This window comes from Luteibacter sp. 1214 (assembly GCF_031455395.1).
GTDB lineage: Bacteria > Pseudomonadota > Gammaproteobacteria > Xanthomonadales > Rhodanobacteraceae > Luteibacter > Luteibacter mycovicinus.
Genome location: NZ_JAVDSQ010000012.1, coordinates 57672 through 101211, shown reverse-complemented (window position 1 = coordinate 101211; position 43540 = coordinate 57672). Strand labels below are relative to the sequence as shown.

31 protein-coding genes (1 of these 31 running past the window's edge) are annotated in these 43540 nt (G+C 65.2%); 14 read left to right on the top strand and 17 right to left on the bottom strand.

What is annotated here, in order from left to right:
- Positions 1-390 precede the first annotated feature (390 nt).
- Together J2X57_RS19160 and J2X57_RS19155 are read left to right on the top strand one after the other, a co-directional pair.
- Entirely contained in the window at positions 391-1989 is a 1599-nt protein-coding gene (locus J2X57_RS19160) for an AAA family ATPase (protein WP_309869445.1), read from the top strand.
- A gap of 2 nt (positions 1990-1991) precedes the next feature.
- Positions 1992-2675, top strand: a complete 684-nt coding sequence (locus tag J2X57_RS19155; RefSeq protein WP_036118643.1) for a rhomboid family intramembrane serine protease — start codon at positions 1992-1994, stop codon at positions 2673-2675.
- Here J2X57_RS19155 and J2X57_RS19150 read toward each other — a convergent pair.
- Positions 2664-3404 (bottom strand): glutamine amidotransferase, encoded by a 741-nt coding sequence (locus J2X57_RS19150; protein ID WP_036116633.1) that lies wholly within the window; start codon positions 3402-3404, stop codon positions 2664-2666. The two genes, J2X57_RS19155 and J2X57_RS19150, sit on opposite strands and share 12 nt — an antisense overlap.
- Positions 3401-5218 (bottom strand): GspE/PulE family protein, encoded by a 1818-nt coding sequence (locus J2X57_RS19145; RefSeq protein ID WP_036118641.1) that lies wholly within the window; start codon positions 5216-5218, stop codon positions 3401-3403. The genes J2X57_RS19150 and J2X57_RS19145 overlap by 4 nt, the downstream gene beginning before the upstream one ends.
- Positions 5219-5284: 66 nt before the next feature.
- Here J2X57_RS19145 and glyQ point away from each other — a divergent pair, with 66 nt between their 5' ends.
- Together glyQ and glyS are read left to right on the top strand one after the other, a co-directional pair.
- Positions 5285-6196, top strand: a complete 912-nt coding sequence (gene glyQ / locus J2X57_RS19140) for a glycine--tRNA ligase subunit alpha (RefSeq protein WP_036116631.1) — start codon at positions 5285-5287, stop codon at positions 6194-6196.
- Positions 6189-8333, top strand: a complete 2145-nt coding sequence (glyS, locus tag J2X57_RS19135) for a glycine--tRNA ligase subunit beta (protein ID WP_309869441.1) — start codon at positions 6189-6191, stop codon at positions 8331-8333. The genes glyQ and glyS overlap by 8 nt, the downstream gene beginning before the upstream one ends.
- A gap of 123 nt (positions 8334-8456) precedes the next feature.
- Here glyS and J2X57_RS19130 read toward each other — a convergent pair whose 3' ends face one another.
- Positions 8457-8924: a helix-turn-helix transcriptional regulator gene (locus J2X57_RS19130; protein WP_239708932.1), complete on the bottom strand. Its 468-nt coding sequence runs from the start codon at positions 8922-8924 to the stop codon at positions 8457-8459.
- A gap of 678 nt (positions 8925-9602) precedes the next feature.
- Between J2X57_RS19130 and J2X57_RS19125 the strand changes: the two genes are divergently transcribed.
- The 5 genes from J2X57_RS19125 (at position 9603) to J2X57_RS19105 (ending at position 21513) form a co-directional block, all read left to right on the top strand.
- Positions 9603-12680 (top strand): TonB-dependent receptor, encoded by a 3078-nt coding sequence (locus J2X57_RS19125; protein WP_052191062.1) that lies wholly within the window; start codon positions 9603-9605, stop codon positions 12678-12680.
- Positions 12681-13159: 479 nt separating this feature from the next.
- Positions 13160-16195 (top strand): TonB-dependent receptor, encoded by a 3036-nt coding sequence (locus tag J2X57_RS19120; protein WP_043691681.1) that lies wholly within the window; start codon positions 13160-13162, stop codon positions 16193-16195.
- A gap of 488 nt (positions 16196-16683) precedes the next feature.
- Entirely contained in the window at positions 16684-19746 is a 3063-nt protein-coding gene (locus J2X57_RS19115) for a TonB-dependent receptor (RefSeq protein WP_309869437.1), read from the top strand.
- A 278-nt stretch (positions 19747-20024) separates the two neighbouring features.
- On the top strand, positions 20025-20873 hold the full coding sequence (locus J2X57_RS19110; RefSeq protein ID WP_309869434.1) for a YbaY family lipoprotein: 849 nt from the start codon (positions 20025-20027) through the stop codon (positions 20871-20873).
- A gap of 256 nt (positions 20874-21129) precedes the next feature.
- Positions 21130-21513: a hypothetical protein gene (locus J2X57_RS19105; protein ID WP_139382838.1), complete on the top strand. Its 384-nt coding sequence runs from the start codon at positions 21130-21132 to the stop codon at positions 21511-21513.
- Positions 21514-21579: 66 nt separating this feature from the next.
- On the opposite strand, the gene J2X57_RS19100 is transcribed toward J2X57_RS19105, so the two are convergent.
- From J2X57_RS19100 to pepN, 5 genes are all read right to left on the bottom strand, one after another.
- Positions 21580-23397, bottom strand: coding sequence for an autotransporter domain-containing protein (locus J2X57_RS19100; protein ID WP_309869432.1), 1818 nt, complete (start codon positions 23395-23397; stop codon positions 21580-21582).
- Between the two features lie 144 nt (positions 23398-23541).
- Positions 23542-25881, bottom strand: coding sequence for a Tex family protein (locus J2X57_RS19095; protein ID WP_043691696.1), 2340 nt, complete (start codon positions 25879-25881; stop codon positions 23542-23544).
- Between the two features lie 105 nt (positions 25882-25986).
- Positions 25987-26736: an RDD family protein gene (locus J2X57_RS19090; RefSeq protein ID WP_309869429.1), complete on the bottom strand. Its 750-nt coding sequence runs from the start codon at positions 26734-26736 to the stop codon at positions 25987-25989.
- Positions 26737-26829: 93 nt separating this feature from the next.
- Positions 26830-28704, bottom strand: coding sequence for a tRNA uridine-5-carboxymethylaminomethyl(34) synthesis enzyme MnmG (mnmG, locus tag J2X57_RS19085; protein ID WP_309869426.1), 1875 nt, complete (start codon positions 28702-28704; stop codon positions 26830-26832).
- A 435-nt stretch (positions 28705-29139) separates the two neighbouring features.
- The gene (gene pepN, locus J2X57_RS19080) at positions 29140-31788 is read right to left on the bottom strand and encodes an aminopeptidase N (protein ID WP_043691702.1); all 2649 of its coding nucleotides are present in this window, start codon (positions 31786-31788) and stop codon (positions 29140-29142) included.
- A 74-nt stretch (positions 31789-31862) separates the two neighbouring features.
- On the opposite strand from pepN, the gene J2X57_RS19075 reads away from it, so the two are divergent.
- The 3 genes from J2X57_RS19075 to J2X57_RS19065 all read left to right on the top strand — a co-directional run bounded on the left by J2X57_RS19075 (position 31863) and on the right by J2X57_RS19065 (position 34549).
- A complete protein-coding gene (locus tag J2X57_RS19075; protein WP_309869423.1) occupies positions 31863-32867 on the top strand; it encodes an aldose epimerase in 1005 nt (334 codons plus the stop codon).
- Positions 32864-33808, top strand: coding sequence for a pyridoxal-phosphate dependent enzyme (locus J2X57_RS19070; protein WP_309869421.1), 945 nt, complete (start codon positions 32864-32866; stop codon positions 33806-33808). Before J2X57_RS19075 ends, J2X57_RS19070 begins: the two co-directional genes overlap by 4 nt.
- A 171-nt stretch (positions 33809-33979) precedes the next feature.
- Positions 33980-34549, top strand: a complete 570-nt coding sequence (locus tag J2X57_RS19065; protein WP_309869419.1) for a DNA-3-methyladenine glycosylase I — start codon at positions 33980-33982, stop codon at positions 34547-34549.
- Here J2X57_RS19065 and bioC read toward each other — a convergent pair.
- Genes bioC through bioB form a run of 5 tightly spaced genes read right to left on the bottom strand, consistent with a single transcriptional unit; the run spans position 34526 to position 39171 of the window.
- Positions 34526-35413 (bottom strand): malonyl-ACP O-methyltransferase BioC, encoded by an 888-nt coding sequence (bioC, locus tag J2X57_RS19060; RefSeq protein WP_036116601.1) that lies wholly within the window; start codon positions 35411-35413, stop codon positions 34526-34528. The genes J2X57_RS19065 and bioC overlap by 24 nt on opposite strands.
- Positions 35410-36183, bottom strand: a complete 774-nt coding sequence (gene bioH, locus J2X57_RS19055; RefSeq protein ID WP_309869416.1) for a pimeloyl-ACP methyl ester esterase BioH — start codon at positions 36181-36183, stop codon at positions 35410-35412. Before bioH ends, bioC begins: the two co-directional genes overlap by 4 nt.
- A complete protein-coding gene (locus J2X57_RS19050; RefSeq protein WP_309869413.1) occupies positions 36180-36947 on the bottom strand; it encodes a sulfurtransferase in 768 nt (255 codons plus the stop codon). The genes bioH and J2X57_RS19050 overlap by 4 nt, the downstream gene beginning before the upstream one ends.
- Complete coding sequence (gene bioF, locus J2X57_RS19045) at positions 36947-38167, bottom strand: 8-amino-7-oxononanoate synthase (RefSeq protein ID WP_309869411.1); 1221 nt, start codon at positions 38165-38167, stop codon at positions 36947-36949. The genes J2X57_RS19050 and bioF overlap by 1 nt, the downstream gene beginning before the upstream one ends.
- On the bottom strand, positions 38164-39171 hold the full coding sequence (gene bioB / locus J2X57_RS19040; RefSeq protein ID WP_309869409.1) for a biotin synthase BioB: 1008 nt from the start codon (positions 39169-39171) through the stop codon (positions 38164-38166). The genes bioF and bioB overlap by 4 nt, the downstream gene beginning before the upstream one ends.
- 138 nt (positions 39172-39309) lie before the next feature.
- Here bioB and J2X57_RS19035 point away from each other — a divergent pair, with 138 nt between their 5' ends.
- Positions 39310-39516, top strand: coding sequence for a hypothetical protein (locus J2X57_RS19035; protein WP_043691718.1), 207 nt, complete (start codon positions 39310-39312; stop codon positions 39514-39516).
- A 15-nt stretch (positions 39517-39531) separates the two neighbouring features.
- On the top strand, positions 39532-40323 hold the full coding sequence (locus J2X57_RS19030) for a ComF family protein (protein ID WP_239708937.1): 792 nt from the start codon (positions 39532-39534) through the stop codon (positions 40321-40323).
- Here J2X57_RS19030 and ubiA read toward each other — a convergent pair.
- The 4 genes from ubiA to J2X57_RS19010 all read right to left on the bottom strand — a co-directional run.
- Positions 40250-41263, bottom strand: coding sequence for a 4-hydroxybenzoate octaprenyltransferase (gene ubiA, locus J2X57_RS19025; protein ID WP_309869405.1), 1014 nt, complete (start codon positions 41261-41263; stop codon positions 40250-40252). The genes J2X57_RS19030 and ubiA overlap by 74 nt on opposite strands.
- A 120-nt stretch (positions 41264-41383) precedes the next feature.
- Positions 41384-41542, bottom strand: coding sequence for a hypothetical protein (locus tag J2X57_RS19020; protein WP_156128470.1), 159 nt, complete (start codon positions 41540-41542; stop codon positions 41384-41386).
- Between the two features lie 82 nt (positions 41543-41624).
- Positions 41625-43109 (bottom strand): mannitol dehydrogenase family protein, encoded by a 1485-nt coding sequence (locus J2X57_RS19015; protein ID WP_309869403.1) that lies wholly within the window; start codon positions 43107-43109, stop codon positions 41625-41627.
- Between the two features lie 2 nt (positions 43110-43111).
- Positions 43112-43540: the final stretch of an ABC transporter ATP-binding protein gene (locus J2X57_RS19010; RefSeq protein WP_309869400.1), read on the bottom strand. It continues 648 nt past the right edge of the window; only the last 429 of its 1077 coding nucleotides appear in the window; its start codon lies off the right edge, out of view — the gene reads right to left on this strand; its stop codon occupies positions 43112-43114.

The window sequence follows — 43540 nt, the reverse complement described above, 5'->3', positions numbered from 1 at the left end:
CCGAACTCAGAAGTGAAACGCGCATGCGCCGATGGTAGTGTGGCTCAAGCCATGCAAGAGTAGGTCACCGCCAGGGGCTTTATCCCAAAAACCCGCTACGAGCTATCGTGGCGGGTTTTTCTTTGCCCGACATTCCGCCTCGAACGCGCTCTTGCGCGCAGCGCGACCCGCAACAGGTCAACGCCACGGGCTTTATCCTGAAACACCCGTCCTCACTAGAGGGCGGGTTTTCTTTTGCGCGCAATTCCGCGACCACACCGGGGCCGTTACCACCGGATTCCCGCCGACGTTCGGCTGATCGCCACGTCCGCGATCCACGCCCGCAACGATTGCCGCCGAATGCCTTCCGCCGAAAGGCTGGATCCAGCCGGAATCGGATACATTAGGCCTATGTATCTACAAACCTTCGGGCTGCGCGAACCGCCGTTTGGCGATGCACCGGATACGCGCTTCGCGTGTCTGTTTGCGCGCGAACGCGAGATTCTCGAGCACGTCGAATACCAGTCCGGTTCGGACGATTCCAGTGTGACCCTGATTACTGGTGAGGCCGGGTCGGGCAAGAGCCTTCTGTGCCTGTTGATGGAAGCCGATGCATCCCACCATGGCGTGCGGCCCGTTCGCCGCGGTGCGGATGACTACGCGCTGGGCACGACGGCTTGGCTACGCTCGATGTACGCGGGATTCGGCTTGCCGCTTCCGCTGAGTGCGGAAGCCAACACCGAAGATCATCTGGTCGATGGCCTGGCCGCAGGGCTCGGGCGCCTGGCACATCACGTCAACCATCGCTTTCTGCTGATCCTGGATGATGTGGACACGCTCCACGATCATGATCTCGCCATCGTCGAGCGCCTTCTACTCGCGTGCGAGAATGCCAATGCGCCTTTCCACATCGTGCTGGTCGGATCGCCTGCGCTGCGCGAGCGCCTCGAGGGCTCCGGGGCGCCTTCGTTGGCCGCGCATGTCCGTAGTCGCTTGCCGTTGGCCCAGCTCACCCCGGAGGAAAGCGAGCGCTACGTGAGACATCGCTTGCATGTCGCCGGCACGACGCAGATGCCTTTCAGCCGGTTGGGGCTTCGAAGCCTGCGCGACGACGGCAAAGGGAATCCACGCCGACTCAATACGCTCGCCCATCGGGCGCTCGAGCGTGCGGCGGAGCGAGGCGAGCGCTCGATCGGTGAGCGCGCGCTGGGTTTCGTGGCGCGCGAGGTCCTGCCGCAACACGCCCGGTACTGGCTGCGCCGTTATCGCAAACCGATTCTGGCGATCGGTGCCATGCTGGCGATCCTGTTCGTGGGTGGTGCTGCCACGTGGTTTCTTTCCGGGCGTAGCCCATCGCGTCCCAAAAATCTCGCCACCGCGACGCCAGAGCAGGCCCTGGCCAAATTTCAGGACGCGCTTCCCCCGCCGGACACGGGCAAGCTACGCGTGTGGAGCGAACTGCTCGCACGGTGGCAGGTTACGTCGAAAGAGACATCGGTCGCCAACGCGATCAGTTGCGATGCGGTTATTTTTCCGGGTTTCGCCTGCGTCAGCGGTCGCGGCTCGCTTGACCAGTTGCGTCGTTTCGATCGGCCACTCATTCTCGAGCTGGACGATGCGCACGCGAAGCAGGAGGTCTTGCTGGTAGGCGCCGGCGATCAGGACGTCCGCCTCTACCTTGGTGGTAAATACGTCGAACTCACACGTGACGTCTTCGAACGTGTATGGAACGGCCGCTTCTACGCGGTGTTCCGTGTCGACCCGTCGATGCCTCCCAGACTGGCCCGCGGTGATTCCGGCCAGGGAATGTCCTGGCTGATGAGTCATCTGCCGGCGGACCCCGCCGGAGGGCCCCCCTCGACGACGTTCGATCGCGCGGTGCTGTCGCGCGTCGTCACCGTCCAGCAGCGCTTCGGCATCGCGGCGGATGGCGTCGTCGGGCCGGAGACCATGTTCGCCCTTTCGTCGCTCGAGGCCGATGGTCCGCACCTCGCCCGCGGCATCCCCTGATGATGTTCGTGCAGGTGGATACGCGACGCCGGTCGCGGCTGTGCTGGGCGACGATGTTGATCGTCATCACGTGCGTAGTGATCTTTGTCGGTCTGGCGCTGGCGGGTCACAACGAGCGTGCCGACATCATGAGGCATTGGGGTACGGTGCCGGCCCACCTGTTCGGGACCGGCTTGCCCTTGTGGGAACAGGTAAGCGATCCGGCCCTGCTTCGCCTGTTTACCGCCACATTCATTCATGGCGGCTGGCTGCATCTGGTCAGCAACCTCCTCTTCCTCGTGATCTTCAGTCTGCCAGCGGAGCGGAGTCTCGGTTCGCCGCGTTTTCTTCTGCTGTTCCTGCTGGGTGGTGTCGTCGCCAATCTGATCGGCGCGATCTCGCTCACCGGTGCGCGGGTGGCGATCATCGGCTGCAGCGGTGCGGTATCGGCGGTCGTGGGTGCATATGTCACGCTCTTCCCACGCGCCAGGCTCGGGCTCGTGCTTCCGCTGGGGCTTTTCCTCGAGTTCGTACGCGTACCGGCCTTCGTGCTGATCGGTATCTGGGCCCTGGTGCAGCTGCTTTTCAGCTACGCCGGTGCGAGCTACGGCGCGGTGGTCTGGTGGACACACATCGGCGGGTTTCTCTTCGGCATCGTCTTCGCGTTCTTCTCGCGCGGTGCGATCGTTCGCCGTCTACGCAACTGACATTCCGGCGGGCGCGGCCCGCAGGTGCTCGCGGACGAAACCGCGCAGCAGCCGTGTCGCATGCGGCGTCGGCACCACGGCGTCCAGCATGGCCGCAGGGGCGAGTCCTTCCCGGTCAAGCACGTCATGCCGGCGCCGGATATAGGCACGCATCACCTCGGTCGAGAACTCCGGATGAAACTGCGTGCTCACCGCGTGCCTGCCGTAGCGGACCAGATGATGGGGATCTTGCCGCGAGCTTGCCAGCGACACCGCGCCGCGCGGTAGCTCGAGCACCCCCTGCTCATGCGTCGTGTGCGCATCGAAGGTCGGCGGCAACGATGCGGCGAGCGCGTCATGCCCCGCACCGTCGTGCACCGTTAGCGGCACGGTACCCATTTCACGGCCACCGGGCAGGTAGTCCACGCGCCCACCGAGCGCATGCGACATCAGCTGATGTCCGTAGCACACGCCAAGCATCGGAAGTTCACGATCCATCGCGTCGCGGATCCATCCCGCCGTGCGTTCGCTCCAGGCATGCCGCTCCGTCACCATGGAAGCCGAACCGGTAATCACCGCGCCGGCAACGGATTCCGGCGGCGGAAGGGTGTCGCCTTTCTCGACATCGATGACGGCGAGATGAGGCGAACGCAGACGAAGGCCCAGCTGGAACCAGCGTGGAAAGTCTCCGTGGCGCGCGTTGATTACGTCGGGCGCGCGGCCGGTGCGAACGATGAGCAAGGGTTTCATGACGCGGAAGTATCTTCGATATCGCTGGGGGGAAGCACGTTGAGTACCTCGCGCACGGTCGTCAGGCCTGCCGCCACCTGCGCCGCCGCCGAGATGCGCAAGGGCTTCATGCCTTCGCGTAGCGCCGCCGCGCCGAACTTGCCGAGATCGAGCTCGGCCGAAATCAGGCTTCGCAGGCGCCCCGACATCGGCATCATTTCGTAAACGCCGGTACGCCCGAGGAAGCCGGTCTTGCGGCACTCCAGGCAACCGACCGGTTCGAAGACGCGCTCGGGCAGCGGGACATCCCACCCATGCGTCACGACGCTCCACTCGTCGGGATCCTGCGCGGTCGCGCGTTTGCAATGCGGGCACAACGTACGCACCAGTCGCTGCGCGACGACACCCGTCAGCGTGGACTGGATGAGGTAATGCGGTACGCCCAGGTCGAGCAGGCGGGTCACGGCACTGGGCGAGTCGTTGGTATGCAGCGTCGACAGGACGAGATGGCCCGTAAGTGATGCCTGCACCGCCATCTGCGCGGTTTCGAGATCGCGGATTTCGCCGACCATGATGATGTCGGGATCCTGACGGAGCAGCGTGCGCACGCCGGCGGCGAAATCCAGGTCGATCGACGCCTGCACCTGCATCTGGTTGAGATCGGGCGAGACCATTTCGATCGGGTCTTCGACGGTGCAAACGTTGAGCTCGGGCTTGGCCAGATGCTTGAGTGTCGAATACAGCGTGGTGGTTTTGCCCGAGCCTGTCGGTCCCGTTACCAGGACGATGCCGTGAGGGCGTTCCACCATGCCCCGCCAGATACGCCCCTCCTCCTCCGAAAAGCCGAGTTGTGAGAAATCCTTCATCACCAGATCGGGATCGAAGATACGCATGACGACCTTTTCGCCGAACGCCGTCGGCATGGTCGAGATACGCAGTTCCACCTCGCGTCCGCCGGCGGAGCGCGTCTTGATACGGCCATCCTGCGGACGGCGCTTTTCGGCGACGTCCATGCGCGAGAGGATCTTTACGCGTGCGGTGACCGCGGTCATGACCGGCGGCGGCAGCTCGAAGACTTTCTGCATGACGCCGTCGATGCGAAAACGCATCTGTCCGGCATCGCGACGGGGCTCGAGGTGGATGTCGGACGCGCGTTGCTCGAACGCGTATTGCAGCAGCCAGTCGACGATGTGGACGACGTGGCGGTCGTCGGCGCCGAGCTCGCCGCCCTTGCCCAGCTCGACAAGTTGCTCGAAGTTGATGATCTTGTTGGCGGAGTCCTGACCCTTGGCATCGACGGCCAGCTGGATCGAGCGCTGTACGCCGTAGAACTCCAGCAGATAGCGGTTGATATCGATCGGGTTGGCGACGACGCGACGGATGTCGCGGCGGAGCATATGGCCGAGGTCCGTCGCCCAGCTGGTGTCGAACGGCTCCGCCGTCGCGAACACCACCTCGCTCGCGGTGGCGGCCACGGGCAGGATCCGGTGACGTTGCGCGTACGCGCTGCTGACCACCTGGGTGACCTGCGCCACGTTCACCTTCATCGGGTCGACCTTCATGTAGTCGAGGTCGGCCTTGCCGGCGAGCCATTCCACGAGGACTTCCAGGCTGAGCGGGCGACCCGGCTCGCGGGCGTTGTCGACCTTGGCGCTCGAGACCACCACGAGGGGGTGCAATTCAATGGCCGACTTTCCGCTGCGCGAACCCATCCGGACGCGCTTGGCATCCTCGGCGCCGAGGTATCCGTCCACCATGAGCGAGGCGAGCACCTCGTCGAGCTCCAGCCGGCCACGACGGCCCAGGAGGGCGGCGTGCTGCGGATTCACTGCCATCAGGTCCAACCCCGTGTTCAATGCTACGCCGCTATACTAGCCCGCTTTCTCAAGGACTCGGGAACCATGTCCGCGCCCACATTCCAAGACGTGATCCAGACCCTGAACCGCTACTGGGCGGAGCAGGGCTGCGTGCTGGTCCAGCCGCTCGATACCGAAGTCGGCGCGGGCACCTTTCACCCGATGACCTTTCTCCGGTCGCTCGGACCGGAGCCCTGGGCCGCCGCTTACGTGCAGCCCTGCCGCCGGCCGACGGACGGTCGCTATGGCGACAACCCGAACCGCCTCCAGCATTACTACCAGTACCAGGTGATGCTGAAGCCGAACCCGGACAACATCCTCGATCTGTACATCGGATCGCTGAAGGCGCTGGGCATCGACCCCCTGGTGCACGACCTGCGTTTCGTCGAGGACAACTGGGAGTCGCCGACGCTGGGCGCCTGGGGTCTTGGCTGGGAGGTCTGGCTCAATGGCATGGAGGTCACCCAGTTCACCTACTTCCAGCAGGCCGGTGGCCTGGAATGCCGTCCCGTCACGGGTGAGATCACCTACGGCCTCGAGCGCCTGGTGATGTACCTGCAGAACGTCGACAGCATCTACGACATCGTGTGGACCAACGCGCCGCATGGCGTGGTCACCTACGGCGACGTCTTCCACCAGAACGAGGTGGAGCAGAGCACGTACAACTTCGAATACGCCAACGTGCCGGAGCTGTTCCACTGGTTCGACGTGTGCGAGGGCGAAGCGGCCAAACTGATCGAAGCCGGCCTGCCGCTGCCCGCGTACGAGCAGGTCTGCAAGGCCAGCCACGCGTTCAACCTGCTCGACGCGCGCCGGGCCATCAGCGTGACCGAACGTCAGCGCTACATCCTGCGCGTTCGCACCCTGGCTCGCAGCGTGGCCGAGGCCTACGTCGCGCAGCGCGAAAAACTCGGTTTTCCCGGCCTGAAGAACGTCAAGGAGGCCGTCAATGGCTGATAAGCGCCTGCCCCTCCTGATCGAGCTGGGCACCGAAGAACTGCCGCCCAAGGCCCTGGACGACCTCGCTGGCGCGTTCGCGCGCGGCGTCGTCGAAGGCCTGGAGAAGCGCGGCGTCGCCGGCGGCTACGAAGCCGCGAAGACCTACGCGTCGCCTCGCCGCCTCGCCGTCTACATCCCCGACGTGGCCGTCGCCCAGCCGGAGCAGACCGTGGAACGCCGCGGGCCCGCCATCGCGGCGAGCATCGGCGCCGACGGTGAGCCCAGCAAGGCGCTGATCGGCTTCGCGCAGTCGTGCGGCGTCGACGTCGCCGCGCTGGAGAAGCTCGAGACCGACAAGGGCGCGTGGTTCGTCTTCCGTGCCGTGAAGGCCGGCCAGCCCACCGCCGCCCTGCTGGCCGAGGTGGTCGCCGAGTCGCTCAAGGCGCTGCCGATTCCCAAGGCCATGCGCTGGGGCAACCGCGAGGACAGTTTCGTCCGCCCGGTGCACACCCTGCTCATGCTGCACGGTGCCGACATCGTCGATGGCCAGATCCTGGGCCTGACCAGCGGCCGCCTCAGCAACGGCCACCGCTTTCATCACCCGAAGCCGGTGCATGTCGCCGACGCCGACAGCTGGCTCGACGCGCTGCGCGGCGCGCATGTGCTCGCCGATCCGGCCGAGCGCCGCCAGCGCGTGGTCGATGACGTGGCGCGTGTGGCCACCGGCGGCGTGCCCCGCCTGTCCGAGGGCCTGCTCGCCGAGATCGCCAACCTCACGGAGTGGCCGGTCGCCATCGCCTGCACGTTCGAACGTGAGTTCCTCGATGTGCCGCCCGAAGCGCTGGTCACCACGATGGAGACCAATCAGAAGTTCGTGCCGGTGTTCGATGAAGACGGTCGCCTGACCGAGCACTTCATCGGCGTCGCCAATATCGAGAGTCTCGATCCGGCGGAGATCCGCAAGGGCTACGAGCGCGTGATCCGCCCACGCTTCGCCGACGCCAAGTTCTTCTGGGACGCCGACCTCAAGACGCCGCTGGCCGATCATCAGGAAGGCCTGAAGAACGTCACCTACCAGCAGTCGCTGGGCAGCCTCTGGGACAAGACGGTCCGTGTGGCCGAGCTGGCGCGCGTCATCGCCAACCGCGTCGGCGTCGACGCCGGCCAGGCGACGCATGCCGCGGCGTTGGCCAAGTGCGATCTGCTGACCCGCATGGTGGGTGAATTCCCCGAACTGCAGGGCGTGATGGGTCGCTACTACGCGACGCGCCAGGGTCTTCCGGCCGACGTGGCCGATGCCCTCGACAGCTTCTACCAGCCGCGCTTCGGTGGCGATGCCATCGCGGCGGGCAAGGTCGGCCAGGTACTGGCGGTGGCCGAACGCCTCGATACCCTCGCGGGCATTTTCGCCGTCGGGCTCAAGCCGAGCGGCAACAAGGACCCGTTCGCGTTGCGTCGCGCCGCACTTGGCCTCGCACGCACCCTTATCGAGGGGGGGCTCGACATCGATCTGCGCGCCGCGCTGGCCGAGGCCTTCGAACTGGTTCCCGAGGCGGCATTCGTGGCCGGCGTGAAGCCGGGCAAGGATGGCAAGGCGCCGGTCGTGGACATCGGTGCCCGTCGCCGCGAGCTGGGCGACGAAGTGCATGGCTTCGTGCTCGAACGCCTGCGTGGGTATTACGCGGACCAGGGCTTCTCGGCCGACCAGTTCGAGTCCGTGATCGCGGTGAGCCCGGCGACGTTGCCCGATTTCGATCGCCGGCTTCGTGCGGTGGGCGAGTTCGCCCGTCGCAGCGAGGCGGCCAGCCTTGCCGCCGCGAACAAGCGTGTCGCGAACATCCTGCGCAAGCAGGCCGAGGAAGCGGGTGCGGCACCCATTCCGTCGACGGTCGATCCGGCGCACTTCGAGTCCGACGCCGAACGTGCCCTGCATGAGGCGCTCGCTGCCGCCCGCGCGGACACGCAGGGGCTACTGGCCTCCGGTGACTACACCGGAACGCTGGCGCGCCTCTCGGCGCTGCAGGGGCCGGTCGACACGTTCTTCGACGACGTGCTGGTCAACGCGGAAAATCCGGCGGTGCGCGCCAATCGTCTCGCACTGCTTGCGCAGCTCAAGGCGGCGTTTGGCGCCATCGCGGACATCTCGCGGCTTTAACCGATATCGCGCGGCTTCCCCGCGCGATCGATCGCCGAACGGACGGACTCCCATCAGCCAGGGGCCACTGGCGGCCGAGCTGATGGGAGGACGCCAGGCCGGTTGGCGAGGCGTTCGGTCCGGTCAGGCCGCGGCGCTGGACTGATCGTCTGCGACGCGCGACATGAGCGTGTGACGGAACGCGATCATCCGGTCCGCATAATCCGACTCGCCTGAACGTCCGAGGATCGAATACATCTCGGCCACCAGATCGGCGTGACGCACCGGCGAAAACCGGCTACCGGTCAACTCGATATCCGACTGCAGCAGCTTCATCGCCGCCGCGAGGCGGGATGCGTCGAGTGCGGACGACACCGTACCCTCGCGCCCGTCGCGACCGCGCGCGGTCTCGGTGGTTTCGGTACGGGCCACGGCATCGTCGCCCGATCCGTCCAGCATCATCGGGCCTTCGCCAGCGGCGAGCCAGACCAGCGAAAGGCCCAGCGTCTTGGCCATCGTGACGCAACGGCCCCGCGAAGGATCGGTGTTGCCATCGCGCCAGCTGCGCACCACGCCTTCGGAGAAGCCGCACCGGCGAGCGATTTCGCTCACGCTACCCGACATCTTGATGACTGCCCGTACGCGAGTGGCGAAGGATGACGCGATAGGCGTCGAGTCGATTCGTGCGGACTCCAGGCTATCGCCAGATGCATCGGCCATAACGGAGCCCCTTGAGTTGTAATTCATGCGCTTGGAACCTCGTTTCTAAGTAGATCGCCCCCCGGCCATCCCGCGATCCAACGCGCGGAGCCTGCATTCGGTGTACAGCAACTTCCCTTCGAAAGCCTTTCCGTTGAGAAGTTTCGTAAACGAGTCGTCCAAAAGCGATTCAGAACATGCGACGGGCGCATCTAAATCGATGTTCTGCCTAAGAATGTTTCCTAGGCTCAAGTCCTATATAGGCCATAAGTCACGTGTCTCGAAATCGTAACGGTTTGTGTCGACGTGATTTTTTGCACAGGTCATGACGAAACGGATCCTCAGACGTCGCGACATGTAAAGCTCAGGTGAAAAAATCATGTTGCGAATTCGCAATTAGTTTCGCTATATCTGGTCGCGGGTCGCTCAGCAGGGCGACTCCGGGGGCGCGCCGCTGGCATCACGCGGCGTGGCATAAGGGATAACAACGTCGTCGATGACCCAAGTCAACCTGGCCACAGCCGGGGCGGGATCGGCTTGCTCCGAATCGCAACAACGTACGGTTCGGGCTTTCTAGGGGAGAGGCAGTACATGAATTTGCGTCATCATCACGCCGTGTCGCTGGGTCGCCGCACCGCGCTTGCCCTGGCTATCGGTCTGGGCACCGTCTCCGGCGCCGCATTGGCACAGTCCAACGTCACCGGTTCCATTTTCGGTTCGGTAAATCAGCAGGGCACCTCGGTGACCGTGTCCAGCGCCGACACCGGCTTCTCACGCACGATCAACGTCGACGCGAACGGCCGCTATCGCTTCAGCGCGCTGCCGCCCGGCAACTACAAGGTTTCGCTGGAAAACAACGGCGCGGTGGTCAGCACGCGTGACAACGTGACCGTGACCATCTCGGGCGGTTCCGACGTCTCGTTCGGCTCGTCGGCATCGACCACCGAAGCCGCCACGCTCGAGGGCGTCTCGGTCTCCGCATCGGCGATGCCGTCGATCGACGTGTCGTCGGTCGATACCCGCACGGTGCTCACCGCCGAGCAGCTCAACAAGCTTCCGATTACCCGGGACGTGCTCGCCGCGGCATTGCTTGCGCCTGGCGTGATCGGGAACTCCAGCTACAAGGACGCGCTCGGCAATCCGGTGCCCAGCTTCGGTGGCTCCGCGTCGTCCGAGAACGCCTACTTCATCAACGGCTACGCGGTGACCAATCCGCTGACGTCGATCGGCCTGACTCAGCTTCCTTTCGACGCCATCGACCAGCAGCAGGTGCTCACCGGCGGCTATGGCGCGGAATTCGGCCGCTCGACCGGCGGTGTCATCAATATCGTGACCAAGCGCGGTACCAACGAATGGCACGCCGGCGTGTACACGATCTGGGAGCCCTCGGGGACGCGCGCCTCGCCGCGTAACTCGAACTATCCGGATACGGGCTTTTATCCGACGACGGACGGCACGGTCTATCAGTACTTCAAGAAGAACGAATACTGGCGCTCGACCGTCGGCGCCTACGCCAGCGGCCCGCTGATCAAGGACAAGCTGTTCTTCTACGTCGACGCCGAAATGAACCGCCGCGAAGGTGCCGGCGTGCAGTCCAGCACGACAGCGGGCGCCGTCACCTCCGCCACCGTCGGCCGTAACGGCTGGAACGACTACCAGTACAAGATCCCGCGCTGGCTGGCCAAGCTCGACTGGAACATCACCGACGATCACCACATCGAGCTGACCGGTGTGTCCGACAAGACGGAATACACGTCCGCCACCTACGGCTTCAACTACGCCAGCAAGACCCACGGCGCCGTGCAGAACGGTGGCTCGTACACGAAGGACGGCGGCGACCTCTACGTCGGTAAGTACACCGGTTACATCACCGATAACTTCACGGTCTCGGCGTTGTACGGCCAGCAACGCGTCGATCACGTGCAGACGCCGTTCGGCTACAACGCGAACTGCCCCCTGATCTCGATCGCCAGTGCCGCTTCCCGGGCGCCGGGCATCAATTACGGCAGCTGCCAGACCACCGCGACGTCGGTACGCGTACCGGGCGCGAACGATGCGACCGACGGCTGGCGCCTCGATCTCGAGTATCGCCTCGGCGATCACGACATCAAGTTCGGTGCCGATCGTCAGCAGGCCAAGTCGTTCACCGGCACGTCCCTGCCGGGTGGCTACAGCTGGACATACAACCAGCAGAACAACGCGGCCCAGGCGATCGACGCCGGTCACGGTGTCGGCTCGCCCGCCTCGGCGGGTGGTCTCGGTACGCAGGGCTATTACGTGACCCGCGCTTACACGACCACCTCCGCGACCGTGAAAACGGTGCAGGAATCGCAGTACCTCGAAGATCACTGGCAGGTCACCGATCGCTGGCTGGTCTACGCGGGTCTGCGCAACGAGCAGTTCAAGAACTTCAACGGCAATAACGAGGTGTATGCGAAGCAGCGTCACCAGCTGGCGCCGCGTCTGGGCGTGTCGTGGGACGTGATGGGTGATTCGACCCTCAAGGTCTACGCCAACGCCGGTCGTTACCATCTGGCCATGCCGAACAACGTCGCCGTGCGTGCGGCGTCCGGCTCGCTGGGCACCTCCGAATACTTCACGTACACGGGAACCGATCCGGTCACTGGCGCGCCGACGGGTCTCGTACCGGTGCCGGTCAACCAGGCCGCCGGTTACACGTGCGGCGGCACCAACGCGGTCTCGGCCAACCTCGAGTGCGGCGTGGCTCCGGATCCGCGTACCGTCGCCGCGAAGGGCCTGAAGTCCCACTACCAGGACGAATACATCGCCGGTCTCGATCAGGCGATCACGCCCACCCTGAACTGGGGTGCCAAGCTGACCTGGCGTCAGCTGCGCAGCGCGATCGACGACACCTGCACCCCCGCACTGGGCGGCGCGTGCTTCCTGTTCAACCCGGGTACCGGCAACACCTTCCTGCAGGAGCAGGACGACGGCTCGTTCGTCGCCGTGCATTACTCGAAGGACGCCCTGCAGCTTCCCGACCTGAAGCGTAAGTACTACGCCGTCGATCTGTACCTGGAGCATCCGTTCGCCGACAAGTGGTACGGCCGCATCGACTACACGTGGTCGCGCAGCTACGGCAACACGGAAGGTCAGCTGGCATCCGACCTGGACACGGGCAACGGCGGTCAGGCTGACGTCTCGGTGACCCAGGACTGGGATCTGCCGCAGCTGATGGTGGGCGCGAACGGCAAGCTGCCGAACAACCGTACGCATCAGATCAAGGCCTTCGGTTACTTCCAGGCCACCGACGATCTGCGCTTCGGTGCCAACCTGAACATCGCATCGGGTCGTCCGAAGAACTGCACGAGCTTCTACCCGACCGCCGACGCGGGCCTGTACAACGGTGCGTTCTACTACTGGTGCGGTCTGCCGGGCACGGCGGGTTACGAGCGCTCACCGCGTGGCTCGCACGGCAACACGCCGTGGACCTATATCGTCAACCTCAATGCGGCATACACCCCGAGCTGGCTGGACAAGAACCTGACGCTGCAGGTCGACGTGCTCAACGCGTTCAACAAGCAGACACCGACCTCGTACAACCCCCGTTATGCGTCGTCGCGCTCCACCGTCAGCCCGCTTTACGACCGCGAACTCAACTTCACCGATCCGCGTACCGTCCGTTTCACCGCCCGCTACGACTTCTGATCCGCCGTACCGGCAAAAACTTTCCAACAACAAGAGTCCCGGGTGAAAGGATTCGCCACGGGGCGACAAAAAGTGTCTCCCCAGATCGCCCTCGTCCCCCCGGACGGGGGCATTTTTTTCTAGGAATGATTCCTAGGAGCGAGTCATAGGACGCCGGCAAATGCCAAAAGTCACATCTGTAACTTCTTGTGCAGCCGGCTATTTTTCTGCGGCCCGGCAGTTGCTTCGGAAGTAATTGCCTAGATTTGTAAAATTACCGTGAGAATTTCGTATTGCAGTCCGGTGACCGCTGCGGATATATGTGTTCCACGTCACACGCAGTGGCGTTTCGGGGCGCGGGATCCTTTCACGGATCCTGCTGTTTAAAGGGGATTTTTAAACTCCGATCTCTAAGAAGCCTGGCGCTAGCCGGGCCGGGGTCGGCTTGCCGCTCGGCGCAGGTTTTTGCGTCGGCGGAATTTTAATCGGGGAGATGCAAGATGAATTCGCGCCACAACCGCGCCGCCATGCTGGGCCGTCGCACCGCACTGGCCCTGGCCATTGGCCTGGGTACTGTGTCCGGTGCCGCCTTCGCACAGTCCACCACCGGTTCCATCTTCGGCCAGGTGCCGGCAGGTGCGGGCCAGACCGTGACCGCGACCAACGAGACGGGCGTCAGCCGCACCGTCAACGTCGATGCCGCCGGTCGCTACTCCATCACGTCGCTGCCGCTCGGCAGCTACAAGGTCACGCTGAACAAGGACGGTGCCGCCGTCGATTCGCGTTCCAACGTGAGCCTGCGCGTCGGCGCCGGTACAGAAGTGGCCTTTGACGCCGCCGCGTCGGCCACGGCCGCCTCCAGCCTCGAAGGCGTGACCGTCTCGGCCAATGCGCTGCCCTCGATCGACGTCAGCGCGGTCGACTCGCGCACCGTCATCACCTCCGAGCAGCTGTCCAAGCTGCCGCTGGCGCGCACCGCTGAAGCCATCGCACTGCTGGCGCCGGGCGCCGTGGCCGGTAGCTCGTTCTTCACCGGCCCGACCGGTAATCCGCTGGTCTCGATCGCCGGTAGCGCCGTCACCGAGAACGCGTACTACATCAACGGTTTCAACACGACCGATCCGCTCAGCGGCTTCGGCGGTATCACCCTGCCGTACGGCGCCATCGACCAGCAGGAAATCCTCGCCGGCGGTTACGGCGCTGCTTACGGCCGTTCCTCGGGCGGCGTGATCAGCCAGGTCGGTAAGCGCGGTACGAACGAATGGCACTTCGGTGCGCAGGTCCTGTGGGAGCCGAACGGCACCAAGGCCAACCAGATCAATTACTACCGTCAGGTCGGCGCACAGGCCGGTCAGCTGTACGACGACAACAAGAAGGACAAGCTCGACCGCACCACGTACTCCGTGTACGCCGGTGGTCCGCTGATCAAGGACACCCTGTACGTGTTCGTCGCCGCTGAGCAGGAGCGCCGCTCGGGCGAGCAGACGACCAGCGTCGCGGCGCCGTTCGTCTACAAGCAGTCGTACCGCAACCCGAAGTTCTACGGCAAGGTCGACTGGAACATCACCGACAGCAACATCCTCGAAATCACCGGCGCGTCGAACAAGCAGGATTACGACGCTTCGATCTACGAGTATGACTATCCGACCAAGACCCGTGGCGACTACGTCGGCAAGGACAACTCGGTCAACAACAAGTCGGGCGCGGATCTCTACAGCGCCAAGTTCACCAGCTACATCACCGACGACCTGACCCTGACGGCCCTCTACGGCAAGATGAAGGGCACGTACTACACCGCCACCGGCGGTGACCAGTCGCTGCCGTCCATCCTCACCGCGACGAATCAGGATCCGCTGCTCAATGGCGGCAATCCGATCACCAACGCCAACCCGTCGGCCACCACCGCGGATCCGAAGCACACCTCGACCAACACCAACTTCCGTGTCGACCTGAGCTATCACATCGGCGACCACACGATCGTGGCCGGTATCGATAACCAGAAGGTGCTCGACAAGAACGACGGCGACAGCACGACCGGTCCGGGTTACGCGTGGGAGTACAACAAGACCGACGCCGGCACGCCGATCATCGGCGAAGCCCCGACGGACGCGTCCTATGTCGCCCCGCCGGGTGGCCGTGGCTACTACGTCGCCCGCTACGTCTACGGCACCGCCGCGTCGGTCCGCACCACGCAGCGCGCTCAGTACATCGAAGACACCTGGCAGGTGAATGACCGCTGGATGGTGAAGGTGGGTCTGCGCAACGACCAGTTCACCAACTACAACCAGGACGGCGAGCCGTACCTGAGGCTGACCACGCCGCAGTGGGCCCCGCGTCTGGGCGCCACCTGGGACGTCAACGGCGACTCCAGCCTGAAGATCTACGCCAACGCGGGTCGTTACTACCTCGCGCTGCCGGCGACCGTCGCGCTGCGTTCCGCTGGTGCTTCGCTCTACACCCGCGAGTACTTCAACTACACCGGTATCGACGCCAACGGTATTCCGCAGGGCCTGACCCCGATCTTCAGCAGCACCGGCGGTCCGATCTCGGCGAACAGCGAGTACGGCATCCCGCGTGATCCGAAGACCGCCGCCGCCACCAACATCAAGTCGGAATACCAGGATGAGTTCATCCTCGGTTTCGATGCGGCGCTGACCGACAAGTGGACCTACGGTGCGAAGGCCACGGTGCGCAAGCTGCGTAACGCGATCGACGACGTCGGCGACAGCGGGGCGATCCTGCGCAAGATGGAACGCTCGGGTATCGATCCGGACACCATCGGCGACATCCAGGGCAGCTACCTGTTCAACCCGGGTCGTGCCAACACCTTCCTGATCCCGAACACCAACGGCGGCTACTACAGCGTCGACATGAACAATGAGGACTTCGGCTTCCCGCACTCCAAGCGTAACTACTACGGCCTCGAGCTGTACCTGGATCACGCGTGGGACGGCAAGTACCAGGTCCGCTTCGACTACGTCTACTCGAAGAGCTACGGCAACTCGGAAGGTCAGGTCCGTTCGGACATCCGTCAGGACAACGTCTCGGCGACGGTGGACTGGGATTACGCGGAAGTCATGCAGTACTCGAACGGCGAGCTCGCCAACAGCCGCAAGCACAACTTCAAGATCTACGGCTCCTATCAGCTGGCTTCGGAGTGGCTGGTCTCGGGCAACATCAACATCGCTTCGGGTGCGCCGAGGAGCTGCCTGGGCTTCTACGGCCCGAACGAGACCAACCCGAACCTCGGCTACGGCTCGTACTACCACTGGTGCGATGGTCAGCCGTCGCCCCCGGGTGAGGCAGGCCACAATCCGTGGACCTACATCGTCACGGGCAGCGTCGAGTACCGTCCGGAGTGGGCCGACAAGAAGCTGGCCTTCAACGTCACCGTGTTCAACCTGCTGAACCAGCGCAAGGAAACGCAGGTTTATCCGATCCACGGCAGCGCGGCGAGCCTCAACCCGCGTTACGACGTGCCGCTCTACCAGACCCAGCCGCGCTACGCCCGCTTCGGTATCACGTACGACTTCTGATAGCGCGTCGCGTATCGCACAACAAGAAAAAGCCGAGGGGGGCAGGGATCTGCCCCCCGACGGTCACGAAATGCGCTCCCCAGATCGCCTTCTTCCGTCCCGCGGACGAGGGCTTTTTTTTCGGAAGCATTTATTTCTCAAGCAAAAATCCCCTGATTTCCGGGAGTTGGCCGGGAATCCTGAACGAGCACCGCACTAGGAAAAACGCCTACACCGTGTAAATAATTTGTTGACACGGCAGTAAGGTCACGCCTATGTTCGGCATCGGCGACACCCGACTGAGCCTTTCGTGAACTGCGAAGGCGTCTCGGTTTGGTACTAGTCAGGGCTTGTCGGGAGCAGGTCGGGGGAGGCAGTCGACTCTGGGAGGAGTTGGCGCCAGAACACCACCCCTCGGATCCGAGCAACGGCAAGGCCATTTTTTCCGGCCTTTGGTCGGTTTTGCTCGTTTTTTTTGGCCCGTTGGGGTCGATCTGGGGAGATTTGCAATGAGTTCTCGCAGCATCCGGCAGGCTTCCGTCCTGCGTCGTTCGTCGTTGGCGCTCGCGCTGGCCATGGGCATGGGCCTTACCGGCAACGTGTTCGCCCAGGCGACCACGGGTAGCCTGTTCGGTTCGGCTGAAGCCGGCGATACCGTTCAGATCACCAGCGGCACGGGCGTTACCCGTTCCACCACGGTCGGCGAAAACGGCCGTTACACCTTCGGCAACCTGCCGCTCGGCACCTACAAGGTCAGCCTGATCAAGGGCGGCGCTACTGTCGACTCGCGCGACAACGTGGAGCTGAAGGTCAATGCGGGTACGGACGTCTCGTTCGCCGCTGGCGGCGCAGCCAATGCGCAGAACGCTTCGACCCTCGAAGGCGTCACCGTCGTCGGCACCGCGCTGCCGCCGATTGACGTTTCATCGGTCGACTCGCGCACCGTGATCACCCAGTCCCAGCTCAAGCAGCTGCCGCTCGGCCGTTCGGCCGAAGCGATCGCGCTGCTCGCTCCGGGTGTTGCACAGGGCGCGACCGGTTCCGGCTTCGCCAGCCCCACCGGCCAGTCGCTTGTATCGTTCGGCGGTTCGTCGGTGACCGAGAATGCGTACTACATCAACGGCATGAACACGACCGATCCCATCTCGGGTTACGGCGGCATGACGCTCCCGTATGGCGCCATCGACCAGCAGGAAATCCTGACGGGCGGTTACGGTGCGCAGTACGGTCGTTCGGACGGTGGCGTGATCAGCGTCGTCGGCCGTCGCGGTACCAACGATTTCGTTTTCGGTGGCCAGGTCCTCTGGACGCCGGCGTTCGCCAAGGCGGACCCGATCAATGCGAAGTACCCGGCCAGCTCCTCGCGCGATGGTCAGATCTACCGCTACCGTAACCTCAACAAGGATTGGGAGGCGGTTTACTCGGCTTACGCCGGCGGCCCGCTGATCAAGGACACCTTGTTCGGGTTCATCGCGGTTGAAGGTGCCAAGCGCGAAGGCGACAGCGTCTCCAACGCGTCTGCCAACCGCAACACGAAGTACACGTACAAAGATCCGAAGATGTATGCCAAGTTCGATTGGAACATCAACGACAACAATCTGCTCGAAGTCACCGGCGCCAGCTACAAGCACGACTACACCGGCGACGTGTACAACTTCAACAACGTCACGCGTGAGAACGGCAGCTTCATCTCGCCGGACACCGCTTCGCGTACGAAGCAGACGATGTGGATCGCGAAGTACACCAGCTACATCACCGACAACCTGACGTTGACGGCTCAGTACGGTAAGCAGGATACGAAGCTCTTCACGCAGACCGGTACGACCGATCCGAACCTGATCCCGATCCTCGGTGCGGACAGCCAGAACCCGGCCTACACCGCCGGCTTCCCGAACGGTATCACCAACGCGCAGAATCTGACGACGGTTCCGGATCCGACGCACGAGAGCAAAGTCACCAACTACCGGTTCGACCTGTCGTACGTGCTGGGCGATCACACACTGACGGTGGGTATCGATAACCAGAACACCCAGGATCTGAACGACGGCGAGTCGATCTACAACAACTCCGGTTACGAGTGGAGCTACGGTACGGTCGAAGAAGGCAGCGGCATTGCTAATGGCGCAGTCGATTCCCCGGTTGGTTCCCCGTACTACGTGTCGCAGTACCGTCAGCAGACCGCTGCGTCGGTCCGCGTGCGTCAGCGTGCGCAATACATCCAGGACCAGTGGCAGGTGACGGACACCGTCAAGCTGTCGCTTGGCCTGCGTAACGACCAGTTCACCAACTACAACGGCAGCAACGAAGCCTACATCACGCAGACCAAGCCGCAGTGGGCTCCGCGCCTCGGCGGTACCTGGGACGTCTACGGTGACAGCACGTTCAAGGTCTACGCCAACGCAGGTCGTTACTACCTCGCGCTGCCGCTGGTGCCGGCCCTCCGTGGTGCGTCGGGCTCGACGCAGACCAACACGTACTACTCGTACACCGGCATCGATCCGGCGACCGGTTACCCGCTCGGCCTGACCGCGCTCAACACTGTGAATGGTGTTGGCCAGCCTTACTCGCCCAACAACGAGTACGGCCAGGCGAAGGATCCGAACATCGTCAGCGCCAAGGGCCTGAAGTCCGAGTACCAGGACGAGTTCATCGCGGGCTTCGACAAGACCTGGGGCGACAACTGGGTCTACGGCGCCAAGCTGACCTATCGCAAGCTCGGCAACGCGATCGATGATTATTGCGACACGGGTAGCGACCCGGCCGGCCGTTTGCAGGAGCTGTTCACGGCTAGTGGTTCGGCTGTCAACCTCGCAGACGCGGGCGTAAGCTGCTACCTGTTCAACCCGGGCCGTGCCAACACGTTCCTCGCGCCGAATGCCGCCGGTGGTTACGACAGCGTCCACGCGACCAACGCCGAACTCGGCTTCCCGCACCTGAAGCGTCATTACTACGCCCTCGAGCTGCACCTGCAGCACGAGAAGGGTGATGGCAAGTGGTGGGGCAACGTCAGCTACGTTTACTCGAAGCTGTACGGCAACAGCGAAGGCCAGACGGATTCGGATGCCGGTACGCGGAGCGATCCGTCGGTCACTCAGGCGTGGGATAACGCCCCGCTGATGGTGTACTCGAACGGCAAGCTGGCTAACGATCACACCCATGCGCTGAAGGCCTACGGTGCTTACGAGATCACGCCGGAATGGCAGGTCTCGGGCAACATCGCCATCGTCTCGGGTGCGCCGCGTAACTGCTACGGCGGTTTCGGTCCGGATCAGGTCGACGCCGGCTACGGCACGACCGCTTACCACTGGTGCGGTGGCGAGCCGTCGCCCCCGGGCGAGGCTGGTCGCAACCCGATGACGCACACGGTGTCGGCTGCACTGGCTTACCGTCCGGCGTTCGCCGATGGCAAGTTGGGCTTCACAGCCGAAGTCTTCAACCTGTTCAACGAACAGAAGAAGACCCAGTCGTACCCGTACTATGCGACCAGCAGCGCTCCGCTGCCGACGTATAACTCGCCGATCGCGTTCCAGACCCCGCGCTACTTCCGCTTCGGTGTCACTTACGACTACTGATCGCTGATGTAATGTGAGCACGGCCCGACTCGTCGGGTCGTGTAACGAAAACGCCACCCTCGGGTGGCGTTTTTTTTGGATATGTTCCTTTCCGGCAAACCTGACCGTCAGCTTGCCAACCCGCTCCCGTTTCCGCCAAGTCGGGTAGTTTCACCCTTGACTTTTACATCGGCGCATTTCTCGGTATGCTCCAAGGTCCCCCCGGACATGTTGCAGCGCCATGCGCGCGCGTATTGTCCGTGACCCCAAAACCATTCCGTTCCATACGAGGTTTGACCATGCGCAGGATCCTCTTGTCGCTCGCTTCTGTCTCTGCCCTGGCGCTCGCCGGTTGCGGTGGCGGCTCCGACAACAACGGCCAGCAGGCCGCCGCCGGTGGCAGCGACAATGCCGCTCCCGCCAACGCCGTGACCGGCACCGTCACCCTGCGTGACGCCGGCGCCCAGCTGTCGCCGGACGCCAAGCTCGACCTCAAGCTGGTCGACGTCAGCGCCCAGGGTTCGCAGCCGCTGGCCACCAAGACGGTGCAGCCGGTGACCCTGCCGCAGCAGTTCCAGCTGGACTTCAATGCCGCCGACCTCAATCCCAACGACATGTACATCGTCGAAGCGTCCCTGCAGGACGGCGAGCGTCACTATTCGGCTCCGCTGAAGACCCCCGTGCTGACCAAGGGCGCGAAGAACGTCGCCAACATTCAGCTGGTCGGCGAAGCGACGCCGGGCGAGAAAGAGCTCAGCGGCTACAACTCGCTGAAGAAGAACATCGGCGGCCTGAAGATGACGCAGGGCACCGCGTTGAAGGAAGGCGAGTCGCGCGGCTGGCAGATCTTCAAGAAGGGTAACGACGTGCAGTTCGTTATCGAGCTGGTCGATTACGGCGATAAGGGCTTCACCTCGACGAACTACGCTTACAAGAACGGTAAGCCGTGGGTGATTGTCCAGGAGAAGAAGCCGAGCAAGGACGGCAAGCCGACCTCCACTCAGCGTGCTGGCTGGAACGATGCCGGCGAACTCGTCCTCAAGCAGAACGAGGCTGGCGGCAAGGTCGACGTCCTTGGCGACGACGCGGCGGCCGCGCTGAAGAGCCAGGCCGAAGCGATGTACGCGAAGGCTGGCGGCAAGAAGTAAGACGTCCACTCGGATGTAAAAAAACGCCGGCCTAGTGCCGGCGTTTTTTTTTGCGAAAAGATGGCGATATTCGGCAACGAAGGCGCTAAAAGCTGCCGTGTAAGGTTTTTCCTACAGACTTGAGGCGAGTACCGGCGCATTTTTGGTGAGTCCCAACGACGGGATCGTCGGCTTACGGCTACGGACGGCTGATGTCCGGCCTAGGCCGTACTGCATGAAACGCGGAATCTTTTTCCGCCTCACGGAGATACGAAAGATGAAGCACCTCCTCCCCAAGCTCGCCGTTTTCGCGCTGCCTCTCCTCGGATTTGTCGGTACGGCCCAGGCGCTTGCCCTTACCGCGAGTTCTCACAAGTACTTCGATGAAACCGGGGCTCTGGTCGGTCAGGATATCCGTACGTGTGAAGCCCTGACATACCAGGCCGGTAATACCCACACCGCTTATTCGATTACCGAAGAAGTGAATTGCGGATCCGACCGTAAGCCTCGCTATATCGTGGCCAACACGATCATCACGGCTTACACGTTGCCGGGTTCTCTGCCGATTGCTACCGCGTGCAGCATCGCGGAGTGCGAACCGGTCGGCGTCGCAGAGCCGCGAATGCTGGAAGATAAGGGTTGGACTTGGACTAACCCGTAATCCTCTCGACAAAAAACGCCGACCCAAGGGCCGGCGTTTTTGTTCATTCTTACCAACGTCGCTCGATCAGAACGACATCTTCAGTCCGAGGTTGAGGCTGTTGTAACGCTGCGTGTCGTCAGCGAAGCGACCGCTGTAGCTCGCCCAGCCGCTCCAGGTCTGGCTGAAGTCGGCGGTGACGCCGAGGTCGGCCGTGGCCCAGGTCTTGTCCGGGGTGAAACCCTGGACTTCGAACTTGCCGGCCATGCTGTTGAGACCCGCGGTGACGTAACGATCATCGGCGCGGCCGTCGTGGTTGTAGGACACCTCGGCGAACGGGTGGAGCATGGTGCTGCCGGCCTGCATCGACCCCTGCAGGCGCCAGCCTGCCGTTTCGATACGAGCGTTACGCGTCTGCTTGCCGAAGGTCATCGCGGTGCTGGTGTTGCTGCGCTCGGTGTAACCGAACACGCGCAGCTGCTCGAATTCCACGCTGACGAACGGGCCGGTCTTGAGCGTGTCGCTACCGAACCACCAGCCGCCCTGCAGGCCTGCGCCCACGTGCGAGCCGTCGGTCTTGCCCGTCTCGGTGCGACGTGCGGCGCCGAGGTCGATGCGGCGATCAATGTCGGTGAAGCTGAGCTGGCCGAAGGTGACGAACGCGCCGCCGTAACCGCCGCCCTGGTGATAGAAGGCGTAACCCGAACCGGCGACGTCCTGCATCTTATAGCCGCCACCGCCCTGGAAGTCGGCGTTGTTCTGGGACAGGCCAAGAGCGACACCGACGGAGACGTTCTCGTTGACCTTGGCATCCGCACCGACCGTCAGGTTGACGTTGTCGCTGTCGGTCTTCGGCGAAGTGTCGGTCGTCTTGAACTTCTGCTGGCCGTAGTCGACGGCCGCGAACACGCGGGAGTCGGCGCCGAAGTTATCGGCGAGCATCTGGTTACGCAGCACACGGACATGCGCGGCGTCGGAGGCGAGACCGGCTTCGCCGAGCAGCGAGATCTTCTGCGGGGCGGTAATCACCGAAATCGCATACTGGCCGAGGATCGCGTGAGCCGCCGTGGTCGGGTGAATGCCGTCGGCGAACAGGTAGGTCGATGCCGCGTTCGGGTCGCGCAGGGTGGCCGGCGTGCAGGTCAGCGAGCTGGCCGTGGTGCAGGCCGGCACGGTGACGTTGGTGAAGCCGTAGGTGCTCGGGCTCGCGATGACTTCGTTGAGCAGCGCGTAGGTGTCGATCGGCACGATGCCGCGGTTGGCCTGGGCCAGACCGCCGGAGAGGATGCCGTTGTAGACCTGGGACAGCTGGCTGATCTGGCCGGCGGCCGTTGCGCCCTGAGCCAGCGCTGCGGGGGTCTTGCCGACGTCGGGCAGGTTGAAGACGACGATGGTCTTCGCGCCAGCCGCCTGCAGTGCCTTGATCTGGCCGACTTCGTTCGTGGCGGCCGTGGCGACGGTCACCTGGGCCGTGGCCGGGTTGTTCAGTGCCGCCAGCAGGTCGTTGGCGCCGATCCACATGGTGTACAGCGCGTTCGGGTCGGCCTTGCCGCCGGTGGACGCGAGATACGTCTGAATCTGTGTCGAGGTCGGCGGGACGGTCAGCGGCGTGCCGGTGACCGGGTTGACCGTGGCGGCACGCGCGTTGCCGTACGCGTAGTCGGTTCCGCCCTTGAGTGACGGGGTGAGCGAGAGCCCGTAGTACGACGCGATGTTCTCGACCGCGACCGTGCCCGGGTTCGTGGTGAAGCGGAGCGCGACAGGGGAGCGGATCAGCGTGGAGACGTTGCCGTTGTCGCTCAGGCTGTCACCGAAGGACACCACCTGCGTGAAACCGTCGGCGTGCGCCCCGGCACTGAAGAGAAGGGCGGCGCCGATGGCACCGGCAAGATGACGAATACGCATGTGGAATCACTCCGTGTGTGGGGCGTTAGAGAAACGTTACGGTAATCGAAGCCATACGCCAGCGCATGCTGCGGCGCACTAGGATCTTGCGGATGGGTGGTCCCCTGACTCCGCGCCTCGGACGAGGCGCGGAGCGGTGTTGCGTTATTTCTTAAGCGCGCGCGAGAAAGCGTCGGCGAACGCGCTGTTGGACGGGGCGGCAGCCTGCTTCGGTGGCTGGGGCGCACGGGCACCGCCACCCTGCCCGCCGCGACGATTGCCGCCACCCGCAGGGGCGTCGTCGCGCTGACCGGGGCGACCACCGCGCGCTTCGCCCGGCACATCATCCAGGCGCATGCTGAGTGCGATGCGCTTGCGCGGCAGGTCGATCTCCATGACCTTCACCTTGACGATGTCGCCCGCTTTCACCGCATCGCGCGGATCCTTGACGAAGGTATGCGACAGCGCCGACACGTGGACCAGACCGTCCTGATGCACGCCGATATCGACGAACGCGCCGAAGGCGGCGACATTGGTCACGCGTCCTTCGAGCACCATGCCCACGGTGAGGTCCTTCAGGTCTTCGACACCCTCGGCAAAGCTCGGCGCGACGAACTCGGGACGCGGATCGCGGCCGGGCTTTTCCAGTTCCCTGAGGATGTCGCGCACGGTCGGTACACCGAACTTCTCATCGGTGAAGTCTTCCGCCTTCAGGCTGCGCAGGAACGACGTATCGCCGATCACCTGCTTCACCTCGCGACCGCACTGCTTGAGGATGCGCTCGACGACGGGGTACGCCTCGGGATGCACGGAGCTGGCGTCGAGCGGGTTGCTGCCCGCGCTGATGCGGAGGAAGCCGGCGCACTGCTCGAAGGCCTTGTCGCCAAGGCGCGGTACCTTGAGCAGGTCCTTGCGGCTGGGGAAGGGGCCGTTCGCATCGCGATGCTTGACGACGTTCTCGGCGACGCTGCTGGACAAGCCGGCGACACGCGCGAGCAGCGGGGCGGACGCGGTGTTGACGTCGACGCCTACGGCGTTGACGCAGTCTTCGACGCGTGCGTCGAGTGCGCGCGCCAGCTTCACCTGGTTGACGTCGTGCTGATACTGGCCGACACCGATCGCCTTCGGCTCGATCTTGACCAGTTCCGCCAGAGGATCCTGCAGGCGGCGTGCGATCGACACGGCGCCGCGGATCGACACGTCGAGTTCGGGGAATTCCTTCGATGCGAGCTCCGACGCGGAGTACACCGACGCGCCGGCTTCGCTGACGACGACCTTCGACAGATTGAGGTCAGCGTGCTTGCGCATCACTTCACCGGTCAGCTTGTCGGTCTCGCGCGAGGCGGTTCCGTTGCCGATGGCGATCAGGTTGACGCCATGCTGCTTGCTGAGCTGCGCGATGCGCGCGACCGACTGATCCCACTGGTTGCGCGGCTCGTGCGGATAAATGGTGTCGTACGCGAGCAGCTTGCCCGTGGCGTCGACGATGGCGAGCTTGCAGCCGGTCCGGATGCCCGGATCGAGGCCCATCACGGTCTTGCCGCCGGCCGGAGCGGCCAGCAACAGGTCCTTGAGGTTTTCACCGAAGACGCGGATAGCCTCGTCCTCGGCGCCTTCACGTACGCGACCGAACAGGTCGAGCGTCAGGTGCAGATGCAGCTTGACGCGCCAGGTCAGGCGCACGGTCTCGCGCAGCCAGGCGTCGGCCGCGCGGCCCTGGTTGACGATGCCGGCGCGTGCGGCCACGCGGCCCTCGCCCTCGGCATGGCCCTGATCGGCATCGACGGCGGGGTTGAGGTCGATCTCGAGCACGCCTTCGTTGCGGGCGCGCATCAGCGCGAGCAGGCGGTGCGACGGAATCTTCGAGACCGACTCGGCATGATCGAAATAGTCGCGGAACTTCGCGCCTTCGTTTTCCTTGCCGGGCACGACGGTGGCGCGGATCTGGCCGTTCTCCCAGAGCCAGTCGCGCAGCTCGCCCACGAGGGTGGCGTCTTCAGCGATGGCTTCCATCAGGATGGCGCGCGCGCCGTCCAGTGCGGCCTTTACGTCGGCCACGCCCTTGTCGGCGTCCACGAAGGCCGCGGCGACGGTTTCCGGGTCCTGCGTGGGATCGTCGCGCAGGCCGAGCGCGAGGGGCTCGAGGCCGGCTTCGCGAGCGATCTGTGCCTTGGTACGGCGTTTGGGTTTGTACGGAAGGTAGAGATCCTCCAGGCGGGCCTTGGTGTCGGCGCTGAGGATGTCGGCCTTGAGGGCGTCGGTCATCTTGCCCTGTTCGGCGACGCTGTCGAGGATCGCGGCGCGACGGTCTTCCAGCTCGCGCAGGTAGCGCAGGCGCTCTTCGAGCAGGCGAAGCTGGATGTCGTCGAGACCGCCGGTGACTTCCTTGCGGTAGCGGGCGATGAACGGCACCGTGGCGCCACCGTCGAGCAGTTCCACCGCCGCGCGCACCTGTTCGGGCTTCGCGGCGATGTCCTGGGCAATACGTTGTTCGATGCTCTGCATGACTTTCCTGTGCTTTGACTCAGCCGGCCGGCATGTCGGGCCGGGCCGCCGATGATAGCAAGCACAGGTGGTAACCCGGCCTCCGGGCCGGGGCAGGTCGGGCAATCAGGCGTCGAAGCTGCCGTTCGTCCCGGCGCGTGGGGCTTGCACGGCGGCCTTGTCCGCGCGACCCAGTACGACGTAGGTGCTGGCTAGGAGGTCATGGACCCCCTGCTTGCGCTCGGTGAAGGCGGCGACCACGTAGAACACCATGGGTACCAGCAATGTCACGGCATTGAACAGGCGAACCACGTTGCGGGCGGCGGCGCGACCGATCGTCAGGCGCTGACCGCTGGCGTCGGTCACGCGGATGCCGCACGCGAGCTTGCCGGGCGTGGCCTGCCACTTCGAGCTTTCGAAGAAGGCGTAGTAAGCGAAACCGATCACCAGCAGCACATAGGAGATGGGTTGCACGGCCTCGGCGTACGCCTTGATCGCGCCGGCCTGATCGTGTTCGAACTGCGCCATCATCGACGCCATCAAGCTGCCCAGCCCCATCATCAGGCTGATGACGGTGAAGGGGACCATGAGGATGATGTAGTCGATCACCCAGGCGCCGAAGCGCAGCCAGAAACCGGCGTACTCCGGCTCCACGGCGGCCTCGTTGATTCCCATGAAGGGCGGCGGCGGGGGCGGCACGACGCCGGGCGCGGGGCGGTCGTCGGGAAAGAGCTCGCCCAGGGGGCGCCAGTCGCTCATGCCCTCGTACCAGCCGAGTTCCTCAGGACGGCAGGTGCCGTCCCGCAGCCACTGACGGATCTCGTCGTCCGCGTAAGGCCCGAACCGCTCGCCGTTTCGTCCGATCCACACTTGCATGCTGCTGTCTTCCCGCCTTAACCGATGAGGCGATGATGCCAGATGGGTGCGTCATCCGCCGCCTGCTGAAAGCCACGGTGGTCTCGCCCGGGCTCAGGCGGCTCGTCGTTTCAGGTGCACCAGCAGCAGCGAAATCGCCGCGGGAGTGACGCCGCTGATACGGGAGGCCTGGCCGATGGTCGCCGGCAGCGAGCGCTTCAGCTTGAGCAGTACCTCAGCCGACAGCCCACGCACGCGGTCGTAGTCGAAGCTCTCGGGGATGCTGGTCGACTCATGACGGCGCTGGCGCTCGATCTCCTCACGCTGGCGCTCGAGGTAACCCGAGTATTTGGCCTGGACCTCCACCTGGGTCGCCACTTCGGCGTCGTCTACCGCCGGACCCAGTTCGGGAACGGCGGTCAGCGCCGCGTAGTCCATCTCCGGCCGACGAAGCAGGTCCAGTGCGTGTGTCTCGCGACTCACGGCGATGCCCAGCGAGCGCTGCACGGCCGCGCCAAGCGCGTTGGCGGGTGCGGCCCAGAGTCCACGCAGGCGGGCGGTTTCGCGCTCGGCGGCGTCACGCTTGGCTTCCAGACGGCGGAAGCGGTCTTCCGACACGACGCCCTTCGCGTAGCCCTGCGCGGTCAGACGCAGGTCGGCGTTGTCTTCGCGCAGATGCAGGCGATATTCGGCCCGCGAGGTGAACATGCGGTACGGCTCGATCGTGCCGTTGGTCGTCAGGTCGTCGATCAGCACGCCCATGTAAGCCTCGTCGCGGCGCGGATACCACGGCGCGTCGCCGCGTACGCTCAGCGCGGCATTCATGCCGGCGATCAGGCCCTGAGCCCCCGCTTCCTCGTAACCCGTGGTGCCGTTGATCTGGCCGGCGAACCAGAGGCCGGGAATGGCCCGGGTTTCCAGCCAGGGATGCAGGCCGCGCGGGTCGAAGTAGTCGTATTCGATCGCATAGCCCGGGCGCGTGATGTGGGCATTCGCGAAACCGGGAATCGAACGGACCAGTGCGTACTGCACATCGAAGGGCAGTGACGTGGAAATGCCGTTCGGATAGATCTCGAACGTGTCGAGGCCCTCGGGCTCGACGAAGATCTGGTGGGAGGTCTTGTCCGCGAAGCGAACGACCTTGTCCTCGATCGACGGGCAGTACCGCGGGCCTACGCCCTCGATCTGTCCGCTGTACAGCGGCGACCGGTCCAGCGAACCACGGATCAGGTCGTGCGTCGCCTCGGTCGTGTGCGTGATCCAGCAGCTGACCTGGCGCGGATGTTCCGCCGCCGAACCCATGTACGAGAAGTGCGGCATCGGATCGTCGCCCGGCTGCTCGGCCAGCAGCGAGAAGTCGATGCTGCGGCTGTCGATGCGCGGCGGGGTACCGGTCTTCAGGCGGTCGGCGGCGACCGGCAACTCGCGAAGCTTCGCGGCCAGCGTCGAGGCTGGCGGATCGCCCGCACGGCCACCAGCGTACTGCGCGCTGCCGATGTGAATCTTGCCGGCGAGGAACGTGCCCGCGGTAAGCACGACGGCGGGCGCGTGGAAGTCCAGGCCCATCTGCGTACGTACGCCGGCCACCCGGCCATCTACCAGGATCAGGTCGTCGACCGCCTGCTGGAACAGCACCAGATTGGGCTGCGTCTCGACGATGGAGCGCATGGCGGCGCGGTAAAGCGCACGGTCGGCCTGGCAGCGCGTCGCGCGGACGGCCGGCCCCTTGGACGCGTTGAGCGTCCGCCACTGGATACCGGCCCGATCCGCCGCATGCCCCATAGCGCCGCCAAGAGCATCGATTTCCTTGACCAGATGCCCTTTGCCGATGCCGCCGATGGCGGGATTGCAGCTCATCTGCCCGATCGTTTCGATGTTGTGGCTGAGCAGCAGGGTTCGTGCGCCGGCGCGTGCGGACGCAAGCGCCGCCTCGGTGCCGGCGTGTCCGCCACCGACCACGATGACGTCGTAGGTTTCTGTATGCAGCATGGGAATGGTTCGCGCGAGGCCTGCCCGCATTTTACGCCAGCAAGACCGTGTAGGTTGGCACGCGTTATGCTTTCTAAGTCAGGCACTTCACCTGGGCAGACGCTGCGCGATAACACGCGCGCCGAGACCGAACGACAGGGGTTTGGTCGTGTGCCGGAGGGAGGAAGCGGGATGTGGGCAAGGATGCCCCATTCGACTTATCGAATGAGATCTGGCGCCCGGCGGTCTCAGGAACAGGGGGAATCCAGGATGACCGTGCTGCCGGGCGCCAGAAACCGTATGACTGGCACAAAGAGCCGCGGCATCAGCTGCGGCTTTCTTCGTTGGGTGAGAATCTACACCGTTCGAATGAACTGTGTGTGACTTTTTCGTCAACCAAGTGCTCTGTTTCGGCAATTGGTGACGCGGTGCGTCAGTTTTTTACGTGGCGCCGCGTCAGCCCATGGCCACCCGAGCCAGGATGTCGGTAAGATCCCGCGACAAATCCTTGCGCGCCGCGAGTTCGGCCACGACCGCATGGGCAGCCTCCCGTCGTACGGGCTCCAGCCGCTTCCAGCCATTGAATGCCGTCGCCACGCGAGCGGCCACCTGCGGATTGAGCGCGTCGATGGCGACCAGGCGATCGCCCAGCCAGCGGTACGCGGCACCATCGGCGCGATGAAAGCCGCTGGGATTGGCGCGGGCAAACGTTCCGATCAGCGACTGCACCCGGTTGGGGTTCTTCAGCGTAAAGGCGACATCGTGCTCGATGGCCTGAACGCGGGCGAACGCGCCATCGCCGGGCAACTGCGCCTGCACGGCAAACCACTTATCCAGTGCAAGGGCATTGCCCTCATAGCGCTGACGGAAGTGGGCGATGGCGGACGCGGCTGCCGCCGGGTCCAGGGTCGCCAGCGTGCTCAGGGCGGCAAGACGGTCGGTCATGCCCGGCGCCTCGTCGTACTGAGCGCGTGCCAGCTTTGCGGCGGTGTCCTTGTCGACCAGGCCGAGCAGGTCGAGTACGCGCCGTTTGAGCTGGCGTCGGGCCTGACTGACTGAATCGAGACTGGCGCTGGTCGCCGCGCGCAGGGTGTCGTAGCGCGTCCGCAGCGTCGATGCGCCGATGCGCGTCGCCAGTGCGCGCAGCATGCCCTGACGGGCCTCGCGAATCCGGTCGGGGTCACGTTCGGCCTGACGCTCCACCAACTCGATCTCACCGGGCGGGGTGAGCAGTTCGGCGAGCAGCGCATCGTCCATCGCCGGGTCGGCGAACAGGTCGGCCAGCGCCGCTGTCCACGCCCCGATGGCGGCGCCCGTGGTTCGACCGTCACGGACATCGTCATAGGCCAGGCCGGCCAGTTGCTGGCCCGCCTCCCAGCGATTGAAGCCGTCCACATCGTGACGAAGCAGCACGGCCAGTTCATCCGGCGCGTAATCGAATTCCAGGATGACCGGGGCGGAAAAGCCGCGCAGCAGGGAGGGCACCGGAACGGCGTCGAGGTCCTCGAAGACGAAGGCATGCTCCGCGTCCCGCAGCACCAGCGTGCGCTCGGTCTCGCCGGTGGCATCTTCCCCCTCCAGGCGGAGCGGCAAGGCCTTGCCCGAGCGATCGAACAGCGACAGGCGGACAGGCACGGGAAGCGGCTGCTTGGTCGGCTGACCCGCGCTCGCCGGCGTACGCTGACGAAGCGTCAGGCGGTAGCGTCGCTGTGCCGCGTCGTAGCGGCCCTCGGCGGTCAGGCGCGGCGTGCCGGCCTGGCCGTACCATGCAAGATAGGGCGAGAGATCCGTGTCGTTCGCCTCGCCCAGCGCGGCGAGGAAATCCTCGATGGTCGCGGCGTGACCGTCATGCCGGTCGAAGTACAGATCCATACCCCGGCGGAAGCCGGCCGCGCCGAGATGCCCGGCGAGCATGCGCACGAGTTCCGAGCCCTTCTCGTACACCGTCGCGGTGTAAAAGTTGTTGATCTCGCTGTACTGCGAGGGGCGTACCGGATGCGACAAGGGGCCGGCGTCTTCCGGGAACTGCGCGCGGCGTAACAGGGCGACGTCTTCGATGCGCTTGAGCGGCGCCGAGTTCATGTCGGCGGAGAAGTTCTGCTCGCGGAAAACCGTCAGGCCCTCTTTCAGGCTGAGCTGGAACCAGTCGCGGCAGGTGACGCGATTGCCGCTCCAGTTATGGAAATACTCGTGGGCGACCACGGCCTCGACGTGACGGTACTCGTCGTCGGTGCTCGAATCCGGATCGGCCAGCAGGTATTTCGCGTTGAAGATGTTGAGGCCCTTGTTCTCCATCGCGCCCATGTTGAAGTCATGCGTGGCGACGACGTGGAACACGTCCAGATCGTAATTGCGACCGTACGTCTGCTCATCCCATTTCATGCAGCGAATCAGCGAATCCATCGCGTAGTCGCAGCGGTCGATGACATCGGCCTCGGCCCAGATGTGCAGCGCGACGGCACGGCCGTCCGCGGTGGTGTAGTCGTGGCTGATCCGCTCCAGATGCCCGGCCACGAGCGCGAACAGATAGCTCGGCTTCGGATGCGGATCGACGAAGCGTGCCCAGTGCCGCCCGTCGGGCAGATCACCGGCACCATCGGGATTGCCGCCGGCGAGCAGTACGGGGAAACGGGCCTTGTCCGCGCGCAGTTCCACCGTGTACTTCGACTGGACGTCGGGGCGGTCCGGGAAGAAGGTGATATGCCGGAACCCCTCGGCTTCGCACTGAGTGAGAAGAAAACCCTTCTCGCGGCTACCGGAAAGGTAGAGACCCTCGAAGGCCGTGTTCTCGGCCGGCCGCACGGCGACCCGTGTGCCGATCGTGCAGCGATCGCCTTCGATTGCGATCTCCAGCAGGCCGTTGGCGAGGATGTACTCACCCTCGACCAGACGGCGTCCGTCGACCGTCAGTTCGAGCAGTTCGAGGCCTTCGCCATTGAGGCGGACCGGTTCGTCGGCGCGGCGCCGGAGCTCGAGCGTCGCGGTGACCTCACTCCGGTCGATACCGAGATCGAAGGTCAGCGCGGTGTGCTCGACCGTCCAGGCGGGTGCCCGGTAGTCGGCCAGGCGGATGACAGTGGTGGGGGCGTCCGAACGATCGCTCATGGCTGGCACAACACATCTTCTTGTCTGACAGGCAGGCTAACATGCGGCCAGATCCGTCAAAAGGAAGCCTACCCATGTCCCGTTTCACCGTGACGCGCTCCACCCTGGGCGCCAACGAACTGGTTGTGCTGGTCGATGCCGACGCGGATCGCGAAGTCCGCATCGCGCGCCGTGGCGCCACCGTGCTGTCGATCACCACGCGCGCAGGCGGCGTGCAGCGCAACATCGCCGATGGCTTTCGGGACGAGAACGAGCTGGTGGGCCACAAGGGCTCGCGCTTCGCGATCATGACGCCCTTCGCGAATCGCGTGAACGACTCGCGCTACACCTTTGAAGGAAAATCTTACGATTTGCAGCCCGGTGCCGTCGGTGCCGACCGTGCGGCTCGTCACGGCTTTCTGCGCGGCGTTCTTTTCGACGTGCAGAACGAGCAGGGTGACGACGATAAAGCGTCGGTCACGTTCGCCACCCCGGTGATCCGTCCGGACCTGCAGCCTGGCTATCCGTTCTCGCTCGACTTCAGCGTGACCTTTACACTCGACGAGCACGGCCTGACGGTCGATGCGCGTACGCGCAACGTCGGTGACAACGCGGCGCCGACCTTTTTCGGCTGGCACCCGTACTTCCGCCTGTCGGACAACCCGATCGAAGGCTGGGAGCTCGAATTGCCCGCCGACAAGATCATCGCGACGGACGAAGGCTTCATTCCGTTGCCGGGTACGCGTGCGTGGCAGTCCGTGGACAAGGCGGATCGTCAGTTCGACTTCCGCAAACCGCGGGCCATCGGCGCGACGGCGCTGAATCATACCTATGCCGACCTTCAGCTCGGCACCGACGGCAAGGCGCGTACGCGCCTGCGCGATCCGGCGACGGGCGCGGCGATCGCGGTCTGGCAGGAGAAGGGCGTCATGCTCGTCTTCACCTCGGATACGGCGGAGCGCGACGCGCGTAAATCCGTCGCCCTCGAACCGATGGAGTGCATGCCCGATGCCTTCAATCGCGATGACTGCGCGCCGTTGATCACGCTGGCGCCGGGCGAGGAACGTCGCTTCATCTGCGGTGTGGAGTTCGACGCGTGACAGGGCCGACCTTCGCGGATGTGCGTGATGCCGCCGCGCGTATCGCGCCGTATGCCCTCGTGACACCGGTGCTGCGCAGCGACCGCATCGACGCGCTGGTGGGTGCATCGATCGTGTTCAAGTGCGAAAACCTGCAGCGCGGCGGTGCGTTCAAATTTCGTGGCGCCACGAACGCCGTCTGGTCACTCGGTGACGAGGAAGCAGCGCGCGGCGTGGTGACGCATTCGTCCGGTAACCACGGCAATGCGCTGGCGATGGCGGCACGCACCCGGGGCATGGCCGCCCACGTCGTCGTGCCTGAGGGCGCGGTGAAAGCCAAGGTGGATGCGATCGCCGCAGCGGGCGCGATCATTCACCGTTGTGCGCCGACGACTGCGGCGCGCGAAGCGGCGGCCGCCGAGATACAGGCGCGGACCGGCGCCGAACTGGTGCACCCGTATGCCGATCCGCGCGTGATGGCGGGCCAGGGAACGCTGCTGCCCGAACTGCTCCGTCAGGCACCTGGCCTCGACACCATCCTGTTTCCCGTCGGCGGTGGCGGTCTGGCTTCCGGATGTTCGATCGCCGCGCACGGCATTGATCCAGGCATCGCCTTGTTCGGTGCCGAACCGGAAGGTGCCGACGACGCGGCGCGTTCGCTCGAGAGCGGACGGCGGGTCGGGCCGTTCACTCCGGAGACGGTATGCGATGGCTTGCGCACGCTGATCGGCGAACCGAACTTTCATGTCCTTCGCGAGCATGGCGTCAGCGTGCTGCGCGTGAGCGACGGCGAAGCGATCGACGCCATGAAGCTGCTATGGACGGAGCTGCGCATCGTCGTCGAAGTGTCGAGCGCCACGGTGCTCGCCGCCATGCTGCGTTATCCCGACCGTTTCGCCGGACGTCGTGTGGGCGTCGTGCTTAGCGGCGGAAATGTCGATCTCGACGCACTGCCCTGGTAGCTACCGCCGTCCCGCCCACAGACTGACGGAGACGCCCAGTGTCGGTGCGGGCGGATGCACTTCGATGGTGTTCCCCGCATTCGCACGTTCCCAGCCTGTGTTCGCGGACATCGTCGTGTGCGTCCGGCTTCATATGCTTGTCCCCCTTCGGACGAACCGTGAGGTGGGGACATGCGCTGCGACTGGGCGGAGCGAAGCGAGGTGGAGCGTCGGTTCCACGACACCGAGTGGGGCGTGCCGCTGTATGACGACACGCGCCTCTTCGAGCATCTGACGCTTCATGGCGCGCGCGCGGGTCTCGCCCTGCGTCTGGTGCTGGATAAGCGTGAGAACTACCGCCGCGCATTCCATGGTTTCGACATCGGGCGGGTGGCCGGGATGAGCGACGCCGAGCTTGCGGCCCTCGCGCTCGACCGCGGACTGATACGACATCGCCTGAAACTCGCATCCGTGCGCGGCAACGCGCGTGGATGCCAGCGTATTGTCGAAGACGCCGGCTCGCTGTCGGCTTACCTGTGGGACTTTGTCGGCGGCGCGCCGGTGATCCATGCATGGCAGCGGGCGGGCGACGTCCCCTGTCGCAGTGAAGCGTCGGACCGGATGAGCGCCGCGTTGCGCCAGCGTGGATTTCGCTTCGCGGGTACCGCGCTCTGCTACGCGCTGATGCAATCCGCCGGCATGGTCAACGACCACCTGGCGCGGTGCGAGTGCTCGCGATCAGAACGGAGTCTTCCGCCGTGAGCCACGCAGGTTTTCGATGGGAAAGCTTGCGATCTCACCGCCGCCTTCGCGGCGCGACTGACCCGCGGGCGGACCCCATGCGTGCGCGGTAACGACTTCCCAGGTCGACGGAATGACGCCGTCGCTTCGCATGGCTTCGTACGCGTCGATCATGCGCTTGTAGTGCTGTTTGCCGGTGAGGCCGCGCGCACGGTCGGCATCGGCGTTGTTGGCACCCAGGCCCTTCAGCTCGTCGAGTACGGCGCGCGGCGTCGGGTATGTCAGGGTGTAGCGCTCGGCGAACAGCACCGGGTCCTTCAGTCCCTGCGCGAGCATCGCGTCGCCGACATCGTGCATGTCGAGAAAGCGTGCCACATGGGCGCGCTGATCGGCTTCGGCCCAGGCGGCACGCAATTCGGTCAGCGTGTCCGGGCCAAACGTCGAGAAGGTGAGCAGGCCACCGGGCTTGAGCACGCGCGCGCACTCGGCGAAAAGTCGCGACAGGTCCTCGCACCACTGAAAACAGAGATTGGAGAAGAGGATATCGACGCTTCGATCCGGCACCGGCAGCGTGTACGCATCGGCGACGACGCGGCCGAACGGCTTCAGCCAGCTGGCATGCTGCTTCGCCTGCTTCAGCATCGGCAGCGCGAGGTCGACCGCGATCACCTGGGCCTTCGGGTAACGCTTCTTCAGGGCGGCGCTGCCGCGTCCCGTTCCGGCGCCCACGTCGAGTACGACCTCGGGCACCTGCTCGAAGATCTCCAGGCGCTCGACCAGCGTCGACTGCACTTCGCGCTGTAGCGCGTCGTGTTTTTCGTAGGTGCCTGCGGCACGGCCGAAGTTACGTCGGACCTGGCGTCGATCGAAATGGAAGTCGCTCATGGATTCGCGTCGGTGAACTGCGTGAGGACTTCCGCCACGGCGGCGGCGTGTCCGATAAAGGGGGCGTGCCCGGCATGGGCGATTTCTTCGAACCGTCCGCCGGCCGCTTCCGCGGACCAGCGCATCGTGTCGGGATGGACGATGCGGTCGCGACGACCGGCTATCCAGAGGCTCGGGCGAGCGATCTCGTGCAGGCGCGGTCGCAGGTCGGTGGCCTCGAGGAGTCGCAGGCCTTCCATCAGCACGCGCGGATCGGGCTCGCCGCGCGAGAACGCCTCGTCCTTCAGGCGTCGCGCCTCCGCGCGCGGGTCGGCGCTACCCATGGCTTCGAGTGCGATGAAGCGTTCGACCGTCGCGCGGTAGTCCGCATCGAGGTCCGCCGCCAGCTTCCGCACCATCGCTGCATCGTTGCCATGCGGCCAGTTCTCGTCTTTCACGAAGCACGGCGTGGAGCACACCGGCACCACGGCGCGGACGTGCTCAGGCAGGTCGAGTGCCGCCACGAGCGCGACCAGTCCGCCCATCGACCAGCCCAGCCACACGGCGGGCGGGGTGACTTCGGCGATGGCGCGCGCGCATGCCAGCGGCTCGAGCGGGATGTCGGAGTCGCGGGAATAACCGTGGCCCGGCAGATCCACGACATACATCGTGAAACGGTCGGCAAGCGCTTCGATCAGTGGCGCGAGGATGCCGCCGTGCATGGCCCAGCCATGGATCATCACCAGCGGCGTCGGGCCGGCACCATGCGTCTCGATATGCAGGCCGGTCATGCGGCGGGGCTCGGCGCCAGGCCCGGGTCGACCGCGCCACGATCGTCGAAGACGAAGCAGTCGCCGCGCCAGTGCGCGCCTCCGACTTCCTCGAAGTATTTGAGGATGCCGCCTTCGAGCTGGAAGACGCGATCGATACCGATCCCCGCCATGTGGATGGCCGCCTTCTCGCAGCGGATGCCGCCCGTGCAGAACGACACCACCGTCTTGCCATCGAAGCGCGCGCGGTCGGCGGCGACGGCGTCGGGAAACGCCGTGAAGCTGGCGATGCCGTACTCCACCGTGTTCTCGAACGTGCCGGCCGCCACTTCGTAATCGTTGCGCGTATCGACCAGCACCACTTCACGGCCGTCATCGTCATGGCCCTGATCGAGCCAGCGGCGCAGATCGGTCGGCAGGACATGCGGCGCGCGGCCCGCCCCGGGGCGGATCGCAGGCGCGCGCATGGTGATGATTTCCTTCTTCAGGCGTACGCGCATGCGGCTGAACGGCACGTCGTCCGAAAGGCTCTCCTTCGGTGCGATATCCGCGAAGCGGGCGTCCTCGTGCAGCCAGGCCATGAACGACGCGATGGCCTCACGCGGCGCGGCCAGAAACAGGTTGATCCCTTCCGGCGCCAGCAGGATCGTGCCCTTCAGCGCCAGGGCGTCGCAGCGCGCGACAAAGTGCGCGCGCAGGTCTTCCAGGTCGTCCAGGGCGACGAACTTGTAGGCGGAAATATTGAGGATCGACATGGGCATGGCGTGGGGCGTGCGGTCGTCCATTATACGGCCACGTCCTGCCGGGGGCGGGGCAGCGCCGCCAGGGCATCCAGCAAGCCGTCGATGCGGTCGGGCGTATGTGTCGCGGACAGCGTGATGCGCAGGCGCGCCGCTCCGCGAGGCACCGTCGGCGGGCGAATCGCCACCACGAGGAAGCCGGCGGCCTCGAGCGCGCGCGCGGCGGCCATCGCGTCGTCGGCCCCGCCGATCAGCAGGGGCTGGATCGCCGTGGGGGAGGGCATGAGCGACAGCCCGATCTGGGCCGCTCCCGCCCGGAAACGGGCGATGTTCTCCCGGAGACGCTCGCGCCGGCCTTCCGGATCCCTGCGGACCAGTCGGAGCGCGGCTCGCGTGCTGGCCGCGAGCGCCGCGGGCATCGCCGTCGTGTAGATGTAAGACCGGGCGAACTGAACGATCGCCTCGATGACCGCGGCGTCGCCGGCGACGAAAGCCCCGGCGCTGCCGAGGGCCTTTCCCAGCGTGCCCATCAGGACGGGCACCGCGCTCGCATCGAGCCCCGCCGCCGCCACCGAGCCCGCGCCCTCCGGGCCGAGCACGCCCAGGCCGTGCGCGTCATCCACATAAAGCGTGGCCTGGCGCGCGTGGCAGACCCGGGCCAGTTCGGCCAGCGGGGCGATATCGCCGTCCATGCTGAACACGCCATCGGTCGCCACGAGGGCGGGCAGGTCCGGGCGTGTATCGAGTTGGCGTGCGGCGGCCTGCGCGTCGCCATGGCGATAGCGGCGCAGCTCGGCGCCGGCGAGATGGGCGCCGTCCAGCAGGCTGGCGTGGTTGAGGCGGTCCTGGACGCATAGGGCCGCCGGTTTGCCCGGCGAGGGCATCGCGCCGGCACCGAGCAGGGCCTGCAGGGCGCCGAGGTTGGCCATGACGCCGGTCGAGAAGAGCACGGCGCGTTCGCGGCCCGTCCAGTCGGCCAGTTCCTCTTCCAGCGCCGCATGTTCGCCGCGATGCCCCGAGACGAGGTGCGCGGCTCCGGTGCCGACGCCTTCAGCGAAGGCGCTGCGGGACATCGCGGCGATCAGGTCGCGATGTCCGGCCAGCCCGAGATAGTCGTTGCCACAGAAATCGATGAGCACGCGCCCGTCGATCATGCGACGGGCGCCGCCCAGGCTTTCGCAGGTTCGCGCGCGTCGCAGCAGGCCGGTCTGCTCGCGGGCCGCGCGCGCGGCCTCCAGTCGGACGAGGAGGCCCGGCCGGTTCACGCCGCGTCGGCGCGTTCGACGATGTCCGCGTGCACGGTGCCCAGCTCGATCTCGACTTCCATCGGCTTCAGGCCGAGGCGCTCGAACAGCCGACGGTCGTGCTCCACATCGGGATTGCCGGTCGTCAGCAGCTTCTCGCCATAGAAGATCGAATTGGCGCCCGCGGCGAAGCACAGCGCCTGCAGAGCGTCGTCCATCGACTCACGGCCGGCCGAAAGGCGGACGACCGAGGCCGGCATGAGGATGCGGGCGACAGCGATGCTGCGCACGAACTCGAACGGATCCAGTGCCTCGGTGCCCGCCAGCGGCGTACCGGCGACCTGCACCAGGCGATTGATCGGCACGGACTCCGGATGTTCGGGCAGGTTGGCCAGCGTCATCAGCAGGCCGGCGCGCTGGGCGCGCGATTCACCCATGCCGACGATACCGCCGCAGCAGGTCTTCATGCCGGCGTGGCGCACATGCTCCAGCGTGTCCAGGCGGTCCTGGTACTCGCGGGTGTGGATGATTTCGCCGTAGAAGTCCGGCGACGTGTCCAGGTTGTGGTTGTAGAAATCGAGGCCGGCGGACTTCAGCGTATCGGCCTGCGGCTGGGTCAGCATGCCCAGCGTGGCGCAGGTCTGCAGGCCCAGGGCCTTCACCGCGCCGACGATTTCGGCGACTTTGGCCACATCCCGATCCTTCGGCGAGCGCCACGCGGCGCCCATGCAGAAGCGGCTGGCCCCCGCATCCTTGGCGGCCTGCGCCCTGGCGACGACGGCCTCGACGCTCATCAGCTTCTCGGCTTTGACGCCGGTGGCGTAGCGCGCCGCCTGCGGACAGTAGGCGCAGTCCTCGGGGCAGCCGCCCGTCTTGATGGAGAGCAGGGTCGAAACCTGCACGGCATTGGGGTCGTGATACGCACGGTGCACGCTCTGCGCCTGGAAGAGCAGGTCGTTGAACGGCAGGGCGAAAAGGTGCTCGACCTCTTCGCGGGACCAGTCGTGGCGTAGGGCTGCGGTCATGGTGGGATCCCGGGGACGAAGGCGCGCAGTGTGGAAAGGTCGGCTCGCACTGTCAACCTTAACGGCTATTCGCGGGTTTACGGTCGGACGACGCGTGCCGCCGTACGATGGGGACAACGACCTTCGCGGAGACCATCTATGAGCGCTGGACAAGGCAGCAGCGGCAACGTCATCGCCGCCGTTTGCAGTTTCTTTATCCCGGGCCTGGGTCAGCTGGTCCAGGGCCGCGTCTTCAAGGCACTGATCATGTTCGTGCTGGCGGCCCTCCTCTGGATCGTCTGGCTCGGCTGGATCATCCACCTGTGGTCGATCGTCGACGCCGCGATGTTCCGGCGGCGCGACTGACGCGGCCTGCGACGCATGGATGCGTCCCGGTACCGTCCGTGGCTGAACGCGGCGACGCGATTCCTCCTGTCGCCGCGTTGTCTGGTCTGCGAGGCCGACGGGATGGATGGCCGGGCGCTTTGCGGAGCGTGCGGTTCCGGCCTGGTCCGTAACGACGTCTGCTGCGGCCGGTGTGCTGTCCCGCTTCCGGTAGCCGTGGCCGAATGCGATGCGTGCCGCCAGCGCGAGAGGCCGTGGGCCGATCTCTGGGTGCCGTTCGTCTACACCTGGCCGATCGACGTGCTGGAGGCCCGTTTCAAGTTCGCGGGAAGCCTTGTCGCCGGGCGGGTGCTCGCTGACGCGTGGCTAGCCGCCGGCCAACCGCCGACCATGCCCGAGCTCATCCTGCCCGTGCCGTTGCACACGTCCCGCCTGCGCTCCCGTGGCTACAATCAGGCGCTCGAACTCGCTCGTCCGCTGGGCAGGCATCTGGGTATTCCTGTCAGGCACGACGTGCTCAGCCGGGTGAAGCGGACTGCGGCGCAGACCGAACTCGACGCGCTCACGCGCGCGCGTAACGTACGCGGCGCCTTCGACGTAAGGCGCATGCCGCCGCAACGTCACGTGGCGTTGCTCGATGACGTCATGACCACCGGCGCGACGCTGGGCGAATGCGCGCAGTTGCTGATCGAAGCCGGCATCCCTCGGGTGGATGTGTGGGCCCTGGCGCGCACGCCGGCGCCGGGCATGCCGCTTACAGGGCCAGCGCCACCACGATCCCCACCCACAACGCCAGGCCCACCCAGTTGTTCTGGCGGAACGCCGTAAGGCACGCCTGGCGATCGCGGTCGCGCATGATCCATTGCTGCCAGGCGAAGAGCCCCGTCGTGGCGGCGAGCGCTAGCCAGTACGGCCAGCCCAGCCCCGAACGTGTGCCCACCAGCAACATGGCGAGCAGGAAGGTGCCCATCAGGATGCCGATGATGACGAGGTCCGCATCGGCGAACAGGATGGCCGTGGATTTCGCGCCGGCCTTGATGTCGTCCTCGCGGTCGACCATGGCGTACTCGGTGTCGTAAATCACCGACCAGATGATGTTGGCGATGAAGAGCAGCCACGCCACCGGCGGCACCGTGTCGGTTACGGCGGCGAACGCCATCGGGATCGACCAGCCGAAGGCCGCGCCGAGCACCACCTGGGGCAGGTTGGTGTAGCGCTTGGAGAACGGGTACACCGCCGCGAGCGCCGCGCCGGCGAATGACAGCAGGATGGTCAGCATGTTGGTAAACAGGACCAGCACGAAAGAAAAAACGAGAAGCCCGGCGAACACGTAGAGCGCTTCGCGCGGCGTCACTCGCCCACTGGCGATCGGCCGTCCGGCCGTCCGCGCGACCTGAGGGTCGAGCTTGCGGTCGGCGTAGTCGTTGATCGCGCAGCCGGCGGAGCGCATGGCGAACACGCCGAGGGTGAAGATGATCAACGGGCCGACCGGCGGGAAGTCTTTCGCGGCGAGCCACAGTGCCCACCAGGTTGGCCACAGGAGCAGTAGCGCGCCGATGGGGCGGTCCATGCGGGTGAGGACGAGATAGGCGTGGATCTTCTCGCGACGGGCCGCGGGCAAGCCCTTGAGCAGGAAGGCAAGCACGCGTTCGGCGCTGGTGGACGCGTCGGCGGGGCGTGCGGCTACGTCGGGCGCGGGCGCTACTGCTTTGCGCGCGGTGGTCGGCGCCTTGCGTCGCGGGGCTGGCTTCTTCGGTGTCGGACTCATGCCGTGAAGTCTAGCCGCTGAAGCGGTGACCGCGTCATCGCTTCGCGGGGATTCGCCGGCGGGACTGCGTCACACAGAAGCGAGTCAAAAAAAAGGGCGCCTCTCGGCGCCCGGGGTCGATCAAGGTTCCAGCGGCTCGATGGGATCATCGTTGACTGGCGGCTCAGGGTCCGCGTCGCGCTCCGGCTTATAGCTGCCGGGCTGGCGGATCTCATCTTCCGGGCGGTTCTTGCCCGGTTCGGCAAAGGGCGGCTGCGGGTTGGTCGGATTGTAGGGCATGGTGGGGACTCCACTTGCTACGAGGTCGGGGGACCACCGTAGGATCGGGTAAGTGAAGTCCCTGAGATCGCCCCATGAAACCTCAGTCGACGAGGGAGTCGAGGTTCTCCAACGTTTTGCGTACGCCCTGCTTTTCCAGCGATTCCACGTAAATGTCGTACTGCCGGCGGAATCGCTTGTCGCTGGCGGGCAACGGACCCACCAGTTCGACGCTTTCGATCAGCGCGTCTTTCGAACCGCTGTCGATCAGCGGCTGGACGAGACGCATCGCATTCGGTTCGCGCAACGGATACGTCTCACCGCTGTCGTCCTTGCCGACGCGTACATAGCGGTCGAAGGTCGCCAGCAGGAAGGCCACGCGGCGGGCATCTCTGCCGTCTTCCAGACACGCGGTAATCGTCGGCCCCAGGAACCCGGGGATCTTCGAGCCGCCATCGAGGCACAGCCGGTCCAGCTGGTCCGCGATCGACGCGTTGCTGAACCGGTCGAGCAGCTTCTTCTTGTAGGGCCCGAGATCCATGCCTGGCAGCGACTTCAGCCAGACGCCCGCGTCGTCGTCGAGAAAGGCGGTGAGGTACGCGTTGAACAGAGGATCCTTCACGGCGATGTCGACCCGACGGTGGCCGGCCAGGAAGGCCGGATACGCCAGCATCTGGTGGGAGCCGTTGAGCAGCCGGATCTTGGCATCCTCGTACGGCGAGACGTCGTCGACGATCTGCACGCCGTGCTTCTCCCACGATGGCCGACCGTGTCGGAACTTGTCCTCGAGTACCCACTGGATGAAGTCTTCGCAGACCACGGGCGCCTGATCGTCGAGGCCGGTCGCGGCATTGAGTTCGTCGCGCACCTTCGCCGTGGTCGCCGGCGTGATGCGATCGACCATGGCGTTGGGGAAGTCGACCTCCCGGTCGATCCAGTCCGCCAGTTCGTCCGACCGTGCCTTCGCGAACGCGAGCACGGCGCGCTTCGCCTGCGCACCGTTGTGTCGAAGGTTGTCGCACGACATCACGGTGAACGCGTCCACGCCGGCGGCACGGCGCTTTTCCAGCGCGCCGACGATGAAGCCGAATACGCCCTTCGGCGTGTCCGGATGCTTCAGGTCATAGGCCACCGTCTCATCGTCGAGCCGGAACGTCCCGTGCTCATCGATCAGGTAGCCACCTTCCGTGATCGTCAGCGAGACGATACGGATGGCCGGGTCGGCGAGGCGGTCGAGCACCCTGGTACCGTCATCGGGCGCATAAAGGTAGTCGACCATGGCGCCGACGACGTGCGTCGTCCGCTCGCCGCGTGGATCGTATTCGCTGACTGAATACAGGCCCTGCTGGGCCTTGAACGCCTCCGCCAGCGGGCGGTCGTGCTCGAGCAGGTTGATGCCCAGAATGCCCCACGTATGCATCGCGGGATCGGACAGCGTGTGATGGGTATAGATCGCCAGGTGCGCACGATGAAACGCGCCGACGCCGATATGCGCGATGCCGGCGGTGACCTTCGTGCGGTCGAAAGGCGGTGCGTCGACGCCCTGGGGAAGGCGGTCGAGCGAGTCGTTACGGAGGGGGAAGGCCATGGTCAGACTCGTGGAGGATGATGAATGGCGACGTCGTTGGCATCGAAGACGTGAGCGTGCGTCAGGTCGAGGCGGATGCAGATGTCGCGACCGGCGCGTCGCTCGAAGTCGCCTTCCGCGCGCACCGTGATCGAGCCGACCTGCGGCACGTCGACGTAAGCATAGGTTTCGCTGCCAAGCCGCTCGACGACGCTGAGCTTGCCGTTGATCGTCTCGCCGCTACCGTCGCCGTCACACACGCGAAGGTGTTCCGGGCGAATGCCGATAGTGACCTTGCCGGTGGCTTCGACGCCGGCCACGCTGACGGTATTGCCGTTGGCGAGGCGGAACGTACCGCCTTCGGCTGTCGCCTCGAGGAAGTTCATCTGCGGCATGCCGAGGAACCCGGCGACGAACTTGTTCACCGGCTTGTGATACAGCGCCATCGGTTT

Bases quoted from the DNA above. Each gene is read 5' to 3' on its own strand.
- J2X57_RS19160 (WP_309869445.1), top strand. From the start codon at position 391: ATGTATCTACAAACCTTCGGGCTGCGCGAACCGCCGTTTGGCGATGCA.
- J2X57_RS19155 (WP_036118643.1), top strand. From the start codon at position 1,992: ATGTTCGTGCAGGTGGATACGCGACGCCGGTCGCGGCTGTGCTGGGCG.
- J2X57_RS19150 (WP_036116633.1), bottom strand. From the start codon at position 3,404: ATGAAACCCTTGCTCATCGTTCGCACCGGCCGCGCGCCCGACGTAATC.
- J2X57_RS19145 (WP_036118641.1), bottom strand. From the start codon at position 5,218: ATGGCAGTGAATCCGCAGCACGCCGCCCTCCTGGGCCGTCGTGGCCGG.
- glyQ (WP_036116631.1), top strand. From the start codon at position 5,285: ATGTCCGCGCCCACATTCCAAGACGTGATCCAGACCCTGAACCGCTAC.
- glyS (WP_309869441.1), top strand. From the start codon at position 6,189: ATGGCTGATAAGCGCCTGCCCCTCCTGATCGAGCTGGGCACCGAAGAA.
- J2X57_RS19125 (WP_052191062.1), top strand. From the start codon at position 9,603: ATGAATTTGCGTCATCATCACGCCGTGTCGCTGGGTCGCCGCACCGCG.
- J2X57_RS19120 (WP_043691681.1), top strand. From the start codon at position 13,160: ATGAATTCGCGCCACAACCGCGCCGCCATGCTGGGCCGTCGCACCGCA.
- J2X57_RS19115 (WP_309869437.1), top strand. From the start codon at position 16,684: ATGAGTTCTCGCAGCATCCGGCAGGCTTCCGTCCTGCGTCGTTCGTCG.
- J2X57_RS19110 (WP_309869434.1), top strand. From the start codon at position 20,025: ATGCGCAGGATCCTCTTGTCGCTCGCTTCTGTCTCTGCCCTGGCGCTC.
- J2X57_RS19105 (WP_139382838.1), top strand. From the start codon at position 21,130: ATGAAGCACCTCCTCCCCAAGCTCGCCGTTTTCGCGCTGCCTCTCCTC.
- J2X57_RS19100 (WP_309869432.1), bottom strand. From the start codon at position 23,397: ATGCGTATTCGTCATCTTGCCGGTGCCATCGGCGCCGCCCTTCTCTTC.
- J2X57_RS19095 (WP_043691696.1), bottom strand. From the start codon at position 25,881: ATGCAGAGCATCGAACAACGTATTGCCCAGGACATCGCCGCGAAGCCC.
- J2X57_RS19090 (WP_309869429.1), bottom strand. From the start codon at position 26,736: ATGCAAGTGTGGATCGGACGAAACGGCGAGCGGTTCGGGCCTTACGCG.
- mnmG (WP_309869426.1), bottom strand. From the start codon at position 28,704: ATGCTGCATACAGAAACCTACGACGTCATCGTGGTCGGTGGCGGACAC.
- pepN (WP_043691702.1), bottom strand. From the start codon at position 31,788: ATGAGCGATCGTTCGGACGCCCCCACCACTGTCATCCGCCTGGCCGAC.
- J2X57_RS19075 (WP_309869423.1), top strand. From the start codon at position 31,863: ATGTCCCGTTTCACCGTGACGCGCTCCACCCTGGGCGCCAACGAACTG.
- J2X57_RS19065 (WP_309869419.1), top strand. From the start codon at position 33,980: ATGCGCTGCGACTGGGCGGAGCGAAGCGAGGTGGAGCGTCGGTTCCAC.
- bioC (WP_036116601.1), bottom strand. From the start codon at position 35,413: ATGAGCGACTTCCATTTCGATCGACGCCAGGTCCGACGTAACTTCGGC.
- bioH (WP_309869416.1), bottom strand. From the start codon at position 36,183: ATGACCGGCCTGCATATCGAGACGCATGGTGCCGGCCCGACGCCGCTG.
- J2X57_RS19050 (WP_309869413.1), bottom strand. From the start codon at position 36,947: ATGGACGACCGCACGCCCCACGCCATGCCCATGTCGATCCTCAATATT.
- bioB (WP_309869409.1), bottom strand. From the start codon at position 39,171: ATGACCGCAGCCCTACGCCACGACTGGTCCCGCGAAGAGGTCGAGCAC.
- J2X57_RS19035 (WP_043691718.1), top strand. From the start codon at position 39,310: ATGAGCGCTGGACAAGGCAGCAGCGGCAACGTCATCGCCGCCGTTTGC.
- J2X57_RS19030 (WP_239708937.1), top strand. From the start codon at position 39,532: ATGGATGCGTCCCGGTACCGTCCGTGGCTGAACGCGGCGACGCGATTC.
- ubiA (WP_309869405.1), bottom strand. From the start codon at position 41,263: ATGAGTCCGACACCGAAGAAGCCAGCCCCGCGACGCAAGGCGCCGACC.
- J2X57_RS19020 (WP_156128470.1), bottom strand. From the start codon at position 41,542: ATGCCCTACAATCCGACCAACCCGCAGCCGCCCTTTGCCGAACCGGGC.
- J2X57_RS19015 (WP_309869403.1), bottom strand. From the start codon at position 43,109: ATGGCCTTCCCCCTCCGTAACGACTCGCTCGACCGCCTTCCCCAGGGC.